The 55,572-nt window shown below is 65.5% G+C and carries 57 protein-coding genes (1 of these 57 only partly in view); 27 read left to right on the top strand and 30 right to left on the bottom strand.

Annotated features, from left to right (window positions below):
• Both ABD050_RS16160 and ABD050_RS16155 read left to right on the top strand, forming a co-directional pair.
• Positions 1–77, top strand: the final stretch of a protein-coding gene (locus ABD050_RS16160; RefSeq protein WP_343890503.1) for a DUF899 domain-containing protein. It extends 688 nt beyond the left edge of the window; 77 of the gene's 765 nt are visible here — the last part of the coding sequence; its start codon lies beyond the left edge, outside the window; it ends in the stop codon at positions 75–77.
• Positions 74–298, top strand: a complete 225-nt coding sequence (locus tag ABD050_RS16155) for a hypothetical protein (RefSeq protein ID WP_343890502.1) — start codon at positions 74–76, stop codon at positions 296–298. The genes ABD050_RS16160 and ABD050_RS16155 overlap by 4 nt, the downstream gene beginning before the upstream one ends.
• 24 nt (positions 299–322) lie before the next feature.
• Here the strand turns inward: ABD050_RS16155 and ABD050_RS16150 are convergent, their stop codons facing one another.
• From ABD050_RS16150 to ABD050_RS16130, 5 genes are all read right to left on the bottom strand, one after another.
• A complete protein-coding gene (locus ABD050_RS16150) occupies positions 323–1,456 on the bottom strand; it encodes a Gfo/Idh/MocA family protein (RefSeq protein ID WP_343890501.1) in 1,134 nt (377 codons plus the stop codon).
• A 9-nt stretch (positions 1,457–1,465) separates the two neighbouring features.
• Positions 1,466–1,696 (bottom strand): biotin/lipoyl-containing protein, encoded by a 231-nt coding sequence (locus ABD050_RS16145; protein WP_343890500.1) that lies wholly within the window; start codon positions 1,694–1,696, stop codon positions 1,466–1,468.
• Between the two features lie 134 nt (positions 1,697–1,830).
• A complete protein-coding gene (locus ABD050_RS16140) occupies positions 1,831–2,487 on the bottom strand; it encodes a carboxymuconolactone decarboxylase family protein (RefSeq protein ID WP_343890499.1) in 657 nt (218 codons plus the stop codon).
• A 55-nt stretch (positions 2,488–2,542) separates the two neighbouring features.
• Complete coding sequence (locus ABD050_RS16135) at positions 2,543–3,880, bottom strand: MFS transporter (protein WP_343890498.1); 1,338 nt, start codon at positions 3,878–3,880, stop codon at positions 2,543–2,545.
• 60 nt (positions 3,881–3,940) lie between these two features.
• Positions 3,941–4,696, bottom strand: coding sequence for an SDR family oxidoreductase (locus ABD050_RS16130; RefSeq protein WP_343890497.1), 756 nt, complete (start codon positions 4,694–4,696; stop codon positions 3,941–3,943).
• Positions 4,697–5,022: 326 nt separating this feature from the next.
• Between ABD050_RS16130 and ABD050_RS16125 the strand changes: the two genes are divergently transcribed.
• Positions 5,023–5,892, top strand: coding sequence for an SDR family NAD(P)-dependent oxidoreductase (locus tag ABD050_RS16125; RefSeq protein ID WP_343890496.1), 870 nt, complete (start codon positions 5,023–5,025; stop codon positions 5,890–5,892).
• Positions 5,893–5,950: 58 nt separating this feature from the next.
• On the opposite strand, the gene ABD050_RS16120 is transcribed toward ABD050_RS16125, so the two are convergent.
• Positions 5,951–6,991: an NAD(P)H-dependent amine dehydrogenase family protein gene (locus ABD050_RS16120; RefSeq protein WP_343890495.1), complete on the bottom strand. Its 1,041-nt coding sequence runs from the start codon at positions 6,989–6,991 to the stop codon at positions 5,951–5,953.
• Positions 6,992–7,019: 28 nt separating this feature from the next.
• On the bottom strand, positions 7,020–8,690 hold the full coding sequence (locus ABD050_RS16115; protein ID WP_343890493.1) for an MFS transporter: 1,671 nt from the start codon (positions 8,688–8,690) through the stop codon (positions 7,020–7,022).
• A gap of 255 nt (positions 8,691–8,945) precedes the next feature.
• Between ABD050_RS16115 and ABD050_RS16110 the strand changes: the two genes are divergently transcribed.
• Together ABD050_RS16110 and ABD050_RS16105 are read left to right on the top strand one after the other, a co-directional pair.
• Complete coding sequence (locus ABD050_RS16110) at positions 8,946–10,202, top strand: acetyl-CoA C-acetyltransferase (protein WP_343890492.1); 1,257 nt, start codon at positions 8,946–8,948, stop codon at positions 10,200–10,202.
• Between the two features lie 83 nt (positions 10,203–10,285).
• Positions 10,286–10,657 carry a MarR family winged helix-turn-helix transcriptional regulator gene (locus ABD050_RS16105; RefSeq protein WP_343890491.1) on the top strand — a complete coding sequence of 124 codons (372 nt, stop codon included), beginning with the start codon at positions 10,286–10,288 and terminating at the stop codon, positions 10,655–10,657.
• A 115-nt stretch (positions 10,658–10,772) separates the two neighbouring features.
• Here the strand turns inward: ABD050_RS16105 and ABD050_RS16100 are convergent, their stop codons facing one another.
• Complete coding sequence (locus ABD050_RS16100) at positions 10,773–11,060, bottom strand: hypothetical protein (protein ID WP_343890490.1); 288 nt, start codon at positions 11,058–11,060, stop codon at positions 10,773–10,775.
• Between the two features lie 187 nt (positions 11,061–11,247).
• Entirely contained in the window at positions 11,248–12,039 is a 792-nt protein-coding gene (locus tag ABD050_RS16095) for an SDR family oxidoreductase (protein ID WP_343890489.1), read from the bottom strand.
• Positions 12,040–12,270: 231 nt separating this feature from the next.
• Here ABD050_RS16095 and ABD050_RS16090 point away from each other — a divergent pair, with 231 nt between their 5' ends.
• From ABD050_RS16090 to ABD050_RS16070, 5 genes are read left to right on the top strand one after another with little or no spacing between them, the layout of a single operon-like run.
• Positions 12,271–13,497 carry a CaiB/BaiF CoA transferase family protein gene (locus tag ABD050_RS16090; protein WP_343890488.1) on the top strand — a complete coding sequence of 409 codons (1,227 nt, stop codon included), beginning with the start codon at positions 12,271–12,273 and terminating at the stop codon, positions 13,495–13,497.
• A gap of 34 nt (positions 13,498–13,531) precedes the next feature.
• Positions 13,532–13,822 (top strand): hypothetical protein, encoded by a 291-nt coding sequence (locus ABD050_RS16085; protein WP_343890487.1) that lies wholly within the window; start codon positions 13,532–13,534, stop codon positions 13,820–13,822.
• A 10-nt stretch (positions 13,823–13,832) separates the two neighbouring features.
• On the top strand, positions 13,833–15,329 hold the full coding sequence (locus tag ABD050_RS16080; protein ID WP_343890486.1) for a class I adenylate-forming enzyme family protein: 1,497 nt from the start codon (positions 13,833–13,835) through the stop codon (positions 15,327–15,329).
• A 1-nt stretch (position 15,330) separates the two neighbouring features.
• Positions 15,331–16,506 carry a CoA transferase gene (locus tag ABD050_RS16075; RefSeq protein WP_343890485.1) on the top strand — a complete coding sequence of 392 codons (1,176 nt, stop codon included), beginning with the start codon at positions 15,331–15,333 and terminating at the stop codon, positions 16,504–16,506.
• The gene (locus tag ABD050_RS16070; protein WP_343890484.1) at positions 16,479–17,924 is read left to right on the top strand and encodes an amidohydrolase family protein; all 1,446 of its coding nucleotides are present in this window, start codon (positions 16,479–16,481) and stop codon (positions 17,922–17,924) included. The genes ABD050_RS16075 and ABD050_RS16070 overlap by 28 nt, the downstream gene beginning before the upstream one ends.
• Here ABD050_RS16070 and ABD050_RS16065 read toward each other — a convergent pair.
• A complete protein-coding gene (locus ABD050_RS16065) occupies positions 17,856–18,812 on the bottom strand; it encodes an enoyl-CoA hydratase/isomerase family protein (RefSeq protein ID WP_343890483.1) in 957 nt (318 codons plus the stop codon). The genes ABD050_RS16070 and ABD050_RS16065 overlap by 69 nt on opposite strands.
• A 123-nt stretch (positions 18,813–18,935) precedes the next feature.
• On the opposite strand from ABD050_RS16065, the gene ABD050_RS16060 reads away from it, so the two are divergent.
• The 3 genes from ABD050_RS16060 to ABD050_RS16050 all read left to right on the top strand — a co-directional run bounded on the left by ABD050_RS16060 (position 18,936) and on the right by ABD050_RS16050 (position 22,636).
• Entirely contained in the window at positions 18,936–20,423 is a 1,488-nt protein-coding gene (locus tag ABD050_RS16060; protein WP_343890482.1) for a class I adenylate-forming enzyme family protein, read from the top strand.
• Between the two features lie 98 nt (positions 20,424–20,521).
• A complete protein-coding gene (locus ABD050_RS16055; protein WP_343890481.1) occupies positions 20,522–21,328 on the top strand; it encodes a helix-turn-helix domain-containing protein in 807 nt (268 codons plus the stop codon).
• Between the two features lie 39 nt (positions 21,329–21,367).
• On the top strand, positions 21,368–22,636 hold the full coding sequence (locus ABD050_RS16050; RefSeq protein WP_343890480.1) for an amidohydrolase family protein: 1,269 nt from the start codon (positions 21,368–21,370) through the stop codon (positions 22,634–22,636).
• Positions 22,637–22,699: 63 nt separating this feature from the next.
• Here ABD050_RS16050 and ABD050_RS16045 read toward each other — a convergent pair whose 3' ends face one another.
• The 5 genes from ABD050_RS16045 to ABD050_RS16025 are packed head-to-tail and all read right to left on the bottom strand — an operon-like array spanning position 22,700 to position 27,255.
• Positions 22,700–23,665: an alpha/beta hydrolase gene (locus tag ABD050_RS16045; RefSeq protein WP_343890479.1), complete on the bottom strand. Its 966-nt coding sequence runs from the start codon at positions 23,663–23,665 to the stop codon at positions 22,700–22,702.
• An 11-nt stretch (positions 23,666–23,676) separates the two neighbouring features.
• Entirely contained in the window at positions 23,677–24,432 is a 756-nt protein-coding gene (locus ABD050_RS16040) for a DUF2889 domain-containing protein (protein ID WP_343890478.1), read from the bottom strand.
• Between the two features lie 2 nt (positions 24,433–24,434).
• The gene (locus tag ABD050_RS16035; RefSeq protein WP_343890477.1) at positions 24,435–25,595 is read right to left on the bottom strand and encodes a thiolase family protein; all 1,161 of its coding nucleotides are present in this window, start codon (positions 25,593–25,595) and stop codon (positions 24,435–24,437) included.
• Complete coding sequence (locus tag ABD050_RS16030) at positions 25,595–25,999, bottom strand: Zn-ribbon domain-containing OB-fold protein (RefSeq protein ID WP_343890476.1); 405 nt, start codon at positions 25,997–25,999, stop codon at positions 25,595–25,597. The genes ABD050_RS16035 and ABD050_RS16030 overlap by 1 nt, the downstream gene beginning before the upstream one ends.
• A 2-nt stretch (positions 26,000–26,001) precedes the next feature.
• Positions 26,002–27,255 carry a cytochrome P450 gene (locus tag ABD050_RS16025; protein ID WP_343890475.1) on the bottom strand — a complete coding sequence of 418 codons (1,254 nt, stop codon included), beginning with the start codon at positions 27,253–27,255 and terminating at the stop codon, positions 26,002–26,004.
• Positions 27,256–27,447: 192 nt separating this feature from the next.
• Between ABD050_RS16025 and ABD050_RS16020 the strand changes: the two genes are divergently transcribed.
• The 5 genes from ABD050_RS16020 to ABD050_RS16000 all read left to right on the top strand — a co-directional run bounded on the left by ABD050_RS16020 (position 27,448) and on the right by ABD050_RS16000 (position 31,961).
• Positions 27,448–27,678, top strand: a complete 231-nt coding sequence (locus tag ABD050_RS16020) for a ferredoxin (protein WP_343890474.1) — start codon at positions 27,448–27,450, stop codon at positions 27,676–27,678.
• 19 nt (positions 27,679–27,697) lie between these two features.
• Positions 27,698–28,534, top strand: coding sequence for a coniferyl-alcohol dehydrogenase (locus ABD050_RS16015; RefSeq protein WP_343890473.1), 837 nt, complete (start codon positions 27,698–27,700; stop codon positions 28,532–28,534).
• Positions 28,535–28,600: 66 nt separating this feature from the next.
• Complete coding sequence (locus ABD050_RS16010) at positions 28,601–30,808, top strand: acyl-CoA dehydrogenase family protein (RefSeq protein ID WP_343890471.1); 2,208 nt, start codon at positions 28,601–28,603, stop codon at positions 30,806–30,808.
• An 11-nt stretch (positions 30,809–30,819) separates the two neighbouring features.
• Entirely contained in the window at positions 30,820–31,620 is an 801-nt protein-coding gene (locus ABD050_RS16005; protein ID WP_343890470.1) for an enoyl-CoA hydratase/isomerase family protein, read from the top strand.
• Between the two features lie 122 nt (positions 31,621–31,742).
• Positions 31,743–31,961: a hypothetical protein gene (locus ABD050_RS16000; protein WP_343890469.1), complete on the top strand. Its 219-nt coding sequence runs from the start codon at positions 31,743–31,745 to the stop codon at positions 31,959–31,961.
• A gap of 119 nt (positions 31,962–32,080) precedes the next feature.
• Here ABD050_RS16000 and ABD050_RS15995 read toward each other — a convergent pair whose 3' ends face one another.
• Positions 32,081–32,983 carry a LysR family transcriptional regulator gene (locus ABD050_RS15995; RefSeq protein ID WP_343890468.1) on the bottom strand — a complete coding sequence of 301 codons (903 nt, stop codon included), beginning with the start codon at positions 32,981–32,983 and terminating at the stop codon, positions 32,081–32,083.
• A 119-nt stretch (positions 32,984–33,102) separates the two neighbouring features.
• Here ABD050_RS15995 and ABD050_RS15990 point away from each other — a divergent pair, with 119 nt between their 5' ends.
• The 3 genes from ABD050_RS15990 (at position 33,103) to ABD050_RS15980 (ending at position 36,302) form a co-directional block, all read left to right on the top strand.
• Positions 33,103–34,086, top strand: coding sequence for an aldo/keto reductase (locus ABD050_RS15990; protein ID WP_343890888.1), 984 nt, complete (start codon positions 33,103–33,105; stop codon positions 34,084–34,086).
• Between the two features lie 696 nt (positions 34,087–34,782).
• Positions 34,783–36,099, top strand: coding sequence for a cytochrome P450 (locus ABD050_RS15985; protein ID WP_343890467.1), 1,317 nt, complete (start codon positions 34,783–34,785; stop codon positions 36,097–36,099).
• The gene (locus ABD050_RS15980) at positions 36,096–36,302 is read left to right on the top strand and encodes a ferredoxin (RefSeq protein ID WP_343890466.1); all 207 of its coding nucleotides are present in this window, start codon (positions 36,096–36,098) and stop codon (positions 36,300–36,302) included. The genes ABD050_RS15985 and ABD050_RS15980 overlap by 4 nt, the downstream gene beginning before the upstream one ends.
• 66 nt (positions 36,303–36,368) lie before the next feature.
• On the opposite strand, the gene ABD050_RS15975 is transcribed toward ABD050_RS15980, so the two are convergent.
• The 13 genes from ABD050_RS15975 to ABD050_RS15915 all read right to left on the bottom strand — a co-directional run bounded on the left by ABD050_RS15975 (position 36,369) and on the right by ABD050_RS15915 (position 48,326).
• Positions 36,369–37,103, bottom strand: a complete 735-nt coding sequence (locus tag ABD050_RS15975; protein WP_343890465.1) for a TetR/AcrR family transcriptional regulator — start codon at positions 37,101–37,103, stop codon at positions 36,369–36,371.
• A 26-nt stretch (positions 37,104–37,129) separates the two neighbouring features.
• Positions 37,130–38,599 carry an aldehyde dehydrogenase family protein gene (locus tag ABD050_RS15970; RefSeq protein ID WP_343890464.1) on the bottom strand — a complete coding sequence of 490 codons (1,470 nt, stop codon included), beginning with the start codon at positions 38,597–38,599 and terminating at the stop codon, positions 37,130–37,132.
• Positions 38,600–38,632: 33 nt separating this feature from the next.
• Positions 38,633–39,370, bottom strand: a complete 738-nt coding sequence (locus tag ABD050_RS15965) for an SDR family oxidoreductase (protein WP_343890463.1) — start codon at positions 39,368–39,370, stop codon at positions 38,633–38,635.
• A gap of 99 nt (positions 39,371–39,469) precedes the next feature.
• The gene (locus ABD050_RS15960) at positions 39,470–40,252 is read right to left on the bottom strand and encodes a hypothetical protein (RefSeq protein WP_343890462.1); all 783 of its coding nucleotides are present in this window, start codon (positions 40,250–40,252) and stop codon (positions 39,470–39,472) included.
• A 181-nt stretch (positions 40,253–40,433) separates the two neighbouring features.
• A complete protein-coding gene (locus ABD050_RS15955) occupies positions 40,434–40,865 on the bottom strand; it encodes a nuclear transport factor 2 family protein (RefSeq protein ID WP_343890461.1) in 432 nt (143 codons plus the stop codon).
• Positions 40,862–41,623, bottom strand: coding sequence for an SDR family NAD(P)-dependent oxidoreductase (locus tag ABD050_RS15950; RefSeq protein ID WP_343890460.1), 762 nt, complete (start codon positions 41,621–41,623; stop codon positions 40,862–40,864). Before ABD050_RS15950 ends, ABD050_RS15955 begins: the two co-directional genes overlap by 4 nt.
• Before the next feature lie 65 nt (positions 41,624–41,688).
• Positions 41,689–42,099 (bottom strand): nuclear transport factor 2 family protein, encoded by a 411-nt coding sequence (locus tag ABD050_RS15945; RefSeq protein WP_343890459.1) that lies wholly within the window; start codon positions 42,097–42,099, stop codon positions 41,689–41,691.
• Positions 42,096–43,790 carry a class I adenylate-forming enzyme family protein gene (locus tag ABD050_RS15940; RefSeq protein ID WP_343890458.1) on the bottom strand — a complete coding sequence of 565 codons (1,695 nt, stop codon included), beginning with the start codon at positions 43,788–43,790 and terminating at the stop codon, positions 42,096–42,098. The genes ABD050_RS15945 and ABD050_RS15940 overlap by 4 nt, the downstream gene beginning before the upstream one ends.
• A gap of 60 nt (positions 43,791–43,850) precedes the next feature.
• On the bottom strand, positions 43,851–44,834 hold the full coding sequence (gene acuI, locus ABD050_RS15935) for an acrylyl-CoA reductase (NADPH) (RefSeq protein WP_343890457.1): 984 nt from the start codon (positions 44,832–44,834) through the stop codon (positions 43,851–43,853).
• 68 nt (positions 44,835–44,902) lie between these two features.
• Positions 44,903–45,589, bottom strand: coding sequence for a TetR/AcrR family transcriptional regulator (locus tag ABD050_RS15930; protein ID WP_343890456.1), 687 nt, complete (start codon positions 45,587–45,589; stop codon positions 44,903–44,905).
• 135 nt (positions 45,590–45,724) lie between these two features.
• Positions 45,725–46,192, bottom strand: coding sequence for a VOC family protein (locus ABD050_RS15925; protein WP_343890455.1), 468 nt, complete (start codon positions 46,190–46,192; stop codon positions 45,725–45,727).
• Between the two features lie 3 nt (positions 46,193–46,195).
• Positions 46,196–47,347 carry a sulfotransferase family protein gene (locus ABD050_RS15920; protein ID WP_343890454.1) on the bottom strand — a complete coding sequence of 384 codons (1,152 nt, stop codon included), beginning with the start codon at positions 47,345–47,347 and terminating at the stop codon, positions 46,196–46,198.
• A 112-nt stretch (positions 47,348–47,459) separates the two neighbouring features.
• On the bottom strand, positions 47,460–48,326 hold the full coding sequence (locus ABD050_RS15915; protein ID WP_343890453.1) for a helix-turn-helix domain-containing protein: 867 nt from the start codon (positions 48,324–48,326) through the stop codon (positions 47,460–47,462).
• A gap of 155 nt (positions 48,327–48,481) precedes the next feature.
• On the opposite strand from ABD050_RS15915, the gene ABD050_RS15910 reads away from it, so the two are divergent.
• The 6 genes from ABD050_RS15910 (at position 48,482) to ABD050_RS15885 (ending at position 55,302) form a co-directional block, all read left to right on the top strand.
• On the top strand, positions 48,482–49,267 hold the full coding sequence (locus ABD050_RS15910) for an SDR family NAD(P)-dependent oxidoreductase (protein WP_343890452.1): 786 nt from the start codon (positions 48,482–48,484) through the stop codon (positions 49,265–49,267).
• 18 nt (positions 49,268–49,285) lie between these two features.
• Positions 49,286–50,299, top strand: coding sequence for a zinc-dependent alcohol dehydrogenase (locus tag ABD050_RS15905; protein WP_343890450.1), 1,014 nt, complete (start codon positions 49,286–49,288; stop codon positions 50,297–50,299).
• Entirely contained in the window at positions 50,296–51,549 is a 1,254-nt protein-coding gene (locus tag ABD050_RS15900) for an alkyl sulfatase dimerization domain-containing protein (protein WP_343890448.1), read from the top strand. The genes ABD050_RS15905 and ABD050_RS15900 overlap by 4 nt, the downstream gene beginning before the upstream one ends.
• Positions 51,550–51,632: 83 nt before the next feature.
• The gene (gene cysD, locus ABD050_RS15895; protein ID WP_343890447.1) at positions 51,633–52,535 is read left to right on the top strand and encodes a sulfate adenylyltransferase subunit CysD; all 903 of its coding nucleotides are present in this window, start codon (positions 51,633–51,635) and stop codon (positions 52,533–52,535) included.
• Entirely contained in the window at positions 52,535–54,562 is a 2,028-nt protein-coding gene (cysN, locus tag ABD050_RS15890) for a sulfate adenylyltransferase subunit CysN (RefSeq protein ID WP_343890446.1), read from the top strand. The genes cysD and cysN overlap by 1 nt, the downstream gene beginning before the upstream one ends.
• Positions 54,559–55,302, top strand: a complete 744-nt coding sequence (locus ABD050_RS15885) for a 3'(2'),5'-bisphosphate nucleotidase CysQ (RefSeq protein ID WP_343890445.1) — start codon at positions 54,559–54,561, stop codon at positions 55,300–55,302. The genes cysN and ABD050_RS15885 overlap by 4 nt, the downstream gene beginning before the upstream one ends.
• Positions 55,303–55,378: 76 nt before the next feature.
• Here ABD050_RS15885 and ABD050_RS15880 read toward each other — a convergent pair.
• Positions 55,379–55,572: hypothetical protein (locus tag ABD050_RS15880; RefSeq protein ID WP_343890443.1), on the bottom strand; the 194-nt coding region annotated here is incomplete at its 5' end.

Genomic DNA, 55,572 nt, shown 5'->3' with positions numbered 1-55,572 from the left:
CGCCCGACCCGAAATGGGTCGAAGTCTCGGATGCCGGCGAGGCTGCCTTCCGGAACGATCCAGAGACGAAGGCATGACCTCCCCTTATGAAGGCGGCGCCGGCTGGCTGAGCCTCGCGGCCACGCCAAGCTTCGCGTTCATGGCGGTCCTGACGGCGACTCATGGCCCGGCGGATATGCCGGGCATGTCGCCCCTGACCGGCATGGTCCCGATGTACGTGCTGATGAGCGTCTTTCATTGCACGCCGTGGGTGGCGTTCATCTCGAAGCGGAGAATACGTCGCCCGACATCATTCTGACGTGACGGCGAGACCCGCCGCAGATCAGGCGATATCGGCGACCCGCACCCAGCGCCGTTCGAGGCTAGAAAGCCGGATCGCTTCCTGGATCCGCTCGACCTCGAGCGCTCGCGCGAAATCCGGCGTCGCCCGACCGCGGCCATGGATCGCTTCGACCATGGCGTGCATCGAGAGCGCCATCGGGAAGCTCGGTTGCGGTTCACTCTGCCAGTCGAGGGCGATGCCGGGGACCGAACGGAACGCATCCGGGATGTCGATCGGTTCGAGCGCACCTCCCAGTTGTCCGCCCCGCAGCGTGCAGTCGCGGGCGGTCGGGAAGGTCGGTGAGCTCGCGACAAGCCGGCCCTGCTTTCCGAACACGTCGATCAGCCAGCCATCGTGCAGCGCCATGCTCCAGCTGATCTGCATCTGCAGGACCAGGCCGCTTCCGAAGCGCAGGATGACGCTGACGAAATCATTGGTTTCGGGATAGATCGCATCACCATCCGCGAATTCCCATTTCCCGAGCAGCTGGCGATCGTCGGCGACGAGCTCGGCCACGGGTCCGAAAAGGTCGATCAGGGCATAAAGGGCGTGACTGCCATTGTTGCGGACCGCGGAGACGCCCTGCCCCGCTTGCGCGAACCAGTTGTACGGGAAGCGCTTGTCGGGCCGGTTGAACAGCGAGAGATTGAAGTGACAGGTGCCGCCGAACGGGGCGCCGATATAGCCGGCTTCGACCATCGCCTTCATCTGGCGCTGGGCCGGAATCCACTCGGCAAAGGCATCGACGACGCCGATGCGGCCACTTGCGCGCCATGCTGCGTCGATCGCCTTCGCGCCGGGCCAGTCGGGCGCGTGCGGGCTCGCATTATAGACATGTTTGCCGCCGGCGAGCGCGGCCAGCACCATCGGCAGGCGGATGCTCGGCCGGGTACCGCAATCGATGATGTCGATATCCGGATCGGTGGCGAGCGCTGCTGCATTCCAGAAGGGACGCGGCAGCCCCAGTCGTGACGCCGCCGCCTCGGCGGTCTCGCGCCGCGAGGTGCAGATCGCCGTGACCTCGACGCCGGGAATGGCCCGCCACGCGGGAAGGTGCGCGAAGGCGCCCCATGCCGCGCTGATGATCGCGACCCTTAGCGGGCGCACGGCAGGATTGGCTTCAGGCGCGGACAAGACCGGCCGTCACTCGATGGTGCCGAGGATCGTACCTACCTCATAGATCTCGCCGGCCTCGGCGAGGATATGCAGGATGCCGCTCGCCGGTGCCTCGACTTCGTTGGTCGACTTGTCGGCCTCGAGCAGGAACAGCGGATCGCCCTCGTTCACATGATCGCCGTCTGCGGCAAGCCACTCGGCAATCTCGCCCTCGGTCATCGAGAAACCGAGCTTCGGAAGCAGGATTTCGGTAGCCATGATGTGTCGGATCCCTTTGGACTGAGGTGCGCTTTGCGCCCGTGCTATCGCCACGCCCGCGCGAGGCAATGCGAAATCCCGAGCGGGCCGGCGCGATATCGTTAGAGCGATGCGGCGGATAGTGCGAAGACCGCTCAATAGCCGCGTGTATCGACCCAGTTTTCGGCCTCGCCGGGCTTCCAGGTCTTGCCCGGAATCCTGCCCGAGGCAGTCTTCAGGTCAAACCCGATCCGGTCGGCGCCACCCTCGATTTGGACGCCGAAAACCGACAGCGCCCAGCTGGTCATCACGTAATGGCCGATCGAGAAAACCAGATCCATCTTCTGGCGCTTGTCGAAATGGGCGCCGAGTGCATCCCAGGTCGCGTCGCTCAGATTGCCGCTGTCGATCAGCTCGTCGACTGAACGCAGGACGAGCGCGTCCTGCTCGTTCCAGTCGCCGCCGTCGGGGAAGGTGCGGAGCGCTGCGATCTCGTCGAGGGTGAGGCCGGCGTTGATGCCGTAACCGACATGGTTGTGCCACTCATAGGCTGACTTCACCCGCCACGCGACGCGCAGGATGAGGAGCTCGAGCGCGCGCGTCGGCAGCGTGTTCGACATGAGCAGATGCTTGCCCCAGACGTTGAAGGCCTTGCCGAGATCGGGGTGGTTGCCCATCACCATGATGATGTTGGTTTTCGACCCCTCCTCCCACGCATTGGGCTCGCCCCAATAGGCGAAGACCTCGCGGGCGTCGTCACTCCATTCCGCGCGCGGCAGCGGCAGGATGCGGGGCTTGATGTCGTCGCTCATCGATGGATTCCTTTGATATTCTGATCGGCCAGCGCGTCCCTGCCAAGCCTCGCGCTCAGTGAAGCATCGCCGATTTGGCGACGGGGCCACCCCAACCGCCAGCGGCAGCAAAATCACGTCGGCAGGTTCGGCTCGCCATCCACGCCAGGATGGTGCTGGGGATTCCGGCCAGCAGCACCCAGCGCATCGCGATGCCGAGCGATGCCTCGCCGTAAACCGGATGGAGCGTGTCGCTCAACCAGCCGACAAAGACCGGGCCGCCACCAAGGCCGACAACCTGGATGGTTACCATCAGAATCGCGACTGCGGTCGCCCGCGACCGGACCGGGGCGAGGCCGGTCACCACCGCCATCAGCGGCGCCGCTGAAAGGCCGCCCAGCATCATGGTCAGCCCGAAGAGCGGGAATACCCGGTCGCCCGGCCCCGTCAGGATCACATAACCGAGCGCTGCGGCGACTGCGCCGCTCAGCATCAGGATCCAGATATACCAGCGCAGATCGCGCCTCCCGAGGAAGTCGGCCAGCGGACCGCCGGCGGTGTGGCCGATGATCGATCCGAAAAACAAGGCGCCACCCAGTTGCAGCCCGGCCTGATTGGCCGGCATGCCGTGGGTGCGCTCCATGAAGGCGGGCGCCCAGCTGACCAGCCCCAGGGTGAGGAGTGCATTCAGCCCGGCGGCGAGGATCAGCGGCGGCAACGTCCCGATCGCCATCAGCTCGCGCGCGGTCTGGAGGAATGGAAGCGTCGGCTCCCGGATCGCGGGCGCATTGTCAGCCAGCCCTGCTCTTGTATCGCGCAGCGTGAACCACACGATCGGCGCCAGGATGAAGCCGGGAATGCTCGCGAACAGCAAGGCGTTGCGCCAACCATAGGCATGCGCCGCCCAGCCGCCGAGGGCAGGACCGAGGAAGGTGCCCATCGAGGCACCGAGTAGGAAGATCGACAGTGCGGTTGCGCGCTGCTTGATCGGGAACAGGTCAGCGATCCAGGCCTGGGACGGCGGGGTGAATCCACCCTCGCCCAGACCGATTCCGGCGCGGCCGACCAGCAGGACGGCGAAGCTCTTTGCCGAGCCGCACAGGATCACCGCTGAACTCCAGACGACCGCGGCCATACCGACGACCTTGCGCTTCGACCAGCGATCGGCAAGCCGCGCCAGCGGAATGACCGCGAGGATATAGACGATGGCGATGATCATGTCCTTGGCCATGCCGATCGCCGTGTCGGTTAGGTGAAGCTCGTGGCGGATCGGCTCGACCATCACGACCATCATGTAGCGCTCGCCGACGACCGAGGCCGAGACAAGCACCATCATCAGGAGGAAATAGGATCGATAGGCCAGGCTCGGCAGCTCCTCGGGCGGGGGCGGTGGAGGCGGTTTCCGATCGGCCATGCGCTGTTCCTCACCCTGTCCCGGCGCGATCATCCTGCGCTCTGTGCTTGCGCCGCCCGGTTACATCGGGGCGGTATCGATGGTCGGTCGTATCAGCATCTGCGAGACGTTCACACGCGGCGGGAGCGACGCGATGAAAACGATCGCGCTCGCGATGTCGGCCGGCTGCATCGCGCCTTCCTTGGCGACGTGCTGGGCCATCGCCGCGCGCATCGTCGGGTCGCTGATTCCGCCGGCGACTTCGGTCGCAGTCGCGCCGGGCTCGACGATGCTGACTCGGATACCAGCGCCGCCGACTTCCTGGCGCAATCCCTCGGTCAGGCCCGTCAGGCCGAACTTGCTGGTCGAATAGGGACCGAAGATACCGGCGGCACGGCGGCCCGCGGTCGAGGAGATGTTGATGATATCGCCCGATCCTTGCGCCTTCATCGGGCCGATCGCTGCCTTGCAGGTGTAGAGCGTGCCCATCAGGTTGATGTCGATCACTCGCCGCCATTCGTCGAGCGACAGGCTCTCGACGCCGCCCGCCTGGATGATGCCGGCCGAATTGACGAGGATATTGATACGCCCGAGCCGCGCCACGGTATCGGCGACGGCGCGGGTGGCATCCTCCTCGGAGGAAACGTCCCCGGGGAGAGCGATGGCTTCGCCGCCGCTGCCAGTAATCCGCGTGACCAGCGAGGCGAGCCGGCCGGCCCGCCGCGCCGAGACCGCGACGGCCGCCCCGGCCTCGGCCAGCGCCAGCGCCGCCGCTTCGCCGATTCCGGACGAAGCGCCGGTGACAAGGGCGACTTTGCCCGAGAGAATGCCCGGCATGATCCGCTCCTGTTCTTGTCGGTCGTTCGGCGCGGGATGTCGCGAGCCCGCCCCTACTGTAAAGTGATCGCGCGCACGCCGTGGCAGATATCGCTCGGGCGTCCTCGCCGATCTTGCGCGTCGTCTCGATAGCGCCGGGGCGATTGGCGTTGATCGCCCGGAAATGGCAGCGAGGTTGTTCATCGACTTGGTCGTCGAAGGCCGGGTTCGCATCATCGTGTCGGCAACATGCTGAACGAGGACGAGATCGATGATCTGGTCACCCGTGCGGTGCGCCTGTTCCTGAACGCGCCCGCCGCGCCCGATGCGACAAAGGAGAGCAAAGAATGACTGATGCCATGGGCAAGCGCGTCGCAGTGGTGACCGGAGCGAGCGCCGGGATCGGCAAGGCGGCGGCCGGGGCGCTGCTCGAGCAGGGCTGGCGCGTGATCGGTGTTGGCCGCGATGCCGGGCGATGCACCGACGCCGAGGCGGAATTGGCGGCGATAGCGGATGCCGATTTCACCATGCTCCGCGCCGATCTGTCGTTGCTTGCGGAGACCGCGCGCGTCGCCGGCGAGATTGCCGCCTGTGCGCCCGAGATCGACGCGCTGCTCAACAATGCCGGCGGCGTTCGCGCTGAGCGCGTCGTCACCGCCGAGGGGAATGAAGCGACCTTCGCCGCCAATCATCTCGCACCCTTCCTGCTGACGAAAAAGCTGATGCCGCAGCTGAAGGTGGCAGCGGCGAGAGGCGCGCCGGGAGCGGTGCGCGTGGTGGGCGTCTCGTCGACGGGGCACGAGCATTGCCCCGCCATGAAGTGGGACGATCTCACCTATGCCGAAGGCTTTACGGGCGGCGCAGCCTATTGCCATGCCAAGCTCGCCAACATCCTGTTCGCACGCGAGCTCGCGCGCCGCGCGGGGCCGGATGGGATCGTCTCGCACGCCATGCATCCCGGGGTGGTCGACAGCAATTTCGCCAGCCACTGCGACGCGCCGATGCAAGCCTATATGGAATCGATCAGGGACCGCGCCAACACGCCGGAGCAGGCCGCCGATACCTTGGTGTGGCTGGCGAGCGCTGACGAGCCTGGGCTTACCAATGGGCTTTATTTTTACGAGCGGCTCGCGATTACTCCCTCCCCCGCCGCGCAGGACGATGATGCCGCGCGGCGGTTGTGGGAGGTCAGCGAGGCCTTGGTCGCGTGCTATTGAGGGCGCTTGGCCTCGGTCCGCATTTCTTCCTCCCCGGCAAAAAACAGCTACGTGGCGCCTAGCCCCCGAACTGCGCCATGATCTGTGGCAGATCAGTCGTCGTGCGAATCCCCGCCGGCGCCTCGCACACGGCAATCACCGCATTCACCGCGCGATGCCCGGTCAGGCCCGGCGTAAAGGCAGCATAATCTTCCGGCGCCACCGGGAAGGTGATGGCGACCTCGAGCGGCGTATCGCCCTCGGTCAGCACCTTCCAGCCCGAGGCGCGCAGGCCCCAGTCCTCCGCAATGTCGTCAGTGCAATACCAGTTTGCGCGGAAGCGGACGACGGGTTTGCCCGCGCGCCGCCCGGTGACGGTGATGCGCATCGCGCCGACGCTGCCCGCCGCGATCAGCCCCGCCGCGATATGATGGTCATTGCGCGCCGCCGCCATCTCCCCCGTCGCGTCGAAGCTGTCGCAGGGCAGCCCGATCGCGTCGGCGAGCTGGCCAAGCGAGGCGGCGAAATCATGCTTCACATAGTCGACCTTGCCCTGATCGAATTCGCCCATCGGTACGCCGAAGCCCATGATCTTGAAGATCATGTCGGGCGAATCGCGGCTCGACATGTCGGCATATTCGTCGATCGTCAGGCAATCATGCCGGCGCGCGAGCGACAGCAGCGGGATCGCGAGCGCCTCGGTGATGAAGCCCGGGCTCGAGCCGGTGCTGTAGATCGAGCTGTTGCCGCGGGCGCAGGCAGCCTCCACCCGCTCGCGGAGCGCCGGGTCCATGGCGCGTGGATGGTGGAAGTCGCCCCGCGTGGTGACGATGTTGGTGCCTGCTTCCAGAAGCGCGCAGAGCTCATCGGGATCAGTGCCCTGGCGCATATAGAGCACGCAATCCGCCTTGAGCGCCACGATGTCGGCGAGCGACGACGTCGCGATGATACCCGTCGGCGCGGCGCCGCACAGCGCACCCGCGTCCTTGCCGACCTTGTCCGGCGCGCTGACATACAGGCCGACGAGATCGAACCGGGGGTGTTCGATCACCGCGCGCAGCGACTTGGTGCCGATATTGCCCGTCGCCCATTGGACGACGCGATAGCGCTTCGCCTCCATCGAAAACTCTCCTTCCACTATGTGTCGGTCATGGCGCGATGTAGCCGATCGCGTCCTGGCGCGGATCCGGTGAGTCGGTCTTCCACCGTACTGAGCCGAACGGCCGCTCGAGGCGGCGCCGGACGACCTTGCGCTTCCCTGGCAGCGTGAAGATGTCAGCGGCCGACTGCGCATCGAGGTCACCCTGGCTGACCCTGTCGCGCAACCGCAGATAATCGCCCCAGGTCGGGCACTGGTAGCGCTCGGTCCACAGGGTCGCATCGCCGACATCGCGCGAGATCGACCAGTCGAAAGCGCCGGCGCGTAACCGAGACCGCTGGACCTTGAGCATGGCATCGTAAAAGTCGCGCGCCTGCTCCGGATCGACTCGATAATCGACCTCGATGACGATCGGCCCGGAGCGCAGGGTCAGGGCAAGCGCCACCTCGGGTTGCGCGGCAAGCTCGACCGGCTCGACCCCGGCATCGCTCGCCTCGGGCAACGGAAAGAACCGCGACAGCAGCATCATCGCGAGCATCAGAACGCCCGAGGCGATCACCGCCACCTCGACCGACCAGCTACTGGCGACAATACCCCAGATCACCGATCCGATCGCGATCCCGCCGGTCAGTGCTGACGAGAACAGCGAGAGCGCCCGAGCCGTCACCCAGCGCGGCGCAGCGAGCTGCACCGAGATGTTGAACAGTGCGATCGTCATGATGTTCGCGCCGCCGGCGATGAACAGGGCTAAACACGTCAGCAGCAAGGCGTGACTGAGGCCGACAAGGACCAGCGCAAGGCCGGACAGGATCGCCAGCAGCCTCGCGGCGGCCTCTGCCCCCATCCGCTCGCGGAACCGGCTGACCAGCAATGCGCCGACGACGGCGCCGACACCGCTCGAGCCGAGCATGATGCCATAGGTGCCGGAATCGCCGTGCAGCATATCCTTGGCGATCAGCGGCGCCAGCGCCGTCGCGGTGGCGCCGGCGAGACCGAACAGAAAGGCGCGGACGAACACCGTGCGAATCGATTCCGAATGCAACGCGTAGCGCGCGCCCGAGACGATCGCACGGTCGATCCGCTCGGGCGGCAGGCGGGACGGCACGTGGCGGCGCTGCCACAGGAAGAATCCCAGCAGCAGTGGCAGATAGCACAGGGCGTTGATCGCAAAGGCGGCGGTGGCGCCGGCGGCGAGCACGATCAGCCCGCCCAGCGCCGGCCCCACGCTGCGCGCGACATTGTAGCTGATGCTGCCGAGCGCGATTGCGGCCGGCAAGTGGTGCGATTCGACCTGTTCGGGGATCGAGGCCTGCCAGGCGGGGCTGTACAGCGCGACGCCGGCACCGATCAGCGAACAAAAGACGAGCAGCACCCCGGGCGATGTCAGCCCGGCCCAGGACAGGCTGGTCAGGACGCAGGCGCACGCAACCGAGAAGCTGAGGCCGGCCATCGCGATCTTGCGCCGATCGAACATGTCGGCGATCGCCCCGGCGGGTACGGCGACGACCATCAGCGGCAGCATCAGCGCTGTCTGCACCAACGCAACCAGCGACGCGTCGGACGTCAGCCGCGTCATCTCCCATGCAGCGCCAACCCCGAGAATGAGCTGGCCGAAATTGGAGATGACGCTTGCCGACCATATCCGGCGAAACACGGGTGCGCGAAGCGGCGCGAATGCGCCGACACGTCTCGTGATTTCCCGGCCGGTCTCCGCCTTCATTGGTCTGCGCCGCTCCCTTGCCTGCCCTATGCCTCAACTTGCCGCGCCGGAAACAGGGCGGCCGATGCCGCCATATCGGCGAGAGCGCCGGAATGACTATGTAAACCAATAGCTTGCTTCGAACTTCGCGGGTTGCGAGCCACGTCTCCCGGCGCATTGATCGCCCACGCGATCGGTCATCTGTGGCACGGGTCAAACAGCCGTGCGATAGGCTCCGGGACAGCGCTGACAGCGCACCCTATCGAAGAGAGAGCCATGGCCGAAGCCTATATCATCGATGCAGTCCGCACCCCCCGCAGCATCGGCAAAATGGGCAAGGGCGCGCTTTCCGAGATGCATCCGCAGCACCTCGCCGCGACCGTCCTCAAGGCGATCAAGGACCGCAACCATTTCGATACCGCCGATGTCGACGACATCATCTGGGGCACCAGCGCGCAGATGGGCCTGCAGGGCGGCGACATGGGCCGCATGGCAGCCCTCGACGCCGACTATGACGTCAAGGCGTCGGGCGTCACGCTCGACCGTTTCTGCGGCAGCGGCATCACCGCGACCAGCCTTGCCGCGGCGCAGATCATGTCGGGCATGGAGGATCTGCTCGTCGCCGGGGGCACCGAGATGATGTCCTATGTCACCTGGTATGGCGCAAGCCTGCGCGAAGCGGGCGTGAAGTCGGCGGGCGGGATCGGCACGGGCAATCTCAGGCTTCAGGAAAAGCATCCGCAAACCAACCAGGGCGTCGCCGCCGATGCGATCGCCGCGATGGAAGGCATCACCCGCGCTGAGCTCGACGCGTTCGGGCTCGAAAGCCAGCGTCGCGCCGCCGTCGCCATCAAGGAAGGCCGTTTCGACAAGTCAGTCGTGCCGGTGCTCGACGATGACGGTAGCGTGATCCTGGACCATGAGGAATATCCGCGCCCCGACACCACGATCGAGCAACTCGCCCAGCTGAAGCCGGCGTTCGGCATGATCGCCGACATGCCGTCGCGTGCCGACGGCCCAACCTTTCGTCAGCTGGTCAACCAGAAATATCCCGATGTCACGATCGAGCCGCTGCACCATGCCGGCACCTCTTCCGGCGTGGTCGACGGGGCAGCCGCGATCCTGCTGGCATCGAAGGCTTATGTCGAAAAGTCGGGCCTGAAGCCCCGCGCGCGGGTCGTCGCCACAGCCAATCTCGGCGATTGCCCGACACTGATGCTCAACGGCCCGGTCCCCGCCGCGCGCAAGGTGCTCGCCAAGGCCGGGCTGACCAAGGACGATATCGATGTCTGGGAGGTCAACGAAGCCTTTGCCGTCGTCGTCGAGAAATTCATCCGCGATCTGGACATCGACCGCGCAAAGATCAACATCAATGGCGGCGCGATCGCGCTCGGCCATCCGATCGGGGCGACGGGAGCGGTGCTGATCGGCACTGCGCTCGACGAACTCGAGCGATCGGGCGGCCGCTACGGCCTGATCACCATGTGCGCCGCCGGCGGCATGGCCCCGGCCATCATCATCGAGCGGCTCTAGGCCGGCAAAGGCGACAGGCGATCAACGAGGAAACCACCACACAGCGCAACATCTCGCTCAAGATCACGGTCATCGCCCGTCAGATGCGCAAGCTCTTCGACCGGGACCTGGAAGGCTGGGGGGTCACGCGCTCGCAATGGACCGCGGTCGTCGTCGTCGCGCGACGCGCGGGCGCGACCCAGCGCACCATCGCCGACGCGCTCGACATGTCCGAGGCGGCCGCGGGACGGCTTATCGACCGGCTTTGTACCGAGGGACTACTCGAGCGCCGGGCGAAGGCCGACGACAAGCGCGCTTATTGCGTGTACCTGACCGACGCGGCGCGGCCTCTGTTGGAGCGGCTCAGCGCGATGGGCGCGAAGCACGAGGAACGCACCTTTCGCGGCATCGACGACAGCGACCTCGAAAAGCTGAGTGCGCTGCTCGACAAGATCTACGAAAACGTCAGCGGATAGGGTTGGAAGCGAAAGGGCGCTGAACGACCTGACCGTTCAGCGCCCTGGATTTTCGCCTTTTCGGCTCTTTTGCGAATCGGACGGCGATCCCGTCCGTCCGGAAAATGCCGACGGATCAGCGCGACAGCTGCGCCTTGGTCAGGCTGGTCGTTGCCTTGTCACCGTCCATCGCCAGCGTCGAGACAGGCACGGTGATCAGCTTGCCGTCTAGGATGATCTGGGGAGAGCCGTCAGCTGCGACGCGGTACACCGCGGCGAGGCGCTTGCCGCCGGCGGCATAGAGCATCTTGCCCGGGGTGACCGTAACGCCGGGCACGGCAACCGGCGCCACGCTCTCGGCAGCCTGGGCAGCGACGGGGGCCAGAGCGAGGGCCACAACGGCGAACAGCGGGGAAATCTTCATCTCGGTTACTCCATCTGGAGGAAGCACCGGCTACCCCCTTAATAGTAACCAAGGTTAGTGTTTTTCCTTTTTCGCGTCAAGAGGCCAGTGCGTCGAAATTTTGCACTGCAGCATGCGCGAGACGCACGCGCGATTGCGAAATGCTGCGGAAATGCAGGGAATCTGACACTGAGGATGCCGGCTGAAATCAGCGGGGGGGCATGCGGATGGCGCCGTCAATCCGGATCGTCTGGGCGTTCATGTAGGAATTTCGGACCAGTTCGAGCACGAGGCTGGCGAACTCCTCTGGCTTGCCGAGCCGCTTCGGGAAGGGAACCGACGCGTTGAGCGCATCCCACATCGCCGGATTCATGTCCTTGAAGCGCAGCATCGGCGGCGTCGCGAAAATGCCGGGCATGATCGAGTTGACGCGGATGCCGAGATCCATGAGGTCGCGGGCCATCGGCAGCACCAGTCCGTTCACGCCCGCCTTCAGCGAACCATAGACGACCTGGCCGACCTGGCCATCCTGCGCGGCCGCGCTCGAGGTGAGGATGATCGCGCCGCGACCGCCATCCTCGTCCGGCTCGAGCCCAGCCATGCCGAGCGCCGCGATCGACGCCATCCGATAGCTGGCAACGAGCACGCCCTCGGCCGAAATCGCGTAATCCTCGGTCGACAGGCGCTTGAAGCCGCCGGTGGCCTTGTCCTTGCTGACCGTCTTGCCGCCCTTTGTATAGACAGCGCAGTGGACCAGTACCTGTTCCTGACCATTGGCGGCGCGCGCCGCTTCGAAGCCGGCAAGCGCGCTTTCCTCCGACATGATGTCGACCTTGCAGAAGAGGGCGCCGGTTTCCTGGGCGGTGCGCGCGCCCTGTTCTTCGTTGACATCGAAGATGGCGACCTTGGCGCCGGCTGCGCGCAGCGCCTTGACCGTCGCCAATCCGAGGCCCGATGCGCCGCCGGTGACGACGGCTGAAAGCGAAGGGTCGATGTTCATGGCAGCTGTTCCTCGGTCCTGGTTGCGCCCGCTATTGGCCGGGTCGCGCCGCCGCTCAACTCGTACCGCAGGCCGGGAAAGCAATATCGCCACAGCGTTGGCGAAGAGCCGCGTATCGTACCGGCGATAGCACCGCCAAACCGCGAGTTTGTGGTTTGCGCTGCCTGCCTCATCTCATAGGTTGCCGGCGATTAGCTGCGCTCTTGTGGCGCGGGGGAATTCGGAAAAGTCATGACTCGGGTAATGAACGGCGTACGCGTCCTTGAAGTGGCGCAATTTACTTATGTACCGGCCGCCGGTGCCATTCTTGCCGATTGGGGCGCCGACGTGGTCAAGATCGAGCATCCGATCCGCGGCGATACCCAGCGGGGCTTCCTCAATATGGGCGGCGTCACGCTCGACCCGCTGCGCCACACTCTGTTCGAGCACCCCAATCGCGGCAAGCGCAGCGTCGGCATCGATCTGTCGACCCCCGAAGGGCAGGAACTTCTCTACGAGCTGGCGAAGACAGCCGATGTGTTCCTGACCAATTATCTGCCGCAGGTCCGGCAGAAGAACAAATTCGACGTCGAGCATATCCGCGCGGTAAAGCCCGACATCATCTATGCCCGCGGCAGCGCCCTGGGCAACAAGGGGCCCGAGCGCGAGATCGGCGGCTTCGACGGTACCTGCTTCTGGTCGCGCAGCGGCATCGCTTATTCGATGACACCCGCCGAACTGCCCGGCCCGCTGACCCAGGGAATACCAGCGTTCGGCGATTCGATCGGCGGCATGTTCATCGCCGGCGGCATTTCCGGTGCGCTCTATCACCGCGAGAAGACCGGCGAGGGCGTCGAGCTCGATGTATCGCTGTTGAGCGCCGCGTGGTGGGCATCGGGCGCGCTGATCTCGCAGGTGATGGAAACCGGCCAGCTCACCCGCAACGGCATGCCTTCCTCGGGCGGGTCGCTGCGCAATCCGTTCATGGGCAATTTCCACACCTCCGATGGCGGCACGATCAATCTGTGCATGGTCAGCCCGACCGGCCTGATCCGCGACACGTTCGAAAAGGTCGGCGTGCCGGAAGCGGCCGACGATCCGCGCTTCAAGGACGTCCACTCCCTGATCGAGAATGCGGGCGCGGCAAGCGACATCCTGGTCAAGGCGTTCGCCGCGAGGCCGTTCGCCTATTGGCGCGAGCATCTGAAATCGATGAAAGGCCAATGGGCGCCCGTCCAGAGTTTCCAGGATCTGCTGACCGATGAGCAGGCGCTGGCCAACGACATGATCATCGAGGTCGAGGGCGCCGATGGCGGCGCGCCGCTCAGGCTGGTACGCGGACCGGTACAGTTCAACGGCGAACCGCTCGAGACCACCCGCTCCCCCCAGGCGTCCGAGCATACCGAACTTGTCCTGATGGAGCTTGGCCTCGAATGGGATAGGATCGAGGAATTGAAAGCGTGCGGCGCAATCGCCTGAGCCGCAACGCAGCGTCGCAACAAGGGACTGACCGATGAAACCCGGGACGAGACTGAAGAGCGCGGTGTGCGACACCGAAGTGATGGTGATCCGAAGTGGCGCCGGCACGATCGAATGCGGTGGCGCACCGATGGCTGAGGCGAAGCCGGAGACGATCGGGGCGGTCGATCCGGCGCATGCAACCGGCTCCTTGATGGGCAAGCGCTATGTCGATAGCGCCGGCACATTCGAATTGCTGTGCGTGAAGCCGGGCAAGGGTTCGCTGTCGGTGAACGGCGTCGCGCTGACCGTCAAGGAAGCCAAGCCCCTGCCAGCGTCGGACTGACCGCACGACAATGAATATCGCGCTTTTCCTGGAGATGGCAGCGGAGGGTGCGCCCGACCGCACCGGGCTCGTGTGCGACGGCCGCCGGTGGCGCTATGACGAGCTGCTGGCCGGCGCGCGCGGTGCCGCTGAAGTGATCCGCAAGAGCGGCTGCGCTCATGTCGCGTTGCTCGACGAAAGCAGCGAGGCCGCCGTCATGGCGCTGTTCGGGGCCGCGCTCGCGGGGGTGCCCTATGTCCCTCTCAACTACCGGCTCGCCGACGCCGACCTCGCCGCGCTGCTGGAGCGGATCGCTCCCGCGTTGATCATCGGCGACAGGGATCGGGTGACGCGCCTGTACCGGGCCGATGCCAATGTCGTGCTCGCCCGCGCCGCGTTCGTCGACGCCGCGCTCGAAGCGTCCAGGGATATCGCAAGCGAGGGCGATGCAGGCGAAGGCATCGCGATCCAGCTCTTCACGAGCGGTACCACGGCCGCACCCAAGGCAGCAATCCTGCGGCACGCCAATCTCGCTTCCTATATCCTCGGAACGATCGAATTCGGATCAGCGGCTGAAGAAGAGGCCGCGCTCGTCAGCGTTCCACCCTATCATATCGCGGGGATCGCGGCGTTGCTGAGCTCGATCTACGCCCAGCGCCGCATCCTGCTCCTGCCGGCCTTCAGCCCCGAGGCGTGGATCGACCTTGCGTCCCGCGAAAGAGCGACCAACGCGTTCGTCGTCCCGACCATGTTGTCGCGAATCGTCGAGGCGATCGACCGCGACCCCAGCGCCGATCTCTCCAGCCTCAAGTCGATCGCCTATGGCGGCGGCAAGATGCCGCTCGAACTGATCCGGCGCGCGCTCGATCAGTTCCCGCAGACCGGCTTCACCAACGCCTATGGCCTGACCGAGACGAGTTCGACCGTCGCCCTGCTCGGACCTGACGAGCACCGCGCCGCACATGCGTCGGACGATCCACAGGTACAGGCCCGGCTAGCTTCTGTCGGCAGGCCGCTCCCGACTGTCGAGATCGAGATTCGCGACGAGGAGGGCAAGCGCCTGTCGCCTGGCGAGAGCGGCGAAATCCATGTTCGCGGCGACCAGGTGTCGGGCGAGTACAAGGATCGCAGCGCACTCGACTCGGGCGGCTGGTTCCCGACGCGCGACGCCGGGTGGATCGATGAGCATGGTTATCTGTTCCTGGCGGGCCGCGCCGACGACGTGATCGTGCGCGGCGGCGAGAATATCTCGCCGGGCGAGATTGAGGATGTGCTGCTGACTCATCCGGACCTGGCCGATGTCGCCGCGGTTGCGATCCCTTCGCGCGAATGGGGTGAGGCGGTGGGCGTTGCCGCCACGATCCGCGAAGGGCATGAGCGGCCCGACGTGGACGCGCTGAAGGCATTGGTACGCGACCGGCTTCGCTCCTCGCGTGTGCCCGAATCCATCCTGTTCGTCGACGCGCTCCCCTATAATGAAATGGGCAAGCTGCTGCGCCGCGAGGTCAAGAAACTGTTCGCGGGCTGAGGTGGCTGCGGCGGCGACCCTTCCGTTTTCGGGCTGGGCGGATGCGCAGTTACAGGCGATAGCAAGGCTCGGCGGCGCGGCCGAGATCGCGGCTCTCTCCGGGGAAACGCTGCTGGGCGAACGTGCGGCGCTCAATAGCTTCACCATTCCGGGCCGTGTATCCGCAGGTGGTGGGTGCCGGCTGTTCGATGCTTCGGGCGGCCATGTCGCGCTCAACCTGTCCCGCCCCGATGATCGTGGCATGCTTGCGGCGCTGTTCGGCGATGCGACGATCGACCCCGATGACGATGAGATGATTGCCACCCGATTCCGGAGCGAGGACGCGGCCCCAATCGTGGCGCGGGGACGGATGCTCGGCCTTGCCATGGCGACGATCGATGAAGTGCCGGTGAGTCCGGCCACGATGATGACGGCGCGAGGGGGCCCTGCCCGGCAATCGCGGCACCCGCCTCTGGTGATCGACCTTTCCGCACTTTGGGCGGGGCCGTTGGCCACCTCGATTCTCCGGCTTGCCGGCGCCGAGGTGGTGAAGGTGGAAAGCCGCTCGCGGCCGGATTCGATGCGAGACGGCGATCCCGGGCTGTTCGCGCTGCTGAACCAGGGCAAGGCGAGCGTTGCGCTCGACCTTGCGTCGCCGGCGGGCCGCGACGCGCTGATTACGCTGACCCGCCGGGCACAAATCATCGTCGCTGCGTCGCGGCCCCGTGCGCTGCGGCAACTGGGCATCGACGCCGACACCCTGGTGCGCGAGGTGCCGGGACTGGTGTGGATCACGATCACCGGCCACGGTATTAGCGGCGACGCCGCTGACTGGGCAGGGTTTGGAGATGATTGCGGCGTGGCCGGCGGCGCGAGCGCTGCGTTGCGCGATGCCACCGGCATGATTGGTTTCGTCGGTGACGCGTGCGCCGACCCCCTGACGGGAATCCACGCGGCCCGGATCGCGCTCACCCAACTCTACCGCCGCGAGGGCGCGCATCTGGTGCTGTCGATGAGCGGCATCGTGGCCGAGGCGCTGACGGCCGAGCGCCACGCGGGATCACTGACGCGGGCACTGCAGCATTGGTCGGAGACAGAGGGCCGGCCGTTTCCCGCGATCGTGCCGCGCAGGCCGGGGGCAGTGGCGGCATTCGGCGCGGACAATGATCGGTGGCTCGGGGCCTCTCCGACATGCTGATCCGCAACGCGGAGATATGGCGCAATGGCACCCTTGACCTGCGCATTGCGGCGGGCCGGATCGCCGAGATCGGGCGTCTCGAGCCACGCGACGGCGAGACACTAATCGACGCTCATGGGGGAGCGTTGCTGCCCGGCCTGCACGATCATCATCTCCATTTGTCAGCCTTGGCAGTTGCCCGCGCCTCGACCCGATGCGGCCCGCCCGACGTCCTGAACGAGGCGGATCTTGCCGCAGCGCTGGCGGAGCCGGGATCGGGCTGGCTGCGCGGCATTGGCTATCATGAAAGCGTGGCAGGCATGCTCGATGCCGAAGCGCTCGATCGGCTGTCACCGCGCAGGCCGGTACGTATCCAGCACAGATCGGGGCGGATGTGGTTCCTCAACAGCCATGCCCTGGCACTACTGCTCGACCGAGCACCGGCGCCGCCCGGGCTCGAGCAGCGTCACGGACGCTGGACTGGCCGCCTGTTCGACGAAGATCGCTGGCTGCGCGATGCGCTGGGCAGCAAGCCGCCGGGTTTCGCCGCGATCGGCGCGATCTTCGCCGAGATGGGCGTCACCGGGCTTACCGATCTGTCTCCCGCCAACGAGCCCGCCATCGCGGCGCATTTCGCCGCTGAGCAACGGCGCGGCGCGCTTCGGCAACGCTGCGTCATGGGTGGTACGCTCGCCCTCGCCGCTGGCGCTTTCAACGAGCAACTCCGGCTCGGGCCGGGCAAGCTTCATCTCCACGAATCAGCCTTGCCCGATTTTGACGAGACGGTGGCATTCCTCACCGCAACGCATCGGCAGGAGCGCGTCGCTGCGATCCACTGTGTGACTGAAACCGAGCTCGTCTTCGCGCTGGCCGCGCTTGAGGCGGCCGGAACGAGGACGGGCGACCGGATCGAGCATGCGTCGGTCGCGCCCGACCCTCTCGTGGAGGAGATCGCGCGGCTGGAACTGCGCGTCGTCAGTCAGCCTCATTTCATTGCCGAGCGGGGCGACCTCTATCTGCGCGAGGTGGAGGCGGTTGCACGGCCTTTCCTCTATCGCCTCGCCGGCTTGCGCAGGGCCGGGATCGTCCTCGCGGCGGGCAGCGACGCGCCGTTCGGCAGTTTCGATCCCTGGGCCGCGATGCGCGCCGCAGTTTCACGCAGAACCGATGATGGCGAGACAATCGGTGCGGATGAGGCGCTGACACCCGAAGAAGCGCTGACGCTCTACCTCGCCGACCCCATCGACCTAGCCCGCGAGCGGCGGATCGAGCCGGGCTCCGCGGCCGATCTGTGCCTGCTCGATCGACCCTGGGGCGAGGCGCGGCTGCGACTGGGCGCCGGCGATGTACGAATGACGGTGATCGACGGTTCAATCGTCCACGATCGCATCGACCAGCCCGATGGCGCGCGCGCCGCGCGCATCGATCCGGCGGCCTGACAGGATCAGCAGCGTGGCGTCCTGCCGGCCGATCCGGCGCGATATCGACACGCAGCCGCCGGCACCCGGGATCAGGCCCATTGCGAGCTCGGGCAACTGGAACCAGGCGCGCGGGCCGGCAGTCACCCGCCGCGCGAAGGAAGCCATTTCCAGTGCGGAGCCGACGCACGCCCCCTGGATATGCACGTCGAGCTTCTCCGCACACCGCGCGATCGCGTGCGCGGGGAGCGTCTGCATCCGGATCGCATGCGCGGTGGCCGGGTCGCGTGTGGTGCCGAACTCGGCGAGATCGGCACCGACCGAGAAAGCCTTGCCCAGCCCTCGCATTGTGACCCGGTCGATTTCCGGATCGAGCGCGGCCAGCTCGAACGCCTCACGCAGCGCATCCCGCATCGGACAATCGATCGCATTGAGCGCCCCGACCCGGTCCAGACGGATGTCGAGATGCCGCTCCTTTCTCGTGAGCGAGACTCGACCTGCCGGCGATGCCGGCAATGCCGGCGTGGCTGGCCGGGACGCCAGCCATGCTGCATGCTCGGCGCTGCCCTGTAACAGGCCATAAGCCAGCGACTCGGCGATCAGCGCCGGCCCGGTCTCCAGATGCTCGATCAGGCGCAAGGTCTGCACTGCGACCGCTGCGGTCTCGGGCGTCCGGCGGGCATTCGCGACGATCCTCTGCAACATCACCGGGGATCCGGTCACCGCGTCGAGTTGCGGCGCGAGGGGATGCGCGGGATTTCCTGCCCCGATCAGCGGAAAGGGCGGCATGACGAGACGGCCGATATCATCGCCGGCGAGATCGAGGTCGATGACGCCGATCGGCGGCGCGTCGCCGACGAAGGGCAACGCAAAGGTCTCCGGATCGACCAGGAAAAGCGGCGTGTTCACTGCGGCAGCCTAGAAACTCGGCGGGCCCAATCAAGTGCGGCCGGCGCCAATGATCGCGGGGGCGGTGCAGCTTGCGCTGGTCCCGGGGTTACCGGCGAGCCACAATTGCGCGAGGAGGATCGCGTGACGGAACTGCAGCGGCGTACCATCGAGGCATTGCAGCGCGAGCCGACGCTCGACGCGATCGCTTTCGAGGATCGCTGGTACGATTGGGGTGAGATGGCACACGTCGCGAACGGTGTCGGAGCCGCACTCGCCGCGAGTGGAATCGATCCGTGCGCGCCCGTCGCCTTCATCCCGCGAAACCGCCCGGCTTCCTTCGCGGCGCTGCTTGGCCTGATCGCCCAGGGTCGCACGATCCAGATGATCTATGCCTTCCAGTCGCCGGCGGGCATCGCCGCCGCCATCGCCAGGACCGAGCCTGCGGCAATCGTCGCACACCGGGAGGACTTCACCTCAGAAGTCTGCGAGGCGCTCGCCAGGGCAGGCATTGCAGCGGTCGCATTGGAAGCCATGGCGGCATCCCCTCTCGCCGGGTTCAAGAGAGCGGGTGCCGCGCGATCGAGAATCGCCAACGGCGAGCCACGTATCGATATCCTAACGAGCGGCACGACCGGCCCACCGAAGCAGTTCGGGATCAGCTACACGCTGATCGAACAGCATTTCCTCTCCAGTCCGCTCACCGCACGCCAGGGCGAAGGGCCGCAATCCCTGCCCCCTTTCCTGCTCTATTTTCCGCTCGGCAATATCTCGGGCCTCTATTCGACGCTGCCGATGCTGATCCGCGGCCAGCGCGTCGTTCTGCTCGAGCGCTTCTCGATTTCGGCGTGGCGCGACTATGTCGTTCGCTATCGTCCGACCCATTCGGGCTTGCCGCCGTCCTGCGTGCAACTCGTGCTGGACCAGAACCTCCCCAGGGAAGATCTGGCCTCGATCCGTTTCCTCGGCGTGGGCGCCGCGCCGCTCGACGCGAACGTCCAGAAGGCGTTCGAGGATCGCTACGGCATCCCTATTCTCCTCTCCTACGGCGCCACGGAGTTTGCCGGGCCGGTGGCAGCGATGACGCCCGAACTGCATGCCGGATGGGGCCGCAGCAAGATCGGCACGGTGGGGCGGGCGATGCCAGGCGCCAGGCTCCGGATTGTCGACCCCGACTCGGGTGCCGAGCTGCCTCCGGGAATCGAAGGGGTGCTCGAGGTCGTGTCGCCGCGAATCGGGCCCGAGTGGATCAGGACATCCGACATCGCGATGATCGACGGGGATGGCTTCCTGTTCCACCGCGGCCGGGCTGATGGAGCGATCATGCGCGGCGGCTTCAAGATCCTGCCCGAACCCGTCGAACGCGCACTGATGCTGCACCCGGCAGTGTCGGAAGCGATAGTGGTCGGTATTCCCGATCGGCGCTTGGGGGAAGTGCCGGTGGCCGCAGTCCGCCTGAAGCCCGGCGAAGTGGCGCCGACCACCGACACGCTCGAATCGCATGTCCGGCAGCATGTCCTCGCCACCCATGTTCCCGCTCGGTGGCTGTTCTGCGCCGACCTGCCGCGTACCCCTTCGCTCAAGCTCGACCGGCCCGCAGTTGCCCGCCTTTTTCAAGCCATGCCTGGCTGAGCCACAACCTATCGCAAAAAACCGAGACACTCTCATTTATATTTGACAAGCCCGACTCCTTGGTGAACAACTCAGTTCAATAAGAAGAGGAGAGGACGATGGCTTTCACCGAGTCGAACAAGGCCCGCATCGCGCGGCGCGTGATCGAGGTGCTCGAATTTTTCGACGAGGATCATCCCCAGGCAACGGTGATGGATATCGTCCGCCGCTTCGACCGGCCGCAATCGAGCACGTCGGAGCTCCTGTCCAACCTCGTCGGCCTCGGCCTCCTCTACAAGGACCGCCAGACCCGTTCCTATTCGTTGACTCCGCGCGCAGCGATGCTCGGCAGTGCGGTACAGCCTGGCATTGTCCGCGATGGCCGGCTGGTCGGCCTGATGGACCGCCTGTGCGCTCAGACCGGTCTCGGCGTCGGCATCTTCGGCATGGTCGGCCTCAACGTGCAGGTTTATGGCTGGTGCAACGGCAAGCCGCCGCTGCGCACCGCCAATCCTGCCGGCGTCCGGAGTGGCCAGCAGGAGAATCTGACTGACTCAGCCGCCGGTCTGCTGCTGCTCTCGACCGTCGCACAGCCCAACCGCGACGGCATGATCCGCCGCCTGAACGCAGAGGCAGCGCCCGAACGCCGCTTCGCCTTTGCCGATGTCTCCGCCCGTGTGCAGCAGTGCCGCGAGCAGGGCTATGCGATCGGCGTCGCCGGCTTCGGGTCGATCGCCGACATGTGTGCGGTGCTGCTCCCGGGACTGCCGGAAAATCAGCCGCTGGCGATCGGCTTCCTGTACGAACCGTCCGACCAGATCGACCCCGAGACACTGTTGCACAGCCTGCAGGACGCCGTGGCGCGCTCGGTCGGAAAAGAAGGCCAGGAAGCAACGAGCGTTCAGCGCCTTTTCAACGCCGCCTGAACGTCACGCCCGAATGAAAATATAAGACGGAGAAGATAGATGGCTGAGAGCGACACCGCCGAGATGGCGGCCAACGCCCGCAAATATTGGTCGTCGGAAGGGTATCTCCCCGGCGGCGTCGTCCGCGAAGTGGATTACGCATCCCAGTCACACGGGCTCGATCCCTCGCTCGCCGGGATCAAGATCGTCGATACGGACACCCATATTACCGAAGCGCCCGATCTCTTCACCTCGCGCGCGCCCGCCGGCATGAAGAACAAGGTCCCCTATGTGAAGCTCGATGCCGATGGGGTCGAGCGCTGGTATGTCGGCGATCGCAATTTCGGCTCGATGGGCGGTAATGTCATCCGCGCCGACAACAACAAGCTGCTCGGCCGCCTCGCTTTCCCCAAGCTCGAACAGGCCCATCCCGGCGGCCATCTGATCGGGCCCCGCCTCAAGGCGATGGACGACATGGGCGTCTATGCCCAGATCTGCTTCCAGAATTCAGGCGTGACTCAGGCAGGCTCACTGATGTCGCTTGGCGACCCCGAACTCGCGCTCGCCGTCATCCAGATGTATAACGACGCCTCGGTCGAATATCAGGAGACCTCGGGCCAGCGCATCTTCAACATGGCGCACCTGCCCTTCTGGGACCAGGCCGAACTCGAAAAGGAAGCGAAGCGCTGCATCGACATGGGGCTGAAGGGCTTCGTGCTGCCCGACACCCCGGAGCGGGTCGGGGTGCCGTCGTTCAACCATGATTACTGGACGCCGTTCCTCGAGATGTGCGACGCGACCGGCACGCCGCTCAACTTCCACCTCAACTCGGCGATCGACCCCAATACGCTGACCTGGGAGGGCTTTGCCTTCGAACAGACCCTGTCAGTGGTGGCGACGATGTTCTCGATCGCCAATGCGGCGACGCTCGGCAACTGGATCGTCTCCGGGCGGCTCGACCGGCATCCGGGCCTCAAGATCGGCTTGATCGAGAGCGGCATGGGCTGGGTGCCCTTCGCGCTCGAAGCGCTCGAGCATCAGTTCGACGAGATGCTGCCCAGCAAGGCGGGTCTGCTTCACAAGCGGCCATGGGAATATTTCAAGGATCACTTCTGGGTGACCTTCTGGTTCGAGACGGTCGGCCCCAAGCTGCTGCTCGAGACGATCGGGGTCGACAAGGTCATGTTCGAAACTGACTTCCCGCATCCCACCTCGCTCTATCCCGGCGTGCAGGCCCATCTCGTCGAGACGCTCGGCGGCTATGATTACGAGACCAAGAAGAAGGTTCTGCAAACCAATGCTTCCAAGCTCTACAATCTGCCCTTCTGAGCCAACGCCGAAGCGCAGACACCTTTGGGCCGCCCGTCATCATGACGGGCGGCCCTTTTCTTTTCAGCTCCCGGCGAAGGCCCGGGCGAGCGCGGCCTGGCGCAACGACTGGGCCATCTGGACCTGCGGCGCGGCAGGCCCTGCGGCGCCGAAGCCGTGATACGCGCCCGGCACGACGTGCAGCTCGACCGGGACGCCCGCGCTGGCCAGCCCGGCGGCGAAGGCCAGGTCCTCGAGCAGGAACAGGTCAAGCGCGCCGACCACGATGAAGGCCGGCGGCAGGCCGCTCATATCGGCGCAGCGCGCGGGCACGGCTTCGGCAGGGATATCGTCTCCCCCGGGTTCGCGGCCGAGCATCGATTTCCAGCCATAGCGATTGAGACCGGCGGTCCAGACCAGTTGCCCGAAATGAGGTGACGTCTCGATAGTGCTGCCGGTGCGATCATCGAGCATGGGCGAATCGAGCAGCATGAAGCAGATCGGCAGCTGGCCGAAATCGCGCGCATGGAGCGCGAGTGCGGCAGCGTGTCCCCCGCCGGCGCTCTCGCCGCCGATGGCGATGCGCGCAGGATCGACGCCCAGCGAAGCAGCCTCGCGGTGAAGCCACGCGAGCGCCGCATAGCAATCGTCGCGCGCGGCCGGGAAACTGGCCTCGGGTGCGAGGCGATAGGCGACCGAGACAACGACGCAACCATGCGTCAGCGCCATCGCGCGGTTGGAAAGGTCGTTCAGCTCGGGCCGGCCGAGCACATAACCGCCGCCATGGATATGGAGATAGGCGGGTCGCGGGCTGTCAGCCGCGCCGGGCGGAACATAGAGCAAGATCCGCACATCGGGAGCATCTGGCGATCCGGGCACGAATCGCTCCTCGCAGGTGACCACCGCCACTTCGGGCGGGACCTCCAGCGACGCCAGAGCAATCATACCCCGAAACTGGACGATACTCTCGTCATTGAGGTCAAGGGTTGGAATGACATCCAGGCCGGGCAGCAGCTCTTTGGCGACATAAGCGCGCGGATCGATGGTCATCGGCTCTCCTGCTATTGTGACGGTACGCGCCGCCCCTCCCGGAAGCGCTGGCCGTCGAAATGGTCGAGCGGCTCGATCGGGCCGTTGGTGAAATCGAGGATGAGGCCGACCCGCTTTGCCTCCATCTTCCTGTCGGGCTGGAAGGTGTAGCAATTGGGCGGCATCCGGCTTGCGTCGGACTGGCGCTCCATCGGGGTGATGCGGCCATGCGCGAGGATCGTGCCCCATTGCAGCAATCGCGCTGCCTCGCGCGCGGGGCCCTCGAGCGTGTCGATCCAACCGCGCAGCCTGAACAGGGATGTGCCCGCAATCTCGGCCGGCGCGGTGAGGATGTCGTCGCGGTGCTCGAAGCGGAGGACGGGCGCGCCGTCGCGACGGATCTCCGCAGTCACTCGTTCGTCGACTGGATCGCACACCAAGATCTCGTACCGCGTCGGCGCATCATCCGCCGCGTGCGCAGCGGCGAGCAGGGCGAGGTCGTGAAGATGCGTGCAGTTGCTCTGCTTCTCGCCGCGCTTCGCCACGTCCGCGAGCGCAACACCGGCGAAGGTCGTCGCAAGCACCGCCGGTGCGCCCGGGCAGGTCGTCCAGGGGGCACGGTCCATCACTGACTCCACCGACATCACGATCGCACCATCGTGATGCAGCGTGACCGTCATGCAGTGATAATCGTCCTCGACCGCGGCAGTGACTCGATCGGTCGCCGGCACCACGAGGAAGCGCCGCCGGAAACCCGGGAGGCAGGCGATGTCCTCGACTGTCGTCACGATCAGTCCTTGGCGAGCAACAGGGCTGCCGCCATCGGGCCGCCGCCCGAGGTGGCGACCGCGACCTTGGGATCGCCGGGGATCTGCCGCGCGCCGCCCTCGCCACGCAACTGCACGACTCCTTCAAAGGCGAAGCCGAAACCGTGAAGCCGCCCCCAGCCGAGCTGGCCGCCGCCGGTGTTCATCGGCAGCGCGCCGTCACGCGCGATGCGGGTCCCGCCTTCGAGGAACTGGCCTCCCTCGCCCACGCCGCAAAAGCCGAGGCCTTCGAGCCAGGTGATCGGCTGGAAGGCGAAGCCGTCATAGAGCTGGACAGTGTCGACATCGTCGGGGCCGTAATCGGTGTTCTTCCACAGATCGCGGCCGGTCGGATAGGCGCTCGCCCATTCGGCCTGGTCCCAGCTGTAGCGCTCGACCGAGCCGGCGGACGCGGCGATGCGGATCGGGGTTGTCTTGACTTCGCCCAGCGCGTCGCCGGCAGACACGATGATCACGGTCGAGCAATCAGTGAAGCGATCGCAATCATAGAGGCAGAAGGGAGTCGAGATCAGCCGGGCGGCCATATACTCGTCCATCGTCAGCGGCTTCTTGACGATGGCGCGCGGGTTGATCGCTGCATTGGCGTGGTCGTTGAGCGCGACCTGGGCGAGCTGCTCGCGGGTGAGACCGTAACGCTTCATGTGGCGCATCGCGAACTGCGCCGTCCAGTTGGCCGCCGAGAAGGCGCCGAAAGGGGAGACCCATTGCGAATTGCCGGAGACATCCTTGCGGCGTTCTAGCGCCGGAAACTCCTCGGGCCGCGCCAGGGCCGCCGCCTCGTAAACCGTGCGGAAGCAGATCACATGGCGGGCCAGCCCTGCCTTCACCGCATTGGCTGCCTCGGCGATCGCGCCGAGCTGGGCGGTCATCTCGGCAGCGCCGATATGCCAGCGAGTCTTCAGCCCCAGCGTCTCGATCAGATCGTCGGCGCCGAGCGGCGAAAAGCCGAGAAAGATCTGCATCTTGCCTGGATAAGTGGCGACACCGTCGATCTGGTCGAGGGTCAGGCCGGCATCGGCAATCGCTTCCCTGACTGCATCCACGGTGAGCGCGAGCGGCGAGCGGGTCAGGCGAACGCCCACCTCGGACATGCCGATGCCGGTGATATAGGCTTCGCGCGCCATCAGGCCATCTTCTCGAACAGCGGGAACCAGATGCCGTCCTGCTCCTCGAACACGACGCGAACCTTGTCGTCGATGTCGACCGCGTCGACCGGGCAATTGACGATGTTGGTCGTCAGATAGACGCCGGGCGCATCGTCGAGCTTAACCCGGGCGATCACGAAGGGCACTTCCATGTCCTTCGCCCAGGCCTGGTGATTGACCGTATAGGTATCGACCACGCCGGTTCCCGCAACTGCGAAGGGCGCGACATTCTCGGACTGGCAGAAGCGGCAGATCTCGCGCGGCGGATGGATGAAGCCGCCGCAATCGCCGCACCGGGCGATGTTCAGCTTGCCCTCGGCGCCGCCTGTCCAGAAGGCGCGGTTGTCATTGTCGAGCCGCGGACGCGAGCGCTGCCACGCCACGCTCAAGCATCCCAGAGGAGATGCATCTCCTCGATGCCGATCACATGCCCGCCGTGGAAGACTGTCGGGCGGTCGGGGTCAAGCCGGAAGGCGGGGAGGCGCGCGAGCATCTCCTCATAGAGAACCTGCAACTCAACGCGCGCAAGATGCGAACCGAGGCAGCGATGCGGCCCGACACCGAAGGCGATATGGACATTGTTCTCGCGGCTGAGCTCATATTTGTCGGGCTCGGGAAACTCGCGCGCGTCGAGATCGGCACCCGGCAGGAACAGCTTCAGCATGTCGCCCGGCAACATCCGGGCGCCGGCCAGCTCGGTTTCGCGCTTCACCACGCGCATCGGCACGGTGAAGGTATAGCGGCGCAGCATCTCCTCAGCCGCTTCGTTGACGAGCTTGGGGTCGGCGCGGAGCGTTGCCTGGAGCTCCTGGTCGAGCGCAAGCCCGCGCATCGCCAGGCCCATGCCGTTCATTACCGTGTCGAGCCCGGCGATGAACAGAAGCACGCCGTAATTCTCCATATCGGCGAGCGTGGTCGGCTGGCCGTCAATCTCGGTCTGCCAGAGCAGCGACAGGATGTCGTCGCGGGGGTTATCCTTCCGATCGAGGATCGTGTCGCGCATCGCGGCGCTGATCCGCTGGAGACGCTGCACCGAGCCTTCGCGATCAGTGTCGATCGCTTCCATATGCTCCTTCACGATCGCGCGATATTCGGGCAGGCGATCGAGCGGCAGGCCAAGCATCTTGAGAAACACCTTGACCGGCAGCGGCTCGGCGACGGTCGCCATGAACTCGCAGCCGCCATCGGGCCTGACCGCATCGATCAGCTCGCCGGCGAGCGCCCGGATGCTGTCACGCAGGCCGGAGATCGTCTTGGGCGAGAACACCTTCTGCAGCGGCTGGCGATATTTGGTGTGCTCGGGCGGATCCAGGGTGATCGGGATCGGCTGGGGGATGTGCGGCGCGCCGGCCGGCAGTGCCGCGAGCATCGCCTTCATCTTCTCAGCTGGAACGAACTCGCTCGAAAACGTCTCGGGATCGCGTGACGCGGCATAGTTGGCAGCGTGAGTGAGCGCCACCCAGCCGCCGCCGTTACGCGGCGTCCAGAAGACCGGCGGCGCGTTCCGCACCATATCGAGGATGCGCGCGTGCGGATTGGCGAGGAGGCCGGGATCGGCATGGATGTCGAAATCATAGACCAGGTCCTCGGCCACATGCGCAGGCTTTGCGACGGCGGGACTTAGGGCGGCGTGAACCATAGAGATCTCCCGTACTTCGATGCGCTTGTGGAGCAGCTGCGCCGCTCGACGCGGGCCAAATCGACCATAACCTGATTGCGGTCCCGAGAAAGCGGGCGGGCAAGGTCATCGCGCGAGCGATGACGTCGGCGGCCTGTTGATCCCGCGCCGCTTCTCCATTCTAGGATATCGGCATCAGCCTGGGAGAGGCACATGAGGATCCGAATCGAGAAGGCAGCCTGTGTCGGGAACGCGCGCTGCGCCGCGGTTTCCGCGGAGATGTTTCCGCTGGACGACGACGGCTACATCGCCACCGAAGGCTTCGACGTGCCCGAGGGCCAGGAAAAGACCGCCCGGAACGGCGCGCGCGCCTGCCCCGAGCGGATCATCTTCGTCATCGAAGACGATGGCAGCATTTCATGGCCACCCCAGGCCAGCGCCTGAGGGCCTTTCGGAGACACATATGAGCGACATTCTGGGCTACAAGGGCAAGCGCGTCATCGTGAGCGGCTGCTATTCGGGCATGGGCGCCGCGACGGCGAAGCTGCTCGTCGAGCTGGGCGCCGAGGTGCATGGGCTCGACTACAAGGACTCGAGCGTCTCGCTCGCTTCCTTCACCAATGTCGACCTGCGCGATCCGGCGTCGATCGAAGCGGGTGTCGCCGGCATCGGCGGCGACGTGCATGCGCTGTTCAACTGCGCCGGGCTGCCGCAATCCTTTCCGCCGATGGATGTGATGAAGGTCAACTTCATCGGCCTGCGCCATCTCACCGAGCAGGTGCTGAAGCTGATGAAGCCGGGCGCGGCGATCGCCAGCATCGCCTCGACCGGCGGCCTCGGCTGGAGCCGGCGCATCCCGACCAACATGGAGCTCGTCACGACCAAGGGCTTCGATGCGGCGGTCGCCTGGTGCGAGGCCAATATGGAGACGGTCAGGGAAGGCTATTCCTTCTCCAAGGAGAATGTGATCGTCTGGACCCAGTATATGGGCGCGCACCTGATCAAGCAGGGCATCCGGATCAACTGCACCCTGCCCTCGCCGACCCAGACGCCGATGATGGCGCAGTTCGAAGCGGCAGCCGGCAAGGACGTCATCGAGGCGGCGACCCAGCCGATGGGGCGCTATTCGACGCCCGAGGAGCAGGCCGGCGGCATGGTGCTGCTCAACAGCGCGCTGGCGAGCATCGTCAACGGCGTCGTCTTCCCGGTCGATGGCGGCTTCATGGGCGGCGTCGCGACCGGCCAGGTGGACCTGAGCGTGATGATGCGCGGGCGGCCCGCGCCCGCAGCGGCGCAGTAACCCAGGATACCGGCCGGCCGGTGCGAGACTGGCCGGGCCGGCGATGATGACAGGACCGGCCCAGCCATGAACTTCGACCTGACCGACGACCAGCAGATGGTGCGCGACACCTTCGCGCGCTTCCTCGACGAGAACAGCAGCATGGCGCGGGTCCGCGCGGCGATGCCGTCGGGCTTCGACGCGGCGCTGTGGAAGGGGCTGGCCGAACTGGGCGCCCTGTCGATGCGCGTTCCCGAGGCGGATGGCGGCCTTGGCTTCGGTATGTTCGATGCCGCCATCCTGATGGCTGAGGCCGGGCGGACGCTGGTCTCGGGGCCGCTCGCCGAGACGCTGGTGACGGCGCGGCTGCTGGCGCAGCTTGGCGGGGAGCAGACCGCTGACCTGCTCGGCCGAGTCTCCGCCGGGGAAGCGGTGGCCACCCTTGCCTTCCGCAATATCGCCGACGAACCGGTGCAGTGGATCGCGGGCGGCCTCGTCGCGGAAGCGGTCGTCGCGCGCATGGACGATCACATCGTCCTGGTGACGGTGCCTGTCGCGGCGCGCGTCGCCGAGGAGAATCTGGCCTCCACGCCGCTGGCCGAGATCGACTTCGCCGCGCTTCCCACGGTGATGCTCGCCTCGGGCGATGCTGCGCTCGCGACCTTTGCGGCGGCGATCGAGGAGTGGAAGCTGCTGATCTCCGCGGGGCTCGCGGGGGTCGGCCACCAGGCGCTCCGCATGGCGGCGGCTTATGCCTGCGAGCGCAAACAGTTCGGCCAGCCGATCGGCACCTTCCAGGGCATCTCGCACCCGCTTGCCGACCTGCTCTGCGATGTCGATGCCGGCGAGTTCCTGGTCTGGAAGGCGATCCGCGACGTGCATGACGGCGCCGACAGCGCCGCTGCCGCGGTGTCGCTCGCGGCATGGTGGAATGCCGATGCCTGTGCCCGCTCCGTCGCGCAGTCGCTCCATACCTTTGGCGGTTACGGCCTCACCACTGAGTACGACATCCACCTCTTCAACCTGCGCGCCAAGGCCTGGCCGCTCGTGCTCGGCGATCCGCAGCGGCTGATCGAGGAAGCCGGGCGCCGCCTCTATGCCGGGGAGAAAGCCGCGCTGCCCGAGGCGGGCGACTGCCCGATCGACTTCGACCTTGGCGAGGATGCGAAGGCGATCACTGCCGAGATCCAAGCCTTCTTCAAGGCCAATGTGACGCCGGAGATGCGCGCCAAGTTCCATTACAGCTGGGAGGGCTATAACCCCGAGCTCAACAAGAAGCTGGCAGCGGCGAACCTGCTCTATCTCGGCCTGCCCAGGGACGTCGGCGGGCGCGGCCTTTCGCCCTATGCCAAGATCGCGGCGATGGATGCCTTCGAGAATGAGGGGTACAACAACCCGGCCGCGAACGTCGCCCAGATGGTCTCGCTGATCATCCACCGCTTCGGCACCGACGAGCTCAAGCAGGACGTTCTCGGGCGGATCATGTCGGGCGAGGTGATCTGCAGCCTCGGCTATTCGGAGCCCGCATCGGGATCCGACGTGTTCGCCGCCCAATGCCGCGCGACGCCCGACGGCAATGGCTGGCGGATCGACGGCACCAAGATGTTCACGAGCGGCGCCAACCTCGCCGATTATGTGCTGATGCTCTGCCGCACCAACCCCGATGTGCCCAAGCACAAGGGGCTGACCATGTATATCGTGCCGCTGAAGGCCGAGGGCATCACGATCCAGCCGGTTTACACCTTCCAGGACGAGCGGACCAACATCACCTTCTATGACGGGGTGAAGATCCCCGACAGCTACCGGCTCGGCGAGGTCGATGGCGGGGTGAAGACGATGAGCGCCAGCCTCGAGCTCGAGCATGGCGGCGGCTTCTCCAAATATCAGCGCAAGATGCTCGAGGCAGCGGAGACGCTGTGCCGCGAGATTTCCTATCACGGCAAGCCGCTGATCGAGGACGGCAGCGCCCAGGCCCGGCTCGCGCGGACCACCGCCAATCTCTGGGCGTCCGAACTCCTCACCTATCGCGCGACCTGGGTGATCGCCGAGAAGAAGCCCAACCTCGCTTATGGGCCGATGGCGAAGATGTCCTCCTCGGAGAAGTTCCTGAGCGACGCCCGCGACCTGATCGACCTCACCGCCCCCCTCTCCTTGTCGAAGCGGCCGGGGGCTGCGGCCGAAATCAATCAATTCTATCGACACGCGCAAGGGTCAACCATCTATGGTGGCACGAGCGAAGTGCATCGCTCGATGATCGCGGAGCGCGGGCTCGGCCTGCCGCGCACGCGCGCCTGAGGGGAAGAGACGTGTCCAAAGAACCGCATCTCCTGACGCAAGAGCAGGACGGCATCCTGATCGCGACGCTCAACCGGCCCGACAAGCTGAACGCATTGTCCGCCGAGACGATGCAGCTGTTCGAGGAAGCGCTGGGCCGGTTCCGCGACACGCCCGAGCTGAAGGTGATGCTGGTACGCGCGACCGGCCGTTACTTCTGTTCCGGCGCCGACCTGCGCGGCGGATCGCCGGCGGCGCAGCCCCGCACTGCCTCGGCCATCCGCGAGAATCATCGCCGCGGGCTGAACAACATGCACCGCATCTATGACGAGATGGAGCATGTGGAGAAGCCGATCGTCGGCGCGATCCACGCAGCATGCGTCGGCGGCGGGCTCGAGATGATGCTCTCCTGCGACTTCCGCCTCGCCGCGAAGAGCGCCGCCTTCGCCTTTCCCGAAGGGCTGTTCGGCGTGCTGCCCGCCTCCAACGGGGTCAGCCGGCTGACGCGGATCTGTGGCCCGCACTGGGCGCGCTGGCTGATCATGGCCAACCAGAAGGCCGATGCCGACCGGGCGCTGATCATGGGACTTGTCCATGACGTGATGCCTGACGAGGGCTTCGAGGAAGCGGCGCTCGACTTCTGCCGGCACCTGACCAAACAGAATGGCGAGCAGATGGGCGCCGCCAAGATCGCGATCGAGCTCGCCGCCGAGCTCGGCCCCGAGATGGGGCGGCATGTCGAGCGGATGGCCAACAGCGCGCTGATGCTCAATCCGAGCTATCTCGAGGGAATCGAGCGGTATCTGAAGGGCGTCGGCGGGAAGAAGGGCTAGGGCCCGACGGGGCGTCAGGGGCCCCTGCCCCGCTGTTCTTTGCTGTTCCTGGCGAAAAGTTTTTTCTCCCGCTGTTATGTTGGATTTTTGGTGCGATTTTTCCGAGTATTCTCAGTGCCTTGATGACGATCCCGCTGTTATCGAATAACAGCGGAAAACAGCGGGAAAACAGCGGCGGAACAGCGGGCGGGAACAGCGGGGAACAGCAAGGAACAGCGGGACGCGAGGCCGTGGCCGCACCAAGCCGTGGTTCAATCAAATGCGGTCATGTCAAAGAGCGGGACGGAATCGATGTGGGATTCTGTCCGGCGCCACCGTTCTACAATCTCTTCGACGATTGAATCGCCTTGCCTGCTCGGGCGACTGAAATTGACACGATCAAGGGACAGCTTCGCGCCCAATTCGGGTCGTTAAACGGCCGTCCTGAATAGCTCCGCTCACAATATGGGTGGTGAATTGGTCAGTCGGCAGTCTGGCGATAGCGCAGCGCGTCGACGACGAGTGAAAACGCGGCGGATGGCTGGCGGCGACTAGGATAATACAGATGATAGCCCGCGAACGGCGGGCACCAGTCGGTGAGCACGCGCGTGAGACGGCCCTCTGCGAGGTCCTGTACGACGTAATCCTCTAAAACACAGGCTAAGCCGAAGCCCTCGAGGGCGGCCCTGACGACCATCTGCGAATTGTTGAACACCAACTGCCCGTCGACGCGCACGCGGAGCTCGCGCGCGTCCCGCTCCAACTCCCAGGCGTATAGGCCACCGGCGGTCGCCATGCGAAGGTTGATACAGCGATGCTGTGCGAGGTCCTGCGGGGTCTGAGGGATCGGCCGCCCCTTGAAATAGAAAGGTGCTCCGACGACCGCCATCCGCAGATCGGGTCCGATCCGTACTGCGATCATGTCTCGCGCGATCGATTCGCCCAAGCGAACCCCGGCGTCGAACCGCTCGGCCACGATGTCGATGAAGCCCGGGTCGATTGCCAATTCGACATGGATGTCCGGATAGTCACGCAGCAAAGGAACGAGCGCCGGCCATACCACCGACTGTGCCGCGTGTTCCGAGGTCGTCATGCGGACGACCCCCGCGGGCTTGTCGCGCAACTCGCCGACCGCGGACAGGCCCAGCTTGATCTCGGCGAAGGCGGGCTCGATCCGCTCCATCAGGCGCGCGCCCGCGTCGGTAACTGCGACGCTGCGCGTGGTGCGCGATAGCAGCCGCAGGCCGAGACGCGCTTCCAGCCGACGAACGGTATGGCTCAGCGCGGATTGCGATGTGCCGAGCTGCGCCGCTGCGCGAGTAAAGCTACCCGCTCGAGCCACCGCCAGAAACGCCAACAGATCGCCGACCTCGTCGCGCTTCATTCATGAACCTCGAAGATAAGTGCTTGCCGATCTTAGCGACTTATCGACCAAGTCGGCAGTGCCTATCTGCACTTCTCTCGAGGCACCTCGTGCCGGGTGCGCATCGCAAAGGAGCATTTATGCAGACCAGAACCCTGGGCCGAAACGGCCCGCAAGTCTCCGCGCTCGGTCTGGGCTGCATGGGGCTGACCTTCGGGTTGGGGCCGGCAACCGAACGTGGCGAGGCAATTGCGCTGATCCGTGCTGCGGTCGAGCGTGGCGTCACCTTCTTCGATACCGCCGAAGCCTATGGCCAAGGTGCAAACGAGGACGTGGTGGGTGAAGCGCTGGCTCCGTTCCGCGACGACGTCGTGATCGCCACCAAGTTCGGTTTCCTGGACGGGCAGGCGATGAAGGGCCTCGACAGCCGGCCCGAACGCATTCGCGCGGTGGCGGAGGCATCGCTCAGGCACCTCAAGACCGACAGGATCGACCTGTTTTATCAGCATCGCGTGGATCCGAACGTGCCAATGGAGGATGTCGCCGGCACCGTCCGTGACCTGATCGCCGAGGGCAAGATCAAGCATTTCGGCCTGTCCGAAGCCGGTGCAGGGTCAATCCGCAAGGCGCATTCGGTGCAGCCAGTGGCGGCGCTGCAAAGCGAATATTCGCTGTTCTGGCGCGAACCGGAGAAGGAAATCCTGCCGCTGCTCGAAGAATTGGGGATCGGCTTCGTGCCGTTCAGCCCGCTCGGCAAAGGCTTTCTCACTGGCAAGATCGACGAGAGGACCGAGTTCGGCGAAGGCGATTTTCGCGCGATCGTGCCCCGGTTCCAAGCGGAGAACCGCAAGGCGAACCTGGCGCTGGTCGACCGCGTCGGCGAGTTGGCCACCGAAAAGGGCGTCACTAACGCGCAGATCGCGCTGGCATGGTTGCTCGCGCAGAGGCCGTGGATCGTGCCGATCCCCGGCACCACCAAGCTGCATCGGCTGGAGGAGAATCTGGGTGCGGTCGATGTGATCCTGTCGCCCGAGGAGCTGGATCGTATCGGCGAGACGCTCGCGCAGATCGAATTGGTCGGCGAGCGCTATCCGGCTGCCATACGCGACCGGCAGGGACGCTGAAATCCCAAAGAGGAGGCGTCGCTGCGAGAGGCGGTTTTGCGCTCTAGTTGCAGACGGGTAGTGCAGTTCGCGCTCTTCCTGGACGCGGCCATTCCGCTCCTCGTCAGATTGCGATCCAATCTGCATCGGGACGGTGCCGCCAGTCTAATGCGAACTCGCTCCCGCAGGCGCAGCTGCGGCTTGGAGGGACGTGCTCCAGGTCATCACGGTCAGCCGGCAACGCTCGCTATACCAATCAACTCCGACGTGACGGCCTCGGGGCGGTCGAGCATGACGTCGTGGCCACACGCGACCTCTCTCGTCGTCCAGCCGCGGGCCCTCGCGCGATCATAAGAGGCGGTGAACGGTGCCCCCTCTCAATCCGACGCATAGATGAAATGGTTCCGCGGAATTTTGGACAGCCCACCGTTCAGCTGGATTGGCTGCTGAAAGGTTGCCAGCGATTGGGGCGTGCACTGCCGATCCATTCAATCGCGATCCTGCGCATTGACGTTGAAGATCTCGGCCGGGGAAAAGCTGTCGTCCCTTCATCCCTCATCCGGGTGACCGCCAGCGACCAGAATGGATCGCGCGGGCGATCAACATCGTTGTCCAAAGCGGGCGTGTAGCCGGTGCACAGCGACATTTGTTATACGTCCGGCTTCAGACCAATTGTGAACCGTAAGCATGGCGGCGGGCGCGCTTGAAGGAGAGACCATGAACGATACGCCCAACGCGTTTGAAGCGCATGACTTCTTCCGCAGCGACCAGTTCATCAACGACCCGTACGCCTATTTCGATTATCTGAGAGACCAGTCTCCGGTCGTGCGTGAGCCGCATCAGGGCATCTTCATGGTGACGGGCTACAACGAAGCCCTCGAGGTCTATAACGACCCCGCCCGCTTCTCCTCCTGCATGTCGACAACGGGACCGTTTGCGGGCTGCCCCATTCCGCTGGCGGGTCACGAGAAGGACGACATTTCCGACCTGATCGAAGCCTATCGCGACCAGACCCCCTTCAGCGACCAGCTCCCGACCTTGGATCCGCCGGTCCACACCGCCCACCGGGCGTTGCTGATGTCGCTGATCACCCCGAAGCGCCTCAAGGAAAATGAGGACTTCATGTGGAAGCTGGCCGACGAGCAGATCGACACATTCCTTTCGCGCGGCGAATGCGAGTTCATGGATGCCTTCGCCCAGCCCTTCGCCGTCCTCGTCGTGTCCGACCTGCTGGGCGTACCTCCCGAGGACCGGACCGAGTTCCGCAAGCATCTGATCCGGGTGGAGCGGGAGAGTGGCGGCGCCGTGGTCGGCGGCACCGACGGAGAAGTCACGCACGGGCCGCTGATCTTTCTGTACGAGAAATTCTCGCACTATATCGAAGACCGCAGGCGCGATCCCAAGGAGGATGTCCTTACCGGACTCGCCAAGGCCACCTTCCCCGGTGGCGCCGTGCCGGAGCCGATGGACGTCGCCCGGATTGCCGCCAATCTGTTCGCCGCCGGCCAGGAAACCACGGTGCGCTTGCTCAGCTATGCGTTCAAGGTGGTCGGCGAACGCCCCGACCTCCAGCAACGTCTTCGCGCGGATCGCAGCCTCATCCCCAATTTCGTCGAGGAATGCCTGCGGATCGAGGGCCCGGTGAAGGGCGACTTCCGCCTGGCGAAGAAACCGACGAGCGTCGCCGGCGTCGATATCCCGGCCGGCGCCTTCCTCTATATCGCCAACAGCGCCGCCAACCGGGATTCGCTCAAGTTCGAAAACCCCGCGGCGTTCGAGCTGGACCGGAAGAATGCCCGCCTGCATGTGGCGTTCGGCGCCGGCCGCCATGCCTGCCCCGGCGCGCCGCTGGCGCGGGCCGAAGCGGTCGTCAGCCTCAACCGCATGTTCGACCGGACCAGCGACATCCGCATCTCCGAGAAGGTCCACGGCCCGGCCGACGCACGCCGCTACAGCTATCTGCCGACCTTCATCCTGCGCGGATTGACTCACATTGCCCTTGAGTTCGATCCCGTAGAGGCTGGCGCGCGATGAAAGTCCGGATCGATACGGATTTGTGCGCCGGTTTTGGGATCTGCGTGGGGATCGCGCCCGAGATCTTCAAACTGCACGAAGACGGCTACGCCACCGTGCTGGTCGACGAGGTGCCGCCGGAACTCGAGGATCTGGTGGGACGGGCGGCCAACCAGTGCCCGGCGCAGGCGATTTCGCTGAGTGGCGACTCTCTCACCGGCTGACATTAGCGAGGGCCAGCCGGAAATCCGCACGATGCCGAACTGCGCGGCCGACGAAGCCAGGCCCGCTCAGCCCGTCTTCGCCAGCGTGCGGTAATCGCGGATGGCGAGTTCCAGGATCCGCGCTTCGGCGTCGAGCAAATATTGAGCATGGCTCGGCGAGAAGCGCGCGTGGAGGAGCGTCTCCAGCGCATCGTCGGTCGTTACCGTCACGACGCGTTCCAGGCCGGTCATCAGCGCGGTGGCCATGCTCGAGACAGGGGTACCGGTCTGATCGGGATCGCCGTCCATCTGCTCGACCATCAGCCGCATCAGCGGCTGGGCGGAGCGGACGCGCAGTATCAGCATGCGTTCGTCGCGCCTGTCGGCCATGTTGTTGCGCAGGTGGAGCAGGCGCGAATGCCTGACCCAGAAGGCGTGATAGGCGCCGACGAATTCACGCGCGCGCGTGCGCAATTCAGCGTCGGGCCAATGGCTCCGCATCAGCGAGACATAGGAGTCTTCTGCCGTCGCCATCACCGGCTCGAGCGCTGCGACCAGCAGCTCGGTGAGATCGTTGAAATAGAGGTAAAGCGACGTCATCCCCAGCGACGCCTTGCGCGCGACGGCGCTCAGTGAAATCTGCTGATCGCCCTCTTCGAGCAGCTCATTGGTCGCGGCCAGGATGCGCTCGCGCGTGTCGCGGCCCTTGCGGCCGAGCCGCTGGCCGTTGAGATTATGGCTCAGCGGCTTGGCGGACTGCGCCCCGCCCGACCGAGCCTTCGCCGGATCCGCCTTATCCTTCGTCGCCGATAGTCCGTCCACAATCCCTGCCCATCCCATTGGCGGGCCTAAGCGACCCGCCAGGCGATCGCCTTGGTCTCGAGGAATTCCTCGATCCCTTCCAGGCCCCATTCGCGGCCCATACCACTGGCCTTATAACCGCCAAAGGGCAAATCGCCGGCGATGCACATGCCGCCATTCACGCTCACCGAGCCCGAGCGGATGCGGCGCGCGACGCGCATCGCGCGATCGAGATTGCCCGAGGCAACGCCACCGGACAGGCCATAATCGCTTTCGTTGGCGATGCGCACCGCGTCATCGTCATCCTCGAAGGGGATGAGGACGAGGACCGGCCCGAAAATCTCCTCGCGGGCGATGCGCATGTCGTTGGTCACGTCGGCAAAGCAGGTCGGCTCGATGAAATAGCCGCCACCCTTGTCCGGGCGGGTCTTGCCGCCGGCGATGAGCGTCGCGCCTTCCTCGATGCCGAGCTCGATATAGGACATCACCCGGTCCATCTGCCGCTTCGACACGACCGGGCCCATGATGTGCTTCGGGTTGTCGAACTCGCCCCAATTGTCGCCGAAGCTGGCATAGCCATGCGCGAGGATCGCCCTGGCTTCCTCATACCGGCTTTTCGGGACCAGCAGCCGCGACTGGACCGCGCAGCCCTGGCCGGCGTGGAAGACGAGCATGGCGGTGGCGACTTCCATCGCGAAATTGGGCGCATCGTCGAGGACGATCTTGGCCGACTTGCCGCCAAGCTCGAGGAAGACGCGTTTAAGGGTGGCCGCACCCTGTTCCATGATGCGCTTGCCGACACCGGTCGAGCCGGTGAAGGAGATGAGATCGACGCGCGGATCCTTGACGAGCATCTCGCCCGCCATTGCCGGATCGCTGCCGAAAACCACGTTGACCACGCCCGCGGGGAAGCCGGCCTCGGCCGCGAGCTCGCCGAAGATCGCCCCCATGCCCGGCGTGTTCGGCGCTGGCTTCAGGATGAGGGTGCAGCCGGCGAGCAGCGCCGCGACGACCTTGCCGACATTGACGTAGAGCGGGACGTTCCACGGCGTGATCGCGGCGACGACGCCGACCGGCTCATAGACCGCCACGCGATGGCTTTCGAAGCCGTAGCCGGTGCGCGTCCCGTAATCCTTTTCCCACGTCACCTGCGGGAAGACGGCGAGATAATCGTCCCAACCATCGAGCGCCATGTCGACATGCGCGCGGCCGACCGCACCAAGCGCCGCGCCAGCTTCGTGCCGGGCGAGATCGGACAGGCGGTCGCGGTTCGCCTCGAACAGCGCGCGCAGCTTCGTCACCAGCTCGACGCGCTTGCCGATGTTGGTCGACCAGTCAGTGTGGTCGAAGGCGCGGCGTGCGGCGACGATAGCTGCCTCGACATCGGCGGCACTCGCATCAGCCGCCTTGCCGACGGGTTCCCCGGTCCAGGGGCCGATCACGTCGAAGGTCCTGCCTCCCTCGGCATCGCGCAGCTCGCCATCGATGAAAAGCCTGGCGTCGGGAAGGGTCGTCATGAGGATCGTTCCTATGTCGTGGTAAAGGGAGAATCAGCGCCGGCTGGCGCTCAGGGTGACCATGCCGACATGCAGATCGGCGGGCATGTCGAGCACTGCGCGAAACGCGTCGGTAACCGACTTGTAATGGGAGATCGGGCGCTCGCGCAGGTTGAGGCCGATCTTCGCGTTTTCCTGGGCGAAGCGCATGGCGACATCCGTCGGCCAGTTGGTCCCGGTCTTGGTTTCGTCCATCATCTGACCGGCGCGCACCACCGTCACCCGGACACCGGCGCCTTCCAGCTCGCGCGACCACATGTCGGAAACAAACTCGAGGCCGGTCTTGGTGCCGGCATACATCCACAGCATCGGCATCCGCAGATGCACCGATTCGCTTGTTACGTTGATGATATGCCCGCTGCCGCCGAACAACGGCAGAGCGGAGCGCGCACAGAAAATCGGGCCGGCGAGGTTCGTCGTCAGCGCGCCGAGAATCTGCGCGTCGCTTGCCTCGGCCAGCGTGAACGGCTCGAAAATCCCGGCATTGTTGATCAGCACATCGATCTTCGGATGGCGCTCGGCGATCGTCACAAAGGCGGCGCGGACTGAATCGGGATTGCCGACATCGCACTCGACCGCAAAATGAGGCGCGCCAAGCTCATCGGCGATCGCCTGCACCTTGGCGAAGGTCCGGCCGAGCAGGATCACCGTATCGCCGTCGGCGGCGAGACGGCGCGCAAGCGCACGCCCCAGCCCATCGCCCGCCCCGGTTATAACGACTGTCTTACCCACTTGAGGCTCCGCGGTTTGAAGAAATCCGATATGCTAAGTGCGCCTGCCGCCCGGCCCGCCACAAGGGGGCTGCCATCGCCGCCGCGATGGGTGCCGGTTTCACGCCGCCGGGCGCGCGAAATCGGCCGGATAGACCGACAGATCGCCATCATAGGCGATGCCGCCGGGCCAGAATTCGGTGCCGCTGATCTTCCTGAAATAATGCACCGTCCGCGCGAAGGAGCCGGCCGTTGAGCGCGGCGCCATGGCGACTCCGCTCGGGCTGACACCCCGCGCGCGCGCGCTGAAATCCTTGACCGTGAAGAGCAGATCATCGGTCTGCTGCGCGCAGAAGACGAGATCGCTGCCCGGGCAATAGCGGCGCGGCTCGATCTGGAGCGGCGACAGGCGACCGCGCTTCATCGCGACCTTGCCGGGCACCCGGGTCACTTCGGGGCCGTGCACCTCGTCATACCATTTGTGATACTCCGCCTCGCGCCCGGCGACAAAATTGGCGAGGATGATGCTGGCGCCCGAAAAGGGCTTGTCGCGCTGGTGATTGGGGCTCGAAACCCAGTCGGAATACATGGCGTAGCTGTGGATCCGCTCGGTCTCGCCGGCCAGATCGATCAGGCCGGCATCGCGCGCCTCGGCGAGCAGCGGGCCGAGCGCGGGAAGGTCGATTTCGGGCGACGGGTAATCGAATTCATAGACGCTCATGAACCGCCAGGGCTGCGGGATGTCCGGCATGACCTGTTCGGGCGTCACCTCATAGCGGTCGGCGCTGCGGAAGCCGCGCAGGCGGGCGAGATCCCCGCCGTGCTTGCCGTCGAACCAGGCCGCATAATCGGCCTCGCGCCCGGCGGGCACGTTGTGGAGATGGATGGTGGTGTAGAGGCTCATCCTGGCTCCTCGCTTCTTTTGCCGTTCTTCGGCTTGCCGGTCATCTCGGGAAAGCGGGCGAGCTTGGCAAGGCGGGGGATGCAATGATCACCGGCGCGATTAACCGTGAGTGCCGTGAGCGATGACCAGGGAGGATTCCTTCCCCGGCGAGGGCCGGGGAAGAAGAAAAAAATCGTGCGCCCTACCCGTCCCCTTCAGGCGCCTTCACCTCAAGCGCGAGGCGCGTCAGCGCCGACCGCGCGATCCGCCAGGTGCCGTCCTCGCGGGCATAGGCTTCGTGATAATGGCCATTGCCCGCGATCGTGCGGCCGTTCGGGAAGGTCAGCCAGTCCTGCATCGCCCAGATGGCGGTCGCGGTGTCGCCGGTTACCTCGATCTCGGGCGAATGGACCTGGTGGACCGTCCTTGCCGCGTCGATCGAGGCGCGCACGCTCGCGACGGCGGCATCGCGTCCCTCGATGCGCGGGCCGCCCGATCCCGTCGCGTCGAGGATGAAATCGGCGGTGAACAACCCGGCCCATCCCGCCCAGTCCTTGGTATCGAGCAGGCGGCAATAGCGCGCCTTCAGATTGGCGATCGCCAGCCAGTCGGCGAAACCGGGGGCCGTGCTCATATCCGCCAGCCGCGCAACTGGTTGCCGCCGTCCATGATGATGATCTCGTTGTTGATGAAGCTGCCTTCGTCGGATGCGAGGAAGATGCCGAGATTGGCGATATCCTCAGCCGTCCCCTGGCGCTTGAGCAATTGCATTCCCTTGACCCGCTGATAGGTCGCCTCGGGCAATGACGCGCGGCTTGCCTCGGTTTCCATCAGGCCGGGGGCGATGGCGACGACGCGGATTCCGTCAGCGCCCAATTGAGTCGCCATGCCGAAGGTCATCGCGTTGAGCGATGCCTTGGTGACGCCATAGGCGGTCGCCGGCGTATAGCTCGCCATCGAGGACTGGTTGATGACCAGCCCCTCGGCTGCGGCGAGCGCCGGCCTGAGCGCCTCGGCGAGCAGCAGCGGCGCAATGGTGTTGATCGCAAGGAAGCGCTGCCATTTGGCCATGCCGAGCCCGAAAAAGCCGTGCGCGATCTCGCCATAAGCGAGGCCGGCATTGTTGATCAGGACATCGAGCCGGTCATGTGCAGCGAGCACGGTCGCCGCAAAGGCGGTGATCAGCGCCTCGTCGCCGAGGTCGACATGGTGGTCCGACGCGGTGCCGCCGAGTGCCTCGATCATCGCCCGGCTTTCAGCGAGACCGGCCGCGTTGACGTCGGCGAGAATCAGCGCAGCGCCTTCCTTCGCGAAGGCGAGCGCGTAAGCGCGGCCGAGGCCGCCCGCCGATCCGGTTACCAGCACTGTCTTGCCCGTAAATCTGCCTGCCATGATCCATTCCTCTTTTTCGCGATGACGAGGGCGGCCGCGCCTACCCAGCGCAGGACCGATCGATTCTATTCCTGGCGCTCGAACCGGACGCTCGCGATCCGCCAGCCTTCAGGGGTGCGCCGGAAGCTGTCCGAATAGCGGCCGATCAGGATGTCCACCGGTCCGCCGCGGCGCTTGAGGTGGACCATCACCGTCCAGCCGGCATGTGCCGTGTCGCCGTCGACCGCGATCAGCGGCGTATGGATCATGTGCACGCGCCACTCCGAATTGGCGGCGATCGCGACGCAGAGAAACTCGGCCAGCGCATCGGCGCCCACCAGCGGATCAGTGCCGTAATGGCCGATCGCTCCGGGCAGGAAGACCTCGTCCAGAACCTTGCGCGCGGCCTCCGGATCCTCGGCCAGCCGATCGACTGCGTAGCAATAGCGCGCCTTGACGTTCTGGATGGCGACGATGTCGTCGGCGAGGCTGGTCATGCGCTCTCGGCCTCGAGGCGCTTGACGACCAGCGCCTTCAGGTCAGCGGTCTTGATCTTGGCGGTGCCGGTCAGTTCGAGCTCGTCCTCGGCGAAGAAGAACACGCGGCGCGGCACCTTGAAGCTCGCGAGCTGCTCCTTCGCGAAGCCGCGTACCCCCTCCTCGTCAAGCGCCGCGCCGGCGTGAGGAACGATACAGGTGACGACGAGCTCGCCCAGCATGTCGTGCGGCACGCCGACTGTCTGGGTGACCTTGACGCCGGGGCAGGATTTCAGGACGGAATCGATCTCGACCGGCGAGACATTGGCGCCACCGGTCTTGATGATGTCGTTGAGGCGACCCTCCCAGAACAGGCGCGGCGTGCCGTCGGGCAGGACATCGACATAACCGCCGTCGCCAGTACGGAAATAGCCCTGATCGTCGAGCGTCTCGTCGAGGGGCACGCCGAGATAGCCGAGCATCAGGGTCGGGCCCTTGACCGCAATCTCGCCGCGATCGCCCATCGGCACTGTCTCCCCGCTCAGCGGATCGACGATCTTGAAGACCATGCCCGGCTGCGGCGTGCCGTGGCTGCCGCCGATCACCTCCTCGGGCGTACCCGAGGGGAAGATCGCGCTGATCGTGAAGGTCTCGGTATTGCCATAGGCAGCCATCGGTTCCTGCCAGTCAGTCGTGACGGTGGGATGGCGCCCGAGCGGCGTTTTCGGGCCGACATATTTGAGCGTCGAAAGGTCGACCGCGTTCCAGTTGGCGGCTGCTTCCAGCTGCGCCCATTGATGCGGCCAGGCGATCGCCATGGTCGCCTTCTCCGTGTCGAGCAGGGCAAGCGCCTGTTCGGGCTGGAAGGTCGATTGCAGGATGAGGCTGCCGCCGCTCGACAGCGTCCCGCCGATCGCCATGCCGAAATTGCCCGACCAGAAAAAGCCGTTGGCCGACCAGGTCCGGGTGTCGCCCCCGGTGGCGTAGAAGCGCTTCCATCGCCAGAGCTGGAGCGAGACCCCGCGATGTGCGCTGAGAATTCCCTTGGGCTTGGCGGTCGTCCCCGAGGAGAAGAACAGGGCGCCGGGATCGGCGGGGGTGACGGTCGCTGCGGCGGCGTCGACCAGATCCTGCGAAACGGCCGCGCCCCGCGCGAGGAAACTGCCCCAGTCCTCGATCATGCCGGGCCCGCCGCCGACTGACGCGATATGGCGCAGGAACGGGAAGTTGAGCGAGGCGAGACCGCCCGGCGGCGCCGACAGGGTTTCCGGCTCGAGCGCGGCTACCATTTCGGCAAAGTCCTTTTTCAGGACCGTGCGTTCGAGGAGCAGCACCGAGCAGGCCGATGCCTTGAGCAGATGATCGAGCTCGGCCGCCGTCGAGAAAGTGCTGAGCGTCGCCGGCACCGCGCCGGCGAGCGCTGCGCCGAACATTGCTGAAAGGAACTCGGGGCGGTTGGTCATCAGCACGCCGACGCGCGTGCCCTTGCCGACGCCGCTGGCGAGCAACGCGCGCGCTACCTGGTTGGCGCGATCCCATAGTTCGTCATAGGACCAGCGCGTCTCGCCGGCCGCCTCACGCAGGACAAGCGCCTCGCGCGGCCCGAAGCGTTCGGTGACCTCGCGCAGCCAGCCGCCGAGCGTCAGCGCGCCGATGCCGGGCTCGTCCGCGAGCGGCGGCCCGGCGATGATCGAGAGTGGCCGGTCAGTCATTCCACACCCCAGGCGAGCGGCGCTGCGACAGGGCCGATGGTCGCCCCTGTTGCAGCGTCCTCAACGATTGACGTCGACGACGATGCGGCCGCGCACCGTGCCGTCGAGCAGGTCGGCGGCCGCCTTGATTGCCTCGGCCAGGCCGATCTCGGTGGCGATCACCTCGAGCAAGGCGGGATCTAGATCGCGGGCAAGCCGTTCCCAGGCGGGAAGGCGCGCTGCCTTCGGCGCCATCACGCTGTCGACGCCGAGCAGGCGCACGCCGCGCAGGATGAAGGGCATGACCGTGGTCGGGAAGTCGGCGCCCTGGGCGAGCCCGCAGGCGGCGACCGCGCCGCCATAGCGCGTCTGGGCGCAGACATTGGCAAGCGTGTGGCTGCCGACCGAGTCGATCGCCGCTGCCCAACGCTCCTTCTGGAGCGGCTTGCCCGGGTTCGAAAGCTCGGCGCGATCGATGATGGTGTCGGCGCCGAGCTGCTTCAGATAATCGGCCTCGGCCGCTTTGCCGGTCGAGCCGGCCACGGTGAAGCCGGCCTTTTTGAGCAGGGCAACGGCGACGCTGCCGACGCCGCCGGTTGCGCCAGTGACGAGCACCTCGCCGTCGCCCGGCTTCACGCCGGCCCTGACCAGCGCCTCGACGCAGAGGGCCGCGGTATAGCCGGCGGTGCCGATCGCCATTGCCTGTTTCGGCGTGAACGCCGACGGCAGCGGCACCAGCCAGTCGCCCTTCAGCCGGGCTACCTGAGCGAGGCCGCCCCAATGAGTCTCGCCGACGCCCCAGCCGTTGAGCACGACCTTGTCGCCGGCCTTCCAGTCGGCATGCGAGGACTCACGCACGGTCCCGGCGAGATCGATGCCGGGCACCATCGGAAATTTGCGGACGACCGGCGACTTGCCGGTGATGGCTAGGCCATCCTTGTAGTTGAGCGTGGAGTAATCGACATCGATCGTCACATCGCCTTCGGGCAGCTGGGCTTCGTCGAGTTGCGCCAGAGCGACGCTTTGCTTGTCGTCGGTCTTGTCGATCACAATTGCGGAGAACATGGGGTTTCTTCCCTGTTGGTTGGTTGATGTCGTCGGGTTCCGCAAAGGCGGGCCCCGCGGTTGGAGCGCTATTCTCCCGCGGCGCGTATCCTGGCCGGCGCCTCGGCGGCGGTTCCGAGCAACTCTGCGATCTGGGGAAACCGGTCGCTCTGCAGCGAGCCATACATGCAGAGGCGCAGGCATTCCTGGGTGAAGCGTCGCGCGAGGGCACGCCGTTCCTCGTCACCATGGGCATGAGAGCGGGCCCAGATCGGCCACAGGAAAGTGCCCGACAGGATGAGCACCGACATCACTTCGGCATCGATCCCCGGCTGGGCAAGATCGGTATCCGCGAAGCGCTGGAGGGAGCCCGCATATTCGCGCCAGAAAGGATCGGCCGCCGGATCGGACGAGGACAGGAGCTGGAGCAGCCAGATGCGGCATAGTTCGGGATTTTCCATCGCGAAATTTGCCAGCCGATCATTGGTGTCAGCGATGTCGACCTGTTCGACCCGCCGTTCGCCAACGGTTTCCGGATCACCGAACACGATGCGGAACATGGTGTCCGATACCGATTCAGCCGTCGCGGCGATGAGCTTCTCGCGGGTTTCGAAATGCTGATAGGCGGTGCCGCGATTGACGCCCGCGAGATGGGCGACCTCGGACAGGCTGATCCCTTCTGGACCGTCCTTGGCAAGGAGGGTCCTGGCGGCGCGAAGAATTGCGGCGCGAGTCTCCACCGGATCCCTTGAACGCCGTTTGCGGGTTTCAGTCATCGCTGCTCCGGTCGTGCCCATCCCTCTGATCGGGCCTGGCAACATCCCTGTCCGCGCCGCCCAAAGAGTCAAGCCAAGCGCGGGCCGACATGGCTTTCCGCTGCCATCATCGCCCCGGCGAACAGCGGGTCAGGCCTATCGCCCGCCCATCCCCGCCCAGCGATCAGGCACCATCCAGCAATATTCCAGATAATGGCCGAGCCATTGACGGGCGTCGAAATAGGCAAATTCGAGCATCCCCGGCGTGCCGCCTCTCAGCACCATCGGGAATTTTTCGGTATCGACCTTGGCCATGAAGGCGTCCCAGTCATCGACGAGATGGCAGATATGATGGAAGACAAGCCGGTCGTCGGCCGGCAGGGCATCGCGGTACAGCGCGAGCACATCGCCTTCGCCGGGCTGGATCAGCTCGAACTGCAGATCCTCCACCCAGACGAAGGCAAGCTTCTGAACGCCCTTGCCTTCGCCCTGCGGGGTCCAGAGCTGGACCGGAACCTCGATCTCGATCAGCTTGCGGATCTCGGCATTCTGCTTGAATTCAGCGACTGCCTTATCGACGTTCCGGGTGACATAGGCGTTCTGATAGTGGCGACCGGTGATCATGGTTCAGCCCTCCCGCGCGATATCATAGCGTGACAGATAGCGATCGAATTTGGGCGCGAGCCCTTCGACCGAGATTCCGTATTTTTCGAGATCATATTCGTGCTTGCCGAACTTGCCCTGCGGGTTCGCGTCGAGCCAGGCGTGCATCCCGGCCTCGATCTCGGGCGTGAAGTCGTCGCCGAGCGCCGCGTAAAGGCCGCGCATCGTGCCGATCGGATCAGCCAGCAGATCGGCATAATGAACATCGACCATCGACTCCTCGCCTTCGCGGTCACGGAAATCCATGATCCGGTTGGCATGCTCGACCGCCTGATAGGTGCAGTTCTCGCCCAGCCATTCAGCATCGACGCGGCCGGTGAAGCCCATATGGGCAAGCGAGATGATCGAACAGAAGCTGCCCATCGCGGTGAAGGGATCGCGGTGAGTCCAGATGAAGCGGGCGTCGGGGTAGACTTGCCTGATCGTGTCGAGCCACAGGCTGTGGCTCGGCATCTTGAGGTTCCAGATGCCGGGCGCATCGGCCTGGAGCAGCTGGAGGAAGCGCTTGTGATAGGCATAGGCCGAGCTCATGTCGGTAGAGAACAGCCAGTCGCGATAGTTGGGTAGCTTGCCGCGCGATTCCAGCGCCAGCGCCTTGAAGTCGTGCGCCATGAAGAAGATGCACTCGTTCGGATAGACAGCCGAGTTGCGGTAATATTTGCCCATTTCGGGGCGCGCCGCGAGCATCGCCTTTTCCTGCTCGAGCCGGGCGATCGCGCGCGGATCAGTCTTCAGCGTGGCCGATGTGGCGGGTGGGACCGGGTCATCGATTTCCCAGGTCAATGGTGAACGGCGCGCCGGATCGCAGGCGAGCAGGTTGCTGAGCAGCGTGGTGCCGGTGCGGGGAATGCCGAACACGAAGACCGGCTTTTCGATCGGGCGGTCGAGCAGCTCGGGACGGCCGTCGAGATAGGCGGTGGTCTTCAGCCTGGCGGCCAGCAGGTCGACGATGCTGCCGTGCATGCGGGCATGGCCGCTCTCCGACAGCCCGGCCTTGTTGGCGTCGGATACGAGAATGCCGAGGCCTTCCTGGAAGCTTCGGGAATCGAACCGGTCGAGGCCGGTGGCCTTGATGGCCTCATCGACCAGTGCGTCAGCGACCAGGGGGGCGCTCATGACAATCTCTCCTATGGGGATTTTTGCGGTATCATGCGCAGCGTGCCCGGCACCGCCAACGGCGATGACTTTCGCAATCAAGCCATAGTAGAAGGATCAGGCCACAAGCCTGTCAGGGCGCCTTACGAAGCTGGCGCTGGCGGAACTGGCGCGGCGTCGAACCGGTCGCTCGGCGAAAGGCGTAGGAAAAGCTGGACGGAGAGGCGAAGCCAAGCGCGAAAGCGATCGCCTTGATGCTCTCGGCCGAGCCGAGCTGGCGCTTGGCTGTTTCGATCCTGGTCTGGGCGATATGGTCGCCGATCGCGCAGCCCCGGCTGGTGCGGAAACCGCGCGTCAGCTGTCTGATCGAGGTGTTGCAGAGCGCGGCCAGCTCCTCGAGCGGCGGCACCGGGCCGGGCTGCTCGAGCCGCTCGTCGATCAGGCGCAACCGCCAGGACGCGAGACCGCCGGTGATCGGCCCTTCGGCGACCGCGCGGCAATAGCGCGCGACCTCGATGGCGAGCTGCTCGACGATCAGTTCGGCAAGCACTTCGCTGCCATGTTCGGGATTGCGGGCCTCGCGCGCGAGCCGGCCGAGGCATGAGCGCAGGTGCGGATCAGCGATGTTCAGCACTGCGCCGAGCCGCCGGTCAGTCCATTCGATCCCGCCGTCGAGCCAATGATCGATTGCCTCGGCCCGGATCTCGCAGACGATCGATGCCTGGTTGGTGCCGCCGTCACTGCGCACATGCAGTGCCTCGCCGGGCGGCACGACGAAGATCTCGCCGAGCCGCTCGAAGCGATGCGGACCCCAGCGATCGAAATAGCAGCCACGCGCATTTTCCGGGCGCGGCGTCAGGCACATGTCGAGCCAGTAATGGTTGGGGCGGAACACATGGTTGGTCGGCTGGTCAGTGAAAAAACGGACGACCCGCGCGCTTGCCCGCGACGTCGTCAGCTCTGCCTCGAACACCGTATCCGCGTAGGAATCGCCCGCCACGGCCTCGTCTTCCCTTCTCTAGTCCGTCTCTGGCTCCCTGACAGGACAATGGCCATCTGTCGATAGTCTGGCGCATTGCAGACAGGACCGCACTGGCTGACATTCGACAGCGCGGCACGCCGAAACCGGCGGGCGCAACGATGGAGAGGCGCGGCATGTCCAGGGGTTTGTTCGATTGCACCGGCAAGGTGACGCTCGTCACGGGCGGCAATAGCGGCATTGGCCTTGGCTTTGCTCGCGGGGTCGCGAAGATGGGCGGCGACATCGCCATCTGGGCGCGCAGCGCCGAGAAGAACGCCGCAGCGAAGCAGGACCTGCTCGATGCCGGCGCCGGCCGGGTCGAAACCTATTCGATCGACGTGACCGGCGAGCAGAATGTAATTGACGGCTATGCGGCGCTGATCGCCGATTTCGGCCGGGTCGATTGCGTATTCGCCAATTCGGGGCGCTCGGCCAAGCAGCATGCGTTGCTCGATATGCCGACCGAGGAATGGCATGACCTGCTCAACCTCAATCTCCACGGCACCTTCTTCACCCTGCGCGAGGGCGCGCGGGCGATGGTGAAGCGCGCCGAAGCCGGTGAGCCGGGTGGCAGTCTGGTCGGGTGCGGCAGCCTCTCGATGTTTCAGGGGCTCGCCGGTCGCCAGAATTATGCCGCGTCCAAGGGTGCGCTCGGCGCCATCATCCGCGGCATGGCGGTCGAGTTCGGCAAATACGGCATCCGCGCCAACACCATCGCACCGGGCTTCATCCTGACCGGCATCGGCGGGGGCGGCATGGAGCAGGTCGAGCAGATGTTCGCCCAGCGCACCCCGCTGCAGCGGGCCGGCAGGCCCGAGGATTTCGAGGGGCTCGGCGCCTATCTCGCCAGCGACGCGTCGTCGTTCGTCTCCGGTGAAACCATCACCGTCGACGGCGGCTATATGGTCCGACCGATGTAATCCCGCGGGGAATTGAACATGCGCAGACTCAATATCCACGGCGTCGGCGACGTCCGCCTCGACCCGTATTCGCGGCCCGAGGCCGGTCCCAAGGACGTCGTCCTCAAGATGAAGGCGTGCGGCATCTGCGGCAGCGACCTTTCCTATATCAAGATCGGGGGCATCAATCGCCAGCCCGACGGCGTTACCGCGCTTGGACATGAAGGCGCCGGCGAAGTGATGTTCGTCGGCGACGAGGTCGAAGGCATCGAGATCGGCCAGTCGGTGATCGTCAACCCGATGAATACGTCGAGCTTCATCGGCAGCGGCGGACCAGAGGGTGCGTTCACCGAGGAATTGCTGGTGCGCGGCGGGCGGCTCAACGACAATCTGCTGCCGATCCCGGCGGGCATTCCCTTCGAGGTCGCAGCGATGTGCGAACCGCTGTCGGTCGCGATGCACGGCGTCAACCGCGCCGACGCGAAGGCGGGCGACAAGCTCGTGATCTTCGGCTGTGGGCCGATCGGACTCGGCATGGTGCTCTGGACGGTTGACCGCGGCTGCGATGTGATCGCGGTCGACCTTGCGGAGGAGCGGCTCGAGCGCGCCCGCGAACTCGGCGCCCGGACGATCAATCCGTCTCGGGAGGATCTCGGTGCGCGGATCAAGGAGATCCACGGCGCCGAGATGTATTTCGGCCGCGAGCGGGCCAGCACCGATGCCTATATCGATGCGGCGGGCGCGGCCTCGATCCTCGCCGATGTGGTGGCGCTCGCCAAGCGTCATGCGCGGCACGTGATCACGGCTGCCTATATGAAGCCGATCGAGCTTCCCGCCGGCCAGATGCTGACCTCTGAGATGACGATTACCACTGCAGTGGGCTATCCGACCGAAATGCCCGATGTGATCGCCGCGATGCCACGCCTGCGCGACAAGATCGCGGCGTTGATCAGCCATACCCTGCCCTTCGACCAGGTGCTCGAAGGGCTGGACATCGCCGCCACGCCGCAATCGGCCAAGGTGATGATCGCCTTCGAAGGCGCGGACAAATGAGCGACGACAAGCAGACGCCACTCGGAGCGCTGGTCATGGCCGGCCAGGGCCAGGCCGACGCCGAGGCGATCACCGATACCATCTTCATGGTGAAGGACATCTCGAACGCCTATCTGGTGACGACGGCTGACGGCGACCTGCTCGTCAACACCGGGTTCATCGGCAATGGCGAGCGCAACAAGGCGCTTTTCGCGCCGCACCGCACCGGCCCGCTGCGGCGGGTGATCCTCACCCAGGCCCATGCCGACCATTATGGCGCGCTGCCGGGCCTGATCGAGGACGGCACCGAGGTGATCGCCGGCGACGGCTTCAGCGAGACCTGCGCCTTCTTCGACAAGCTCGCGCCGTTCCTCGCGCGCCGCTCGGGCAAGCTCTGGGCGTCGATGACGCGGCGTAACGGCCCGCCACCGGTGCCGCCGGTCGTGGTGCCCGATATCACGACGGCGGGCACCTATGCTTTCGAACAGGGCGGCCGCCGCTTCGACGTGGTGAAGACGCCGGGCGGCGAAACCCTGTGCTCGGTGTTCGTCTGGATGCCCGAGGAGCGCACCATCTTCACCGGCAATCTGTTCGGCCCGGTCTGGCGCGCAATGCCCAATCTCGTCACCATCAGGGGTGACCGGCCGCGGCTGGTGCGCGCCTATCTCAGCTCGGTCGAGCAGGTCCGCGCGCTCGAGCCCGAGCTGGTCATCACCGGGCATGGCGAGCCGATCCGGGGCGCCGCGAAGATCCGCGCCGATCTCGATACGATGCATGCCGCCGTTTCGTATCTGGAGCGCGAGACGATCGCTGGCATGAACGCCGGCAAGACCGTCCAGGAATTGATGCAGACGATCGTGCTGCCGGACGAGCTCAGGATCGGCGAATTCCACGGCAAGACGAGCTGGGTGGTGCGCGCGATCTGGGAGGAGAATGCGGGCTGGTTCCATTATGAGGACGGCACGACCGCCTTGTTCGGGTCGCCGCGTTCCGTGGTGGATGCAGATCTCGTCGAACTCGCGGGCGGTGCGGCACCGCTGGCAACAAGGGCGAAGGCGCATAGTGAACAGGGGCGGCCGCTCGAGGCGCTTCATCTGGTCGAGATTGCGTTGTCGGCAGAACCGGCCAATGCCGATGCGCTGACGGTCAGGAAGGCAGCACTCGAACAATTGGCCGCCGCCAGCAACGGATCGAACCTGAGCGAGACAATGTGGCTGAAGGCGGAGATCGCCGACGCGGAGAGCCGGCTGGCAACGAGCCGCGACGGCTGATCGAACAGGCTTAGGCCTGACAAGAATGGATTGTTTGCCGCTGCCGCCCGATCCCGGGCAGGCAGCCGGCGGAGACTGAAGACATGGCGAAGACATTGACTCACCTGGAGCGCCTCGAAGCCGAGAGCATCCATATCCTGCGCGAGGTGGTGGCCGAGGCTGAACGGCCGGTGATGCTCTATTCGGTCGGCAAGGATTCGGCCGTGATGCTGCACCTGGCCAAGAAGGCCTTTTACCCGGCACCGCCGCCCTTCCCGCTGCTCCATGTCGACACGACCTGGAAGTTCAAGGCGATGTACGACCTGCGCGACAAGGCAGCGGCCGATGCCGGCATGGAGCTGCTCGTCCATCACAACCAGGAGGCGATGGACCGCGGGATCAACCCCTTCGACCATGGCGCGCTCCACACCGACATGTGGAAGACGGAAGGGCTGAAGCAGGCGCTCGACAAATATGGCTTCGACGTCGCCTTTGGCGGCGCGCGGCGCGACGAGGAGAAGAGCCGCGCGAAGGAGCGCGTGTTCAGCTTCCGCTCGGCCAATCATCGCTGGGACCCGAAGAACCAGCGGCCTGAACTCTGGAACCTCTACAATGCGAAGAAGGCCAAGGGCGAGAGCATCCGGGTGTTCCCGATCTCGAACTGGACCGAGCTCGATATCTGGCAGTACATCCATCTCGAGAATATCGAGATCGTGCCGCTCTATTTCTCGGCGCAGCGGCCGACCGTCGTGCGCGACGGGATGATCCTGATGGTCGATGACGAGCGCTTTCCCCTGAAGCGGGGCGAGGAAGTGGTCGACCGGTCGATCCGGTTCCGCACGCTTGGCTGCTATCCGCTGACCGGTGCGGTGGAGAGCGAAGCGACCACCTTGCCGCAGGTGATCCAGGAGATGCTGCTGACGACGACCAGCGAACGGCAGGGGCGCGCGATCGACCATGATCAGGCGGCGAGCATGGAAAAGAAGAAGGCCGAGGGGTATTTCTGATGGAACGCGAAACTTCTTCTCCCCTCCCGCTTGCGGGAGGGGTTGGGGGTGGGCTCCCGCTCACCTCGACCGGAACGCTCGCTGATAGCGCGAGCCCACCCCTCAGTCCCCTCCCGCTCGCGGGAGGGGAGGAAAGTAGTTATCAGACCGACGCTCTCATCGCCTCGGACATCGACGCCTATCTCCTTCAGCATCAGCACAAGTCGCTGTTGCGCTTCATCACCTGCGGGTCAGTGGATGACGGCAAGTCGACGCTGATCGGGCGGCTGCTGTACGACAGCAAGATGATCTTCGAGGATCAGCTCGCGACGCTCGAGGCGGACAGCAAGCGGGTCGGCACGCAGGGGCAGGAGATCGACTTCGCCCTCCTTGTCGACGGCCTCGCCGCCGAGCGCGAGCAGGGGATCACGATCGACGTCGCTTACCGCTTCTTCGCGACCGAGAAGCGCAAGTTCATCGTCGCCGACACGCCCGGGCACGAGCAATATACCCGCAACATGGTGACCGGCGCCTCGACCGCCGACCTCGCCGTGATCCTGATCGACGCGCGCAAGGGCGTGCTGACCCAGACGCGGCGCCATTCCTATCTCGCGCACCTGATCGGAATCAGGAACATCGTGCTCGCGGTGAACAAGATGGATCTGGTCGACTATGACCAGGGCGTGTTCGACACGATCGTCGCCGAATATGGCGAATTCGCCACCTCGATCGGGATCGAGAGTTTCACGCCGATGCCGATCTCCGGCTTCAAGGGCGACAATATCACCAGCCCGTCGCCGAACATGCCCTGGTATTCCGGCCCGCCGCTGATGGCGCATCTCGAGGATGTGTCGCTCGACGCCGATATCGCGCAGGCGGGGCCGTTCCGGATGCCGGTGCAATGGGTCAACCGGCCCAATCTCGACTTTCGCGGCTTTTCCGGGCTGGTCGCGAGCGGCGTGATCGCGCCGGGCGATGCGGTGCGCGTACTGCCCTCGGGCAAAACCTCGACCGTGGCGCGGATCGTGACCAGTAGCGGCGATCTCGATGAGGCGGTCGCCGGGCAATCGGTGACGCTGACGCTTGCCGACGAGATCGATTGCTCGCGCGGCGACGTGATCAGCATCGCCGGCGATCCACCGCAGGTGGCGGACCGGTTCGAGGCGACGATCGTCTGGATGGCTGACGATGCGATGATCCCGGGCCGTGCCTATTGGCTGAAGCTCGCGACCCAGACCGTGTCGGCGACGGTGCAGGCGCCGAAATACCAGGTCAACATCAACACCATGGAGCATCTCGCGGCGAAGACGCTCGACCTGAATGCGATCGGCGTCGTCGAGATGGCGACTGACCGGCCGATCGTCTTCACCCCCTATGCCGACAATCATACGCTTGGCGGCTTCATCCTGATCGACAAGATCACCAATGCGACGGTCGCGGCTGGGATGCTGCACTTCTCGCTGCGGCGCGCCCAGAATGTGCATTGGCAGGCAGTCGATATCAGCCGCGAAGCGCATGCGGCGATGAAGAACCAGAAGCCGATGGTGCTGTGGTTCACCGGCCTGTCGGGCGCGGGCAAATCGACCATCGCCAATCTGGTCGAGAAGAAGCTGCACCGGATGAACCGGCACACCTTCCTGCTCGACGGCGACAATGTCCGGCACGGGCTGAACAAGGACCTTGGCTTCACCGAGGCGGACCGGATCGAGAATATCCGCCGCGTCGGCGAGGTTGCGAAGCTGATGGCCGATGCCGGGCTGATCGTCATCACCGCCTTCATCTCGCCGTTCCGTGCCGAGCGGCAGATGGTGCGCGAGATGCTGCCCGAGGGCGAGTTCATCGAGATTCATATCGACACGCCATTGGCCGAGGCCGAAGCGCGCGACGTGAAGGGGCTCTACAAGAAGGCGCGGGCCGGCGAGTTGCAGAACTTCACCGGGATCGACAGCCCCTATGAAGCGCCCGAGCATGCCGATATCCGGATCGACACGACCCGCATGACGCCCGACCAGGCGGCCGATATGATCGTCGAGCATCTCATCCCATGACCGACGCCGAACTCGCCGCGCATCTTGCCGAGACTGCGGGCAAGCTGCTGCTTGCGGTCCGCGAGGCGGGTGTGTTCTCGGCCAAGGCGCTCGGCAAGGCCGGCGATGCCACCGCCAACGAGTTCCTCTGCCGGGCGATCCGCGAGCAGCGGCCCGATGACGGGCTGCTCTCCGAAGAGACCAAATGCGACGGCAGCCGCCTGGGGATGGACCGGGTGTGGATCATCGATCCGGTCGACGGCACGCGCGAATATGGCGAGGCGCGCTCCGACTGGGCGGTGCATGTCGCGCTCGCGATCGACGGGGTGGCGAGCGTCGGCGCGGTGGCGTTGCCGGGGCTCGACACAGTGCTGCGGACCGACCGGCCGTTCGCGCTGCCTGAACCCGGCAATCCATTGCGCATGGTCGTCAGCCGGACTCGCCCCGCCGCCGAGGCAGTGATGGTGGCCGAGAAGCTCGGCGCCGAGCTGGTGGCGATGGGCTCGGCGGGCGCCAAGGCAATGGCGATCATCCGGGGCGAGGCCGATATCTATCTGCATTCGGGCGGGCAATATGAATGGGACAGCTGCGCGCCGGCCGCGGTGGCGGTCGCGTTCGGGCTTCATGCCAGCCGGATCGACGGATCTCCGCTGCGCTATAACCAGGAGGATGTTTACATGCCGGATCTGCTGATCTGCCGGCCCGAGCATGCCGAGCTGGTGCTGGGCATCTTGCGCGACGCGGCGGTGGCGGTCGGCTGAGATTTCCCGGTTAGCGGGCCGATTTCCCTGTTCTTTTTATTTTTCCGATGGCCCCTCTCTGGCTTTATGTTTTAGATCAATCGATTAACTCTTCGCCTCCTTTCGTAACAGGGAATTTCGGCGCGATAGCAGGGAATTTTCTGTGATACTGACGCCGTTGCGACGGTCGCTTGACGCTGACTTCAGCGTCACCCCGGACGTGTTCCCACTGCTGTCCGGGATTTTTCATGCTGTGCCTAGATTGAGGGCGAGTTGGGGAGATGGAGGTAG

This window comes from Sphingomonas oligophenolica (assembly GCF_039522915.1).
Lineage (GTDB): Bacteria > Pseudomonadota > Alphaproteobacteria > Sphingomonadales > Sphingomonadaceae > Sphingomonas > Sphingomonas oligophenolica.
Note: the sequence above shows the minus strand (reverse complement) of the source record. Positions and strands in the feature narration are given on the sequence as shown.

Excerpts from the sequence above, each read along its gene's own strand:
- cysN (WP_343890446.1), top strand. The coding sequence starts at position 52,535 with ATGGAACGCGAAACTTCTTCTCCCCTCCCGCTTGCGGGAGGGGTTGGG.
- ABD050_RS15960 (WP_343890462.1), bottom strand. The coding sequence starts at position 40,252 with ATGAGCCTCTACACCACCATCCATCTCCACAACGTGCCCGCCGGGCGC.
- ABD050_RS16080 (WP_343890486.1), top strand. The coding sequence starts at position 13,833 with ATGAATATCGCGCTTTTCCTGGAGATGGCAGCGGAGGGTGCGCCCGAC.
- ABD050_RS15910 (WP_343890452.1), top strand. The coding sequence starts at position 48,482 with ATGTCCAGGGGTTTGTTCGATTGCACCGGCAAGGTGACGCTCGTCACG.
- ABD050_RS15990 (WP_343890888.1), top strand. The coding sequence starts at position 33,103 with ATGCAGACCAGAACCCTGGGCCGAAACGGCCCGCAAGTCTCCGCGCTC.
- ABD050_RS16085 (WP_343890487.1), top strand. The coding sequence starts at position 13,532 with ATGAAACCCGGGACGAGACTGAAGAGCGCGGTGTGCGACACCGAAGTG.
- ABD050_RS16020 (WP_343890474.1), top strand. The coding sequence starts at position 27,448 with ATGAGGATCCGAATCGAGAAGGCAGCCTGTGTCGGGAACGCGCGCTGC.
- ABD050_RS16010 (WP_343890471.1), top strand. The coding sequence starts at position 28,601 with ATGAACTTCGACCTGACCGACGACCAGCAGATGGTGCGCGACACCTTC.
- ABD050_RS16045 (WP_343890479.1), bottom strand. The coding sequence starts at position 23,665 with ATGACCATCGATCCGCGCGCTTATGTCGCCAAAGAGCTGCTGCCCGGC.
- ABD050_RS16095 (WP_343890489.1), bottom strand. The coding sequence starts at position 12,039 with ATGAACATCGACCCTTCGCTTTCAGCCGTCGTCACCGGCGGCGCATCG.
- ABD050_RS15985 (WP_343890467.1), top strand. The coding sequence starts at position 34,783 with ATGAACGATACGCCCAACGCGTTTGAAGCGCATGACTTCTTCCGCAGC.
- ABD050_RS15950 (WP_343890460.1), bottom strand. The coding sequence starts at position 41,623 with ATGGCAGGCAGATTTACGGGCAAGACAGTGCTGGTAACCGGATCGGCG.
- ABD050_RS16055 (WP_343890481.1), top strand. The coding sequence starts at position 20,522 with ATGGCTTTCACCGAGTCGAACAAGGCCCGCATCGCGCGGCGCGTGATC.
- acuI (WP_343890457.1), bottom strand. The coding sequence starts at position 44,834 with ATGTTCTCCGCAATTGTGATCGACAAGACCGACGACAAGCAAAGCGTC.
- ABD050_RS16110 (WP_343890492.1), top strand. The coding sequence starts at position 8,946 with ATGGCCGAAGCCTATATCATCGATGCAGTCCGCACCCCCCGCAGCATC.
- ABD050_RS16135 (WP_343890498.1), bottom strand. The coding sequence starts at position 3,880 with ATGGCCGATCGGAAACCGCCTCCACCGCCCCCGCCCGAGGAGCTGCCG.
- ABD050_RS15925 (WP_343890455.1), bottom strand. The coding sequence starts at position 46,192 with ATGATCACCGGTCGCCACTATCAGAACGCCTATGTCACCCGGAACGTC.
- ABD050_RS16120 (WP_343890495.1), bottom strand. The coding sequence starts at position 6,991 with ATGGAGGCGAAGCGCTATCGCGTCGTCCAATGGGCGACGGGCAATATC.
- ABD050_RS16140 (WP_343890499.1), bottom strand. The coding sequence starts at position 2,487 with ATGAGCGACGACATCAAGCCCCGCATCCTGCCGCTGCCGCGCGCGGAA.
- ABD050_RS16090 (WP_343890488.1), top strand. The coding sequence starts at position 12,271 with ATGACTCGGGTAATGAACGGCGTACGCGTCCTTGAAGTGGCGCAATTT.
- ABD050_RS16155 (WP_343890502.1), top strand. The coding sequence starts at position 74 with ATGACCTCCCCTTATGAAGGCGGCGCCGGCTGGCTGAGCCTCGCGGCC.
- ABD050_RS15945 (WP_343890459.1), bottom strand. The coding sequence starts at position 42,099 with ATGACCAGCCTCGCCGACGACATCGTCGCCATCCAGAACGTCAAGGCG.
- ABD050_RS16115 (WP_343890493.1), bottom strand. The coding sequence starts at position 8,690 with ATGAAGGCGGAGACCGGCCGGGAAATCACGAGACGTGTCGGCGCATTC.
- ABD050_RS16000 (WP_343890469.1), top strand. The coding sequence starts at position 31,743 with ATGACGATCCCGCTGTTATCGAATAACAGCGGAAAACAGCGGGAAAAC.
- ABD050_RS16015 (WP_343890473.1), top strand. The coding sequence starts at position 27,698 with ATGAGCGACATTCTGGGCTACAAGGGCAAGCGCGTCATCGTGAGCGGC.
- ABD050_RS16145 (WP_343890500.1), bottom strand. The coding sequence starts at position 1,696 with ATGGCTACCGAAATCCTGCTTCCGAAGCTCGGTTTCTCGATGACCGAG.
- ABD050_RS15930 (WP_343890456.1), bottom strand. The coding sequence starts at position 45,589 with ATGACTGAAACCCGCAAACGGCGTTCAAGGGATCCGGTGGAGACTCGC.
- ABD050_RS16025 (WP_343890475.1), bottom strand. The coding sequence starts at position 27,255 with ATGGTTCACGCCGCCCTAAGTCCCGCCGTCGCAAAGCCTGCGCATGTG.
- ABD050_RS15940 (WP_343890458.1), bottom strand. The coding sequence starts at position 43,790 with ATGACTGACCGGCCACTCTCGATCATCGCCGGGCCGCCGCTCGCGGAC.
- ABD050_RS15900 (WP_343890448.1), top strand. The coding sequence starts at position 50,296 with ATGAGCGACGACAAGCAGACGCCACTCGGAGCGCTGGTCATGGCCGGC.
- ABD050_RS16130 (WP_343890497.1), bottom strand. The coding sequence starts at position 4,696 with ATGCCGGGCATTCTCTCGGGCAAAGTCGCCCTTGTCACCGGCGCTTCG.
- ABD050_RS15885 (WP_343890445.1), top strand. The coding sequence starts at position 54,559 with ATGACCGACGCCGAACTCGCCGCGCATCTTGCCGAGACTGCGGGCAAG.
- ABD050_RS16105 (WP_343890491.1), top strand. The coding sequence starts at position 10,286 with ATGCGCAAGCTCTTCGACCGGGACCTGGAAGGCTGGGGGGTCACGCGC.
- ABD050_RS15995 (WP_343890468.1), bottom strand. The coding sequence starts at position 32,983 with ATGAAGCGCGACGAGGTCGGCGATCTGTTGGCGTTTCTGGCGGTGGCT.
- ABD050_RS15920 (WP_343890454.1), bottom strand. The coding sequence starts at position 47,347 with ATGAGCGCCCCCCTGGTCGCTGACGCACTGGTCGATGAGGCCATCAAG.
- ABD050_RS15955 (WP_343890461.1), bottom strand. The coding sequence starts at position 40,865 with ATGAGCACGGCCCCCGGTTTCGCCGACTGGCTGGCGATCGCCAATCTG.
- ABD050_RS16035 (WP_343890477.1), bottom strand. The coding sequence starts at position 25,595 with ATGGCGCGCGAAGCCTATATCACCGGCATCGGCATGTCCGAGGTGGGC.
- ABD050_RS15980 (WP_343890466.1), top strand. The coding sequence starts at position 36,096 with ATGAAAGTCCGGATCGATACGGATTTGTGCGCCGGTTTTGGGATCTGC.
- cysD (WP_343890447.1), top strand. The coding sequence starts at position 51,633 with ATGGCGAAGACATTGACTCACCTGGAGCGCCTCGAAGCCGAGAGCATC.
- ABD050_RS16125 (WP_343890496.1), top strand. The coding sequence starts at position 5,023 with ATGACTGATGCCATGGGCAAGCGCGTCGCAGTGGTGACCGGAGCGAGC.
- ABD050_RS15905 (WP_343890450.1), top strand. The coding sequence starts at position 49,286 with ATGCGCAGACTCAATATCCACGGCGTCGGCGACGTCCGCCTCGACCCG.
- ABD050_RS16050 (WP_343890480.1), top strand. The coding sequence starts at position 21,368 with ATGGCTGAGAGCGACACCGCCGAGATGGCGGCCAACGCCCGCAAATAT.
- ABD050_RS15970 (WP_343890464.1), bottom strand. The coding sequence starts at position 38,599 with ATGACGACCCTTCCCGACGCCAGGCTTTTCATCGATGGCGAGCTGCGC.
- ABD050_RS16100 (WP_343890490.1), bottom strand. The coding sequence starts at position 11,060 with ATGAAGATTTCCCCGCTGTTCGCCGTTGTGGCCCTCGCTCTGGCCCCC.